This is a genomic window from Pseudoalteromonas sp. MMG012 (genome assembly GCF_018100875.1).
Taxonomy (GTDB): domain Bacteria; phylum Pseudomonadota; class Gammaproteobacteria; order Enterobacterales; family Alteromonadaceae; genus Pseudoalteromonas; species Pseudoalteromonas aurantia.
This window is the reverse complement of the sequence record NZ_JAGJEF010000014.1, coordinates 57,672-99,402: the sequence shown is the minus strand read 5'-3', so window position 1 is coordinate 99,402 and position 41,731 is coordinate 57,672. Positions and strand designations below refer to the sequence as shown.

At 40.7% G+C, this 41,731-nt stretch carries 34 protein-coding genes (1 of these 34 running past the window's edge); 16 read left to right on the top strand and 18 right to left on the bottom strand.

The genetic code is table 11. The features are described 5' to 3' along the window. The coding region (locus J8L97_RS07380) for a tandem-95 repeat protein (RefSeq protein ID WP_211048465.1) at positions 1-4,611 on the top strand (4,611 nt) is incomplete at its 5' end. Then, the gene (locus J8L97_RS23940) at positions 4,604-8,899 is read left to right on the top strand and encodes an Ig-like domain-containing protein (protein ID WP_211048463.1); all 4,296 of its coding nucleotides are present in this window, start codon (positions 4,604-4,606) and stop codon (positions 8,897-8,899) included. The genes J8L97_RS07380 and J8L97_RS23940, both read left to right, overlap by 8 nt. Before the next feature lie 558 nt (positions 8,900-9,457). Here J8L97_RS23940 and J8L97_RS07370 read toward each other — a convergent pair. From J8L97_RS07370 to J8L97_RS07355, 4 genes are all read right to left on the bottom strand, one after another. Beyond that, positions 9,458-9,709: a DUF2999 domain-containing protein gene (locus J8L97_RS07370; RefSeq protein WP_192509756.1), complete on the bottom strand. Its 252-nt coding sequence runs from the start codon at positions 9,707-9,709 to the stop codon at positions 9,458-9,460. A gap of 129 nt (positions 9,710-9,838) precedes the next feature. Next, positions 9,839-10,468, bottom strand: a complete 630-nt coding sequence (locus J8L97_RS07365; protein ID WP_247671063.1) for a LysE family translocator — start codon at positions 10,466-10,468, stop codon at positions 9,839-9,841. Beyond that, positions 10,452-11,492: a S41 family peptidase gene (locus J8L97_RS07360; RefSeq protein ID WP_211048461.1), complete on the bottom strand. Its 1,041-nt coding sequence runs from the start codon at positions 11,490-11,492 to the stop codon at positions 10,452-10,454. Before J8L97_RS07360 ends, J8L97_RS07365 begins: the two co-directional genes overlap by 17 nt. 367 nt (positions 11,493-11,859) lie before the next feature. Continuing rightward, on the bottom strand, positions 11,860-12,453 hold the full coding sequence (locus J8L97_RS07355) for a GNAT family N-acetyltransferase (protein ID WP_211048459.1): 594 nt from the start codon (positions 12,451-12,453) through the stop codon (positions 11,860-11,862). 155 nt (positions 12,454-12,608) lie between these two features. Between J8L97_RS07355 and J8L97_RS07350 the strand changes: the two genes are divergently transcribed. Then, positions 12,609-13,616, top strand: a complete 1,008-nt coding sequence (locus J8L97_RS07350; protein ID WP_210995201.1) for a hypothetical protein — start codon at positions 12,609-12,611, stop codon at positions 13,614-13,616. Positions 13,617-13,948: 332 nt separating this feature from the next. Here J8L97_RS07350 and J8L97_RS07345 read toward each other — a convergent pair whose 3' ends face one another. Both J8L97_RS07345 and J8L97_RS07340 read right to left on the bottom strand, forming a co-directional pair. Next, the gene (locus J8L97_RS07345; protein WP_211048457.1) at positions 13,949-15,985 is read right to left on the bottom strand and encodes an alpha-amylase family protein; all 2,037 of its coding nucleotides are present in this window, start codon (positions 15,983-15,985) and stop codon (positions 13,949-13,951) included. Positions 15,986-16,087: 102 nt separating this feature from the next. Then, positions 16,088-16,429, bottom strand: coding sequence for a helix-turn-helix domain-containing protein (locus J8L97_RS07340; protein ID WP_192509751.1), 342 nt, complete (start codon positions 16,427-16,429; stop codon positions 16,088-16,090). 121 nt (positions 16,430-16,550) lie between these two features. Here J8L97_RS07340 and J8L97_RS07335 point away from each other — a divergent pair, with 121 nt between their 5' ends. After that, a complete protein-coding gene (locus J8L97_RS07335) occupies positions 16,551-17,315 on the top strand; it encodes an SDR family NAD(P)-dependent oxidoreductase (protein ID WP_211048455.1) in 765 nt (254 codons plus the stop codon). 8 nt (positions 17,316-17,323) lie between these two features. After that, positions 17,324-17,992: a cupin domain-containing protein gene (locus J8L97_RS07330; protein WP_210995198.1), complete on the top strand. Its 669-nt coding sequence runs from the start codon at positions 17,324-17,326 to the stop codon at positions 17,990-17,992. A 298-nt stretch (positions 17,993-18,290) separates the two neighbouring features. Here the strand turns inward: J8L97_RS07330 and J8L97_RS07325 are convergent, their stop codons facing one another. Continuing rightward, positions 18,291-18,488, bottom strand: a complete 198-nt coding sequence (locus J8L97_RS07325) for a hypothetical protein (RefSeq protein ID WP_211048470.1) — start codon at positions 18,486-18,488, stop codon at positions 18,291-18,293. On the opposite strand from J8L97_RS07325, the gene J8L97_RS07320 reads away from it, so the two are divergent. Further along, a complete protein-coding gene (locus J8L97_RS07320; RefSeq protein WP_211048454.1) occupies positions 18,440-19,348 on the top strand; it encodes a histone deacetylase in 909 nt (302 codons plus the stop codon). The two genes, J8L97_RS07325 and J8L97_RS07320, sit on opposite strands and share 49 nt — an antisense overlap. Positions 19,349-19,386: 38 nt before the next feature. On the opposite strand, the gene J8L97_RS07315 is transcribed toward J8L97_RS07320, so the two are convergent. After that, complete coding sequence (locus tag J8L97_RS07315) at positions 19,387-20,121, bottom strand: transporter substrate-binding domain-containing protein (RefSeq protein WP_312037135.1); 735 nt, start codon at positions 20,119-20,121, stop codon at positions 19,387-19,389. Positions 20,122-20,253: 132 nt separating this feature from the next. Between J8L97_RS07315 and J8L97_RS07310 the strand changes: the two genes are divergently transcribed. Continuing rightward, the gene (locus tag J8L97_RS07310) at positions 20,254-21,108 is read left to right on the top strand and encodes a TPR end-of-group domain-containing protein (RefSeq protein WP_409455155.1); all 855 of its coding nucleotides are present in this window, start codon (positions 20,254-20,256) and stop codon (positions 21,106-21,108) included. A gap of 110 nt (positions 21,109-21,218) precedes the next feature. Here J8L97_RS07310 and J8L97_RS07305 read toward each other — a convergent pair whose 3' ends face one another. The 6 genes from J8L97_RS07305 to J8L97_RS07280 form a co-directional block, all read right to left on the bottom strand. Beyond that, on the bottom strand, positions 21,219-21,536 hold the full coding sequence (locus tag J8L97_RS07305; RefSeq protein ID WP_192509745.1) for a hypothetical protein: 318 nt from the start codon (positions 21,534-21,536) through the stop codon (positions 21,219-21,221). 31 nt (positions 21,537-21,567) lie between these two features. Then, positions 21,568-21,930: a nuclear transport factor 2 family protein gene (locus J8L97_RS07300; RefSeq protein WP_225738541.1), complete on the bottom strand. Its 363-nt coding sequence runs from the start codon at positions 21,928-21,930 to the stop codon at positions 21,568-21,570. Between the two features lie 156 nt (positions 21,931-22,086). Further along, on the bottom strand, positions 22,087-22,827 hold the full coding sequence (locus J8L97_RS07295; RefSeq protein ID WP_192509743.1) for a ferredoxin--NADP reductase: 741 nt from the start codon (positions 22,825-22,827) through the stop codon (positions 22,087-22,089). Between the two features lie 56 nt (positions 22,828-22,883). Beyond that, positions 22,884-23,867, bottom strand: a complete 984-nt coding sequence (locus J8L97_RS07290; RefSeq protein WP_211048452.1) for a hypothetical protein — start codon at positions 23,865-23,867, stop codon at positions 22,884-22,886. 244 nt (positions 23,868-24,111) lie between these two features. Further along, a complete protein-coding gene (gene deoD / locus J8L97_RS07285) occupies positions 24,112-24,813 on the bottom strand; it encodes a purine-nucleoside phosphorylase (RefSeq protein WP_192509741.1) in 702 nt (233 codons plus the stop codon). Between the two features lie 15 nt (positions 24,814-24,828). After that, positions 24,829-26,043: a phosphopentomutase gene (locus J8L97_RS07280; protein WP_211048450.1), complete on the bottom strand. Its 1,215-nt coding sequence runs from the start codon at positions 26,041-26,043 to the stop codon at positions 24,829-24,831. Positions 26,044-26,348: 305 nt separating this feature from the next. On the opposite strand from J8L97_RS07280, the gene udk reads away from it, so the two are divergent. Next, positions 26,349-26,978 (top strand): uridine kinase, encoded by a 630-nt coding sequence (udk, locus tag J8L97_RS07275; protein WP_192509739.1) that lies wholly within the window; start codon positions 26,349-26,351, stop codon positions 26,976-26,978. A gap of 16 nt (positions 26,979-26,994) precedes the next feature. Then, positions 26,995-28,218, top strand: a complete 1,224-nt coding sequence (locus J8L97_RS07270; protein WP_192509738.1) for a NupC/NupG family nucleoside CNT transporter — start codon at positions 26,995-26,997, stop codon at positions 28,216-28,218. A gap of 121 nt (positions 28,219-28,339) precedes the next feature. On the opposite strand, the gene J8L97_RS07265 is transcribed toward J8L97_RS07270, so the two are convergent. Then, a complete protein-coding gene (locus J8L97_RS07265; RefSeq protein ID WP_211048447.1) occupies positions 28,340-29,230 on the bottom strand; it encodes a DMT family transporter in 891 nt (296 codons plus the stop codon). Positions 29,231-29,731: 501 nt separating this feature from the next. On the opposite strand from J8L97_RS07265, the gene J8L97_RS07260 reads away from it, so the two are divergent. Next, entirely contained in the window at positions 29,732-30,085 is a 354-nt protein-coding gene (locus J8L97_RS07260) for a hypothetical protein (protein ID WP_211048445.1), read from the top strand. A gap of 51 nt (positions 30,086-30,136) precedes the next feature. Here the strand turns inward: J8L97_RS07260 and J8L97_RS07255 are convergent, their stop codons facing one another. Then, positions 30,137-31,336: an RsmB/NOP family class I SAM-dependent RNA methyltransferase gene (locus tag J8L97_RS07255; RefSeq protein ID WP_312037134.1), complete on the bottom strand. Its 1,200-nt coding sequence runs from the start codon at positions 31,334-31,336 to the stop codon at positions 30,137-30,139. Positions 31,337-31,521: 185 nt separating this feature from the next. Here J8L97_RS07255 and J8L97_RS07250 point away from each other — a divergent pair, with 185 nt between their 5' ends. Then, positions 31,522-32,901, top strand: coding sequence for a VCBS repeat-containing protein (locus J8L97_RS07250; protein ID WP_211048443.1), 1,380 nt, complete (start codon positions 31,522-31,524; stop codon positions 32,899-32,901). Between the two features lie 52 nt (positions 32,902-32,953). On the opposite strand, the gene J8L97_RS07245 is transcribed toward J8L97_RS07250, so the two are convergent. Next, complete coding sequence (locus J8L97_RS07245) at positions 32,954-34,399, bottom strand: chitinase (protein ID WP_211048441.1); 1,446 nt, start codon at positions 34,397-34,399, stop codon at positions 32,954-32,956. A 286-nt stretch (positions 34,400-34,685) separates the two neighbouring features. Here J8L97_RS07245 and J8L97_RS07240 point away from each other — a divergent pair, with 286 nt between their 5' ends. The 5 genes from J8L97_RS07240 to J8L97_RS07220 all read left to right on the top strand — a co-directional run bounded on the left by J8L97_RS07240 (position 34,686) and on the right by J8L97_RS07220 (position 40,116). After that, on the top strand, positions 34,686-35,243 hold the full coding sequence (locus J8L97_RS07240) for a GNAT family N-acetyltransferase (RefSeq protein ID WP_211048439.1): 558 nt from the start codon (positions 34,686-34,688) through the stop codon (positions 35,241-35,243). 15 nt (positions 35,244-35,258) lie between these two features. Continuing rightward, entirely contained in the window at positions 35,259-36,593 is a 1,335-nt protein-coding gene (locus J8L97_RS07235; RefSeq protein ID WP_211048437.1) for an FAD-binding oxidoreductase, read from the top strand. Positions 36,594-36,853: 260 nt separating this feature from the next. Continuing rightward, positions 36,854-37,981 (top strand): PAS domain-containing sensor histidine kinase, encoded by a 1,128-nt coding sequence (locus tag J8L97_RS07230; RefSeq protein ID WP_247688568.1) that lies wholly within the window; start codon positions 36,854-36,856, stop codon positions 37,979-37,981. Continuing rightward, the gene (locus tag J8L97_RS07225) at positions 37,971-38,387 is read left to right on the top strand and encodes a response regulator (protein ID WP_210995186.1); all 417 of its coding nucleotides are present in this window, start codon (positions 37,971-37,973) and stop codon (positions 38,385-38,387) included. Before J8L97_RS07230 ends, J8L97_RS07225 begins: the two co-directional genes overlap by 11 nt. A gap of 7 nt (positions 38,388-38,394) precedes the next feature. After that, positions 38,395-40,116: a bifunctional diguanylate cyclase/phosphodiesterase gene (locus J8L97_RS07220; protein WP_211048435.1), complete on the top strand. Its 1,722-nt coding sequence runs from the start codon at positions 38,395-38,397 to the stop codon at positions 40,114-40,116. On the opposite strand, the gene J8L97_RS07215 is transcribed toward J8L97_RS07220, so the two are convergent. After that, positions 40,100-41,731, bottom strand: the 3' portion of a protein-coding gene (locus tag J8L97_RS07215) for a diguanylate cyclase domain-containing protein (RefSeq protein ID WP_211048433.1). Its footprint extends 1,335 nt past the window's final position; 1,632 of the gene's 2,967 nt are visible here — the last part of the coding sequence; its start codon lies beyond the right edge, outside the window — the gene reads right to left on this strand; its stop codon occupies positions 40,100-40,102. The two genes, J8L97_RS07220 and J8L97_RS07215, sit on opposite strands and share 17 nt — an antisense overlap.

Below are 41,731 nucleotides of genomic sequence, written 5' to 3'. Positions count from 1 at the left end.
GAAGATAACCTAGATGATAATAGTCTATTTAAAGTTGAATATGGCCATATCAGGTTAGATACCCCACCTGAAACCACACTTGGAGAGTATAAGATTAGTGTTACATTAGAAAATCACAATGAACCTTCTCTCAATGTAACAAAACAATTTACCATTGAAGTAGTTGATCATGTAACCCTCTCTGGTCGTCCTAAGAGCAATGCCTATCAAAACCAAACATATAGTTTTAGCCCGACAATTAGTCACTCAGATCACCTTAACCCAAACGAGTACAGTTTTCATATTGAAAACAAACCCACCTGGGCCACATTCGATACAAGACTGGGGATGTTAGAAGGTACTCCGACAGAAGATGATCTCGGTACGACTGACGATATTCATATTTATGTGACTGATGGAAAAGCCCGCTATCTGATTGAGCCTTTTTCAATCACTGTGCTGCCGTTTAACTATTCACAAAAAGTACATTATATTGCACCACATAATCTTTACACAGGCAGAGCATTCTCTTTATTTCCAAATTATATCGAAAATACAGACAACGATCCTTTAACATATCAGTTAATCAAAGCGCCACAATGGATGAAAATCAACCCAATCTCTGGCGAACTGTTTGGTATTCCTGAGGTGCATAGCGACACAGACTTACTTGAATCAACTGTGCTTGAGGTGACTATTGCAGTGTCTGACGGTGAAAATACCTACCAAAGCTCTGTCACACTCCACATTACCAAACTAGATGATGCAGAACTCATACTGCCGTTAACAGGCGACCTCTCTTATTCATCAGGCATGTACGGCTTTAACGTCAATGAAGATCACGGGTTACTTAGTCATTTTAACATCAGCAATGAGCTAAAAAATCGCCTTTCAGTCTCAGTTATCAATATTGCCCCTCTCTGTCAGAACCATGGTCTTTACGTCAGCAGTAATGGGGCATTTACTTTGAACAATAACTATAGCAACACGCCAACGTGTCAATTTCAGTTTATTGTTCAAGACTTTAATCAAGCATCAAAAGTACATACCGCTAATCTTACTTTTTCCCCTGATTTAGTATCGCCAACCATTAACTGGGATAGAGTTTTTATAGAGGAAGACCAAAAAACGACCATAGATGTCCTTGCCAATGACGTTATAGGTGACAAATCTTCGGCGAAAAGCACATTAAAAATAACTTCAGCACCCAAACTAGGTGATGCTGAGGTGATTGATGGCCAGATTAAATATACTCCACGTCCAAATATGTTTGGCCAAGATACCTTAAGCTATAGTTTTGATAGCCCATATCATGGGGTCATTGGTCAAGTAACTATTGATATTAATTTCAGTAACGACGTACCGACAGTGATGCCCCATACAACTCAGTTAATTGAAGATGGCGTATCACAATCAATTTCATTGCGCACCTTAACTTCTGACATAGAAGACGGCGTACCCGCAGGTGCAATTAATATTATCAGCTCACCAACAAAAGGCGCTATGAGCTTTAACTTACAAGATGAGTCTATTGTTTACACGCCAAGAGCCAATGAAACTGGCAGTGATGCGCTTTCATTCACAGTAACAGATAACTTTGGTGCCGTATCAGAGCCAGGCATTATCACATTTGATATCGAAGCTGTTAATGATACCCCCACCGCACAAAACGATACGTTAAACACACTTGAAGATACGATTAAAGAACTCAATATTTTAGAAAACGACTCTGATATTGAAGATGACACGTTTACAGCCGACAACATCACCCTTGAAGATCAAGGCCAAGGCGCTGGCATCTATCCGCTTGCGAATGTAACCGTCACTCCAACTGGGAATCTTTCTGTTAATCCGACTATTAACGCAAATGGCGCATTTGCATTTACTTATACTGTCACCGATAGTGGCGGCATTACCTCACAACCCGCCACCGTCAATGTACTCATTAAGGCAGTAAATGACGTACCAAGCGCAGACTCTAAAAAACTCGAGGCTATTGAAGAGCAGCCAATAGCCATAACGTTAACAGCGAGCGACGTCGAGCAATCTCCTTTAACTTACAAAATTATCTCTATGCCAAAAAGTGGTAACCTGACAATTATTAATGATGTGGTAACTTATACTGGCAACTTGAACTTCTCAGGTGCTGATAGCTTTACCTATGCTGCATTTGACCAAACTTCATGGTCAACACCAGCCACCGTTAATGTCAACGTTGCCAATGTTCAAGATTTACCATTAATCTCTGGCTCACCAGCAACCAATGTTAAACAAGGTCAACTGTATGACTTTACGCCTACAGCCAGCGATGTTGATAACGATGCCTTAAGCTTCACGATTAATAACATGCCTTCTTGGCTAAGCTTTAATGCCTCAACAGGTCAGCTAGTCGGTACACCGAGCAATAATGATGTAAATCAATATACAAACATTGCAATAAAAGTATTTGATGGAACTGGATATACTGGGCTAACTCCATTTTCAATAGAAGTTATTAACGTTAATGATGCTCCTACATTAACAGGTACGCCAGCCGCTTCAGTCAATGAAGATGCGCTATATAGCTTCACACCGTCACTTACTGATGTAGATTTAGATGACTCACACACTTTTTATATTGAAAATGCACCAATGTGGGCAACCTTTAATACCACATCAGGCGTGCTTAGCGGCACACCAACAAACAAGCATGTTGGTAGCACTGACAATGTTATCATTAGCGTGACAGATAAAGCCGGTGAAAAAGCAACATTACCCGCCTTTAATATTACAGTGAAAAACGTCAACGATGCGCCACAATTAACCGGTACGCCGTCATCAAGTGTAGCGCAAGACAGTACGTATACTTTTACACCCACACTTAGCGATATTGATGTTGATGACTCGCATACTTTTGCTATTCAAAACAGACCTGAATGGGTGACCTTTAATACTGAGTCAGGCACATTAACTGGCACCCCTCTCAATAAACACGTTGGTGGCACTGAAAATATTACCATTAGTGTGACAGATAAAGCAGGTGAAAAAGCAACATTACCCGCCTTTGATATTACAGTGGAAAACATCAATGATGCGCCACAATTAACCGGTGTGCCGTCATCGAATGTGGCACAAGACAGCGTATATACTTTCACACCAACGCTCATTGATGTTGATAAAAGTGACTCACATACGTTTGCTATTTTAAATAAACCCGAATGGACGAGCTTTAATTCTGAGTCAGGTACATTAACGGGTACCCCACTCAATAAACACGTTGGTAGCACTGACAATGTTATCATTAGCGTGACAGATAAAGCCGGTGAAAAAGCAACATTACCCACCTTTAGTATTACAGTATCAAACACCAATGATGCACCACAGTTAACAGGTACGCCGCCATCAAGTGTAGCGCAAGACAGTGCGTATACTTTTACACCCACACTTAGCGATATTGATGTTGATGACTCTCATACTTTTGCTATTCAAAACAAACCTGAATGGGCGACCTTTAATACTGAGTCAGGCACTTTAAGTGGCACGCCGCTTAATGAACATGTCAATTACAATACAAATATTATTATCAGTGTGACAGACAAAGCAGGAGCAACAGCAACACTGCCCACATTTTCAATAGAAGTTATTAACGCCAACGATGCTGCAACGCTTACTGGTACTCCAAGGACAGAAGTCACAGAAGGCAATATGTACCACTTTCTACCAACATTAACTGACCCAGATGTTGGAGACGATCATACGTTTTCAATCATCAATAAACCTGAGTGGGCTGACTTCGACACCTCTAACGGAGCTCTTACAGGCACACCATTAGATCAACACGTTGGACTCACCGAAAACATCATCATCAATGTCAAAGATAATGTAGCAGATAGCCTATCAGTGAGCTTGGCACCGTTTAGTATTACAGTCATTAACAGCCCTGATATTCCCTCAGCTGAACCTTTTCAATTTACATTGAATGAAGGCGAAGCACTGAGCATTGGGAAAGTAAACGGCTTGCTTAGTACTGCCACTGATGTAGATTTAGACTCTGGCGATACACTTATTGCAATATTAAGAGACACTGTAAAATACGGTACGCTTACTCTCAATGAGAGTGGTGCATTTACCTATGAACATGATGGGTCTGAAACACTTGAAGATACATTTACTTACTTTGTAAAAGATAGTACATACCTTCCATCAACAGTGGAAACCGTGACACTCACGATTAACCCTGTTGATGATGCGCCAATAGCTAAAAATGATGAAGCGAGCACACAAGAAGATACGCCCGTTACCTTCTCTCTTATTGACAATGATACTGATGCAGAACAAAAGCTTGTTGCGGCTTCTGCCATGCTTGTGACAGAGCCTAAATTTGGCTCAGTGTCTATCACCAATGGTATTGCCACCTACACGCCAAATGAACACGCTAATGGGCCTGATTCATTTACTTACACCGTGTCTGATTCAACCCCATTAACCTCTGAACCTGCCACGGTCAATATTGCAGTTGCCGCTGTGAACGATGCGCCAAAAGCTACTAATATCGCCAAAACAACGGATGAAGACACAAATTTAGTCATCTTAGTAGACGATATTCGCAGCCAAGCAAGCGACATCGAAGACACTAATCCAACAGGTGATTAAGCTTACCTCTGAGCCGACACATGGTGTAGTGACTCTGAGCCAAGCTGATGGCACATTAACTTACATACCTAATCTCAATGTGGTAGCTACCGACACCTTTAAGTACACTATTGCCGACAGCAACGAAGAAGTGTCTAATGAAGCGACAATTAGCATCAATATTGGCGCAATTAATGACAGACCCGTTGTTGAAAATGACAGTGTACAAACCGATGAGGATACCCCATTAACATTAGACATATTACATAATGACTCTGATGTTGAAGACCAAGGCTTTAACGGGGCAAACATTACCCTAGAAGACCAAGGCAAAGGGGAAGGCTTGTTTGACCTTGCCACTGTTACCGTGAATGCAGATGGGCAGCTACATATAGCACCCGCTAAAGATGCCGTTGGAGAACTGACCTTTACCTATGTGCTAACAGATAGTGAAGCATTGGCATCAGTACCAGCTACTGTGAAAGTGACCATTAAGCCTGTTAATGACGCACCAGTGGCTGAAAACAACACAGCAACCGTTCAAGAAGATGGGTCATTTGAAATTAACATTTTAGGTAATGATACTGACGTAGATGCGAATGATAAGTTAGATGTAGCAAGTGTAACTTTAACTGATGCAGCCAGTTCTGGTACAGTGGTTATATCAGCTACTGGCACCGCGACCTACGCACCTAATGAAAACTTCTCGGGTTCTGATAGCTTTACCTATACAGTCAAAGACATTGCTGGTGCTATTTCAAATAAAGCAGAAGTCTTGGTAACAGTTGAAGCGGTAAATGATGCCCCAGTAGCAACACCAAGTGCGATGACAGTGGCCGAAGACGGTAGTATCGACATTACACTGACAGGAACAGACATTGAAAAGTCTGCGCTAACTTACAAAATTAGCACTACACCTAGTAACGGGGTACTCACACCAGTAAGCGGTGCAGTGTGGTCATATACGCCAACAGCAAACTTTAATGGCACTGACAGCATTGCATTTATCGCCAATGACGGGGAGCTAGACTCTGCGCCGGCACAAATAGCAATCACGATCACAGCGATAAACGATGCACCCAACGCGCAAAATGTATCAGCAACTACGGATGAAGAAACCCCAATTTCGATAACACTCAATGGCAGTGATATTGATGGTGACAACCTTAGCTTTATTATCAATCAACCAAGCAATGGCTCTGCGACACTGTCTGGTGGGCAAGTAAACTACATTCCAAATGATGATTTTACTGGTACTGATAGTTTTAATTACCAAGTAAATGATGGTTCGCTCACATCTAAAAGTGCTGTTGCCAATATTCAGATAAATAACGTGAATGATGCGCCAAACATTACAGGCACACCTGCGACCACAGTTCGTCAAGGTAATACCTATACTTTTACACCAAGTGCAACTGATATTGATAGTACACAGCTGAGCTACATCATAGTCAATAAGCCAACATGGGCTAATTTTGATAGTACAACGGGTACTTTATCAGGCACCCCTGCTCGCGGTGATGTCGGTACTAGTAACAACATTACTATCACAGTCAGTGACCAAGAACTCACAGCTTCTTTACCCGCTTTTAATATTGACGTGACCTTTACAAATACACCGCCTCGCGCACAAGCACAAACCATATCGGTACAGGAAGATGGTACAACGAGCTTTATACCTGCTATCAACGATATCGACGGTGATGCGTTAAATGTAGAAATTGTTACTCAACCAAATGCTGGCACTGCGTCTGTACAAGGGAATACCCTCACATATACACCGAATGCCAACTACAATGGAGAAGATACACTCACCTATATTGTTGATGATGGCACCGACAAATCATCAGAAGCGCGTATTGCTATTAATGTTGTTTCTGTGAACGATATGCCACAAGCAAACCCTGACACATTCACATTTGACGGCAACGATGCCAATCGCTACGTACTTGATGTGTTAAGTAACGATACTGATCTCGATGAGCAGCCACTCACTATCGTGGGTGCACAGACGTCGATCGGCAGTGTTGTGGTTGAAAACAATCAATTGGTATATCAAGCACCAACCCAAGCTTCAACCACTGTGACTATTCACTATGTGATTGTGGACCCTGAGCAAGCACGTAGTGCATCAAGTGCAACGTTAAACATTACCTCACAGCAAACGGGCTTACCTGTAATTGCCGCCCCAGCTGATATTTCAGTGGATGCAACGGGCTTATTCACTAAGGTAGAACTGGGTATCGCCACCGCGACCGATAGTCAAGGCAATACACTTGCAGTGTCATTGGTCACTAATAAGCGCATATTTACCCCAGGTAAACACCTTGTTTATTGGCAAACCCAAGATAGCCAAGCACGCATGGCTATGGCATCTCATACCGTCACGGTAAACCCAATTGTATCTATTGATCAGGGTTTTACCGTCAGTGAAGGCAGCAGTAATACCATAAGTGTTCAGCTAAATGGTGATGCCCCTAGCTACCCAGTCACCATACCGTATACAGTCTCAGGCTCTGCGTCTGCCGCAGATCACACCTTAGAAAATGGTGAAATCGTTATTGCTTCTGGACGCTCAGGCATAATCACATTCGATGTTATTCAGGACGATCTGCAAGAAAAAGGCGAAGCAATTATTATTACGTTAGGTAATGAAGTGAATGCGAATTCATCAAGTAATACAGCCACTATATCTATCGAAGAAGGAAATATCGCCCCGCAAATCACCACAAAAATCTCGCAACAAGGCGAAAACCGTACCCTCGTCGCAGCTGATCAGGGTGAAGTCTCACTCTTAGCAACTGTGTCTGATGCTAATGCCGATGATGTATTACAAATATCATGGGCAAGTACAGACCCTCGTCTTCACAATACCAGTGGGACAGATAAAGAGTTTACCTTCTCGCCAGCAAAGCTACCTGCGGGTAATTATACTATTACTGCAAGCGTGACAGATAACGCAACGCCAGCACTGACAACTTCTCAAGATGTCTATTTTGAAATCATTGCACAACTGGCTGCGCTAACATCGCAAGACAGCGATGGTGATATGATCCCAGATAACGAAGAAGGCTATGCCGATTCTGATGGTGACGGGATCCCTGATTATCTAGATGCGATTTCACAACCGAATGTGTTACAAGGCAGTGCTGGTAATTCAACGGCCCATTTGATTGAAGCTCAACCTGGTACATCTTTGCGTAAAGGCACTTCTGTTGCGCAAAATAGTTCCGGTGGCGCGCAACTATTAAGCTCAGAATTACCCAGTGACGATACGGCACAAAATGTCGGTGGTTTATATGACTTTATTGCCTCTGGCCTAATGAATGCTGGTGATGTATTTACCATTGTGCTGCCTCAATATGAGCAGGTGCCTTTAAATGCTATCTATCGCAAATACAAAAATGGTGAATGGGTCAACTTCACGCTCGGTGACGGAAACACGGTGATGTCAGCTCAAGGCGAATCAGGCTATTGTCCTGCAGCAAGCAGTAGCCAATGGCATGAAGGACTTAACCCAGGTCACTGGTGTATTAAACTACAAATTGTCGATGGTGGTCCTAACGATGATGATGGCATCGCGAATAAATCAGTGGTTGATCCAAGCGGCATGGCTATCGTACTCAATGGCAATTCATTGCCCGTTACCACCGAAGACACCTTCACAGTCACTGCAGGTAAGCGCACTCAGTTAGATGTACTCAGCAATGATAACGATGCTGATGGTGATGTATTGTCTATTGTTAATGTCACTAGCGATATTGGTACGGTTGAGCTCAATGGCAACGACATATACTTTACGCCACCCAATAACTTTGCAGGGCTTGCACAACTAACGTACATGATCGGAGACACGCAAGGAGGGTCTGCAACCGGTCATGCCAGTATCACCATCGTGATGAACAGTGCACCGATAGCAACGCGAGACACAGCGAGCACCAAAGACAATCAAACACTGGAAATTGATGTACTAGCCAATGACCATGATGTTGACGGAGATACGCTAACAGTCACAGCGGCAAGTGTTGATGAAGGCTCTGTGCGTATTACTTCAGGTAATACACTGAGCTTTGTGCCTACCAAAGGTTTTGCGGGAAATGCCACTATCTTATATACAATTTCTGATAACGCCGGTGCCACAGCCAACGGGGACGTTATTGTGACCGTCACACTCAGCCCTACTGAGACACCGACAAAACCAACACCCGATGCACAACCTGAGAAGGTAAAAAAGTCATCAGGCTCATTTAACCTATTATTACTCATATTACTGAGCCTAATTATGAGACGCAATAAGCACCTCTTTTAATACATACACATCTTATAGATGCGTTAAAAGCCAGCTCAATTGCTGGCTTTTTTATCACTTATCAGCACAGCTATTCGTTAACCTCTAAATCTTCTCAATTCATGAACAACCAGAAACGCACAGAGTCTGTTATGTTAATTTACGAGCTGTGTGACTAAAAAAGTTGCATAATCCCGCCAACACCATTGTATTGAGTAACCTCGGCTCTGGATAAGCGAATTTGCCCAATAAAGGTATTTTGCTCACTCTCGGCGTTGCTTTCATTTGTAATAGCCCGCTATTACTGCATAAAAGTGCCTTGATATTGAACAAAATATCATCATTGGATTGTAAGTAAGTTTGTTTTCAAAACATTTTCTATTCCAAAACCCTTATCCAAACCTGAGGTTAAGTAACGTGATGTACGTTTATGGTTAACGTTAAATCGCGAATAACATGCGATTAAATACAATACGGAGGCTGAGAAAAGTGACGTGAGTAGTTTTATGTGTAAGGGCAACAGTAACGCGAATAGGTAAACGAGCGAGGGATTTTCCACCGCCCTTAAATTTAGTTAACTTATTGATTAAGCTTTGCTTTTGCTTCTTCAACTTTCGAAAAATCTAAACCGAGTTCATCAACCGCTTCTTTGATAAGCGCTGGATTTTGCATAACCAACCCCATAAGCTGTTGCAGCTTTTCCGGTGGGATCCCAAGCTGTGATACAACCCCCATCGCCATCAACGGATTTTCTGTCAGGGTTTGAAATAGTTCGCTTATTTTTTCATCACTAATATTGTGTTCTTTCAAAATCGCAATAATTGGGTTCATTAAACTACCTTAATTAAATAGAGTTATCGGGCCAAAGCTCACTATCCATTTTTTTGTAAGCCAAGTGCATCAAAGCATAGACCCTATTAATAGTGGCAAATTTTACAAATTCAAGTAAACGTATGCTCTCTACTTTTGACGCATCAATGCAACAGCTAGCCCTGACACCAAAAATACCACCCCAGCACCCATATTTAGTCCTGACATAATAGTGGGACTTTTCTGTAACCAATAACGCAATCGCGATGCACTCATACCCATGAGACTAAAGCCAACCGTAGTCAATAGCGCAAACCAAAGCCCATATCCCATCATTTGGCCTGTTACAGACCCCAAATCTGGGTTGACAAATTGAGGTATAAAAGCCAGCACAAATAATCCTGGTTTTGGGTTCAGTGCAGCCGATAAGAACCCAGTCCAGAATATCGAGCGCAAGGATTGTTTGGCTACAGGATCAAAGTTAAATAAATGTCGGTGACGTAACACTTTTACACCCAACCAAATAAGATAGCTCGCACCTACCAATTTCACGATATAAAAAGCCACAATAGACGTTTGCAGTAGCAGCGTTAATCCTAATGTGGCCGTACAGACATGAAAAAGTATGCCTGTACCCGACGCAATACCAGAGACAACGGCAGCCCGCTTTCCTTGACTGAGCCCCCGTCCTATTGCTAATAAATTATCAGGCCCAGGTGAGCAAACAAGCAACAAACAAGCGATGGAATAAGCTAACACAATCTCAACTGGAAACATCATTCTCTCCTGTTATTTTAAAACTTGTTTGCTTAAGTGCAGACTTAATATCACTCATTTCATGTGGATTTTTTTGTGTCAACGCGAGTTGCTCTAGCGCTTTTTTATATGCATACTCTAACGCCTTATCAGCAGTTATATTGTGATCTGGCTGCACCCCTTTACCTTCCCAGTTTGTATTTGTTATTGGGTTAATTGCCATAGCAACGGGCATAGCTACACGTATATCATCGCCAATATCAACAAATCGCCATGGATTTGCACCGCCCTTCGTACTCTCGCCAATGATTATGGCACGCCCTAAATGTTTGAAATTGTATGCAAACTCCTCAGCAGCAGAAAATGTCGCATTGCTCGTTAAGATATAAATAGGCAAAGAAGGGCGTTTTTTTCCTTCAATAGCAACCGTCCAATACTCACTAGTTCGGTTTGTGTCACGAGAGTAAAAGCTGTTTAAATGCGTTTTTTTATCAAGAAAATAACTACTTATTTGTTGAACCATTGCAGCATCTCCGCCGCCATTTTCACGTAAATCAATTATCAAACTATCTACATCACTCAACAGTGTCATAATGGCATTTACTTTTCGCTTACTTTCCTGCGTTACATTTGCAAAGCCCCAAAATGCCATAACACCGACATTCCCCGGTAGAATTTCAACCCGATTGAATCCAAAATTTTTACGTTCTAATTGCGTAAACCAAGACTCATATGGCGCTTTTTCTGCCTCCATGACATCCTGTGTATTCGGTTTATAAGACACACCAAGATGTTTATCAAACGCTTGCAATCGAGTATTAAGTATCGGCAGCAATTCTGATGCACTCTTTGCCTTTGTAAAGTCCTCCGACTGTGTAAAGTGTGTTAAATGACTCATTATTGCGGGAATATTCTGCTGCAAAACGTAAAACTCTTTTATGTGTTTTTTAAGTTCATTAACCAATTGATGCTTATCCATGGCACTGGCAATAGCAGATGTAGATATTATTTGTATCAACAACATCACGGGAACTACAAAATACTTCATATAACCTCTATGCTCATTATCCTTCATATAGAGCAAACATAGACTGACCCATATTCGGTTTAGTTCCCATAAAGTTAAGTTGTTATTTTCTAAAAAACGTCAAAAGGGTCAACTTTAGAATACTTCGTCTACTAAAGCGTCATTACAACAATAAACACACAAAATACCCCCGAGGCCAACAATCATCTATGGCCTGTTTCAGCATGTACAGCCCTCTTATAGTTCCCTAGAATCATACCAAATAACGCGCTAAATCAGGCCCAGATATACGTTTACTTTTTATCATCACTCTGCACACTGATTTCCATCATTTCAGGCGCTGCATTGAACCTACCTGTCTGTGGAGCAATCGTTATAATATGCTACATTAATTGATCGGTTGGCTAGCCAGCTTATATTCAAGGTTATTTCGCACAGCAGGCCATTCACTGGCAATAACGGAGTACACTGCGGTGTCTCTGAGTGAGCCATCTTTCATTATTTTATGAGCACGTAACACACCATCCAATTTCGCGCCTAAACGCTCAATCGCAGTACGTGAACGATGATTCAAAAAGTGGGTTTTAAATTCAATTGCAATGGCATTATGTTGTTCAAATAAATTTTTCAATAATAACAGCTTAGTTTCTGTATTTACGGGACTGCGCCTGACTGAATCTGCATACCAAGTATATCCGATAGCAGCCCGCTTATTATTTTTATCCACCTCATAATAACGGGTAGTTCCTACAATTATATTTGTTCGTTTATCTACCACCACATAAGCTATATTTCCCTGCTTAGCCTGCTCCAGCGCATCCATTACATACTTTCCCATATCATCTGGATGCGGTACGTTCGCATACCAAAGCCGCCAATGCTCACCGTCCCTTACTGCTTGCTTTAACGCCTCGCAATGTTGCAACTCAATTGGAACTAATTGTACATACGTGCCTTCTAGTGGTTGGTTTTTTATCCACATATTCTATACTCACCCTCTTTAGGATATACTTTCAGTAAATATATATTATCAATATTATATATTGTTTATTAAAGGTATTTAATATATTCCTTTACTTGCCAGTTATAGAATACTATTGCACAATATAGCGAAATGCAGCGCTTTAGGAGCTTGTCGTGGTACTCATTTCATCTTTGTTTTTTGTTGCTGCTTTGAATACCGCTTCCGATTTACCCAACATCAACGGGTTTAAAGAACGTACCGACAAAGACCCACTTTATATCTCAACTCAATTTGCAAAATACAACGCCTTGCCCCCCAGTCTAGGTGCATTTACATTCTATAAAAATATATTAATTGCCGCTGTGAAACACAACGTTCCAGACATCGCAGTGAAGGTTAGCAAGCGTTTAAGTCAACCTGAATGGCAAGAATTTCCCGAAAATAAGCCATACCACTTACTCAACAATTTAGGGATTTTATACAGAAAAAATCGCTTCTACAGCAAAGCACTACTCGCTTATCAATGCGGTTTAGATTTCGCTGTAAATAACCCAAATGAACAAGTTAAAATACTGCTCAACATGTATTCATCTCAGTTAAAACTCGGCATGCATGACGAAGCTCTATCATCACTTAAACAGGCTGAGTCAATGGCCAGTGCACACCGCGATAAACAACGTATCAAGCAAAAAAAAGCCAGTTTACATTTAGATGCAGGTCAGTATGAATTAGCGCAACGCTATTTTATTCAACTATTTAGAGACGACAGCTTAAGAGGCACACCAGAAAATGCTGTTAGAGCTGGCCTGAACCTGCTTGATAGCCTTGTTTTACAAAGGAAGTATCAGCAATTTTGGCGCTACCATAACTCGGTAAAACAAGCTATTTTTGACTTAAAAAAAGAGAACTTTCACTATTTCTACCATTACTTAATCATGGAGGCGGTCGTTACCGCCAAAATGCTCCCCAGTGAAGTGCAATTTTCACGCGTGGCTTATGCGCTAGAGAGAGCCATTTTCTTATATCCATATGGTTTAAAAGACTCGTTACAAAAGTATTTGGAAATTATCGATGTACCTTGGGTTACAGAACACGTTGCACCTTATGCGAAAATGGATCTCAATGCAGTAAAATTAAAGCCGGTCCCTGATAGTTTACTGGACCAGCTATGTAAGCATTAACCTTCTTTACTTGGGTTGCGTTAAAGAGGTGTTTTAGCGCAGTCATGTCACGCAAAAATATATGCAAGTAAGCAATCTCCAGTCTACTTAACCTCAGGTTTGGATAAGGGTTTTGGAATAGAAAATGTTTTGAAAACAAACTTACGTCCAATCCAATGATGATATTTTTTTCAATATCAAGGCGCTTTTATGCAGTAATAGCGGGCTATTACTGCATAAAAGCAACGCTGAGAGTGAGAAAAATAGCTTTATTGGGCAAATTCGCTTATCCCGAGCTGAGGTTACTTACATATACCCTGTGGGTCATAACCTAATACACCATGTCTACTCTTTTAAAAATCGCCATGGATAGCTGAACTATTGCCAAACTCGAACACATTTATTTGACCACACTGAGCAAAGTGATTATTACTCATATAAGGAGCGCCTGCTTGGTTAATGTCTCCCTCCCAACCTTGCCCATTATTTATGTATGCCTTCACTTCAAACCAACCATTTACCGAAGACGAGCAGTCCATTTGAACATCCAACATCCAATAATGCGGGCCATAGCCATTCAGCACACTTTCACCGTACCCATCTACTTCAACTGTACGCTTAACCCCCCAATTATTTGGCCATTTATTGGTTGTCCAATCTAAAGCGGTCCCCGCAGCACTGGTATTTTGCCCTGATTGCGCACCATGCCAATCCAAGTAACTATCACCAACCTTCCAGCTTTGCGTGGTGGTATTACGTAAATTATTATGTGCCATTGGCAATGCACACTTAAATGGCTCAACATCACAATCTCGCCCAATACTCTTGCCATACGTATGGTCAATACCGCCTCTAATAAATACATCTTGACCTGTGGTGGTCTGTGCCTTAATAAAAACAACAGTGCGTTGCATTGGTGAAGAGGTAGGTCCATTAACAATTTTACTATGATGATGCACAGCAACTGCATCCATAGATGAGACTGAAATAACGCTCATACCTTGCTCGTTAACCACCAGAGACTTACCGGTACAGCTGCTTTTATCAGCGCTGAGCATACCCGTTAATACATCACAATAAACACCTTTACTTAAACCTGTTTGTAATGTTTGCTGTAATAAATTTGTCTCTTTGTTAATCGCAACAAACCCTTCAGCACCACGTGAGAAAGCAATTTGATTGTTACCGTTATCCCACCAGTTATTAACTTGCCATGCACCTGTTGTATTGTTTCTAAAATTTACGGCTCCAGAAATCAATGTTTTCCTGTGCTCACACAGCCATTGCTGCGCGAAACAATTCAACTGCGTACCTTGATGAACTGGTACATTAGGACCGCCTGCATCAGTGTCTCCATAAAATTCGAAACTCGACATAACTTTTGGGTACCCGTAGGGGTATGTGAGCATAAACACATTTGCCAACTCATATAACTTACCATCAGCAAATGTGACAACATTTCCGGCTCCACCATGACCACGTTGATTGTCATGGTTGTCGACGAATACCACGGCTTTATAACTTGGCATCATCCCCCACGCTTCGCCAAAGTTACTCAGCCATGCCAATTTGCCATTTTTGAAAGTATCTCCCAATTTAGTCGAATACTTAAACTCTGTAACAAGTCCATTGTTAAAGTATTCACTGGCACTGACCGCTTCCCCTCCTTGATCAATCACTTCTTGGAAAACAAGCGGTGCGCCCGTAACTTGGGCTAATATAGTTGCAATGTCTTGTGCCGGCATATGTTTACTTGCATCTAATCTAAACCCGGCGACACCCGCCTCAACGAGGCTATTCAGATAACCAGACAATTGTGACTGTACATAAGACGAGTCAGTATCCAAGTCAGTCAAACTGACCAATTCACAGTTTTGCACTCGCCATGCATTATTAGCATAATCCTCTCCATTAATTGCACAGGTCGTATGGAAATCTTGCGGACTGTAAGTTGGAAAGTTCTTATAAGAGAATGTTGAACCCGCAACACCCTGCCCACTTCCTGCGGCCATATGATTGATCACAGTGTCCACATAAATATCAACGCCAGCTTGTTTGCAACGTTGCACCATGTCTTTAAATTGTTGTTCGCTTCCTCCTCGGCTCTGTAGCTGATAGCTCACGGGTTGATAACGCGTCCACCATTGCTCACCAATAATATGCTCATTCGGTGGAGAAACTTGTACGGCGGCAAAGCCTTTCGGGCCTAAAAATGTTTCACACTCCTGAGCTATGTCAGGCCATGACCATTCAAATAAATGAACAAAGGTTGTTGGTTGGGCATTCACAGTAGCGGTCAAACTCATCAGTGTTGCACCACTGATAAGTAACCACTGCGCGGCTTTTAATCGGATACTATTAGGTAAGACCGTTTTTAGTAATGTTGTCATAATAGGCTCTTTTGTTGTCGTTTATTTATTTACAAACCGATAACAATGTAGAGCAAGAACTACATATATCCTATTGAATACGTATGCAATAGATTAAATACACTATCCTAATTTATCGATCTCTCCTTGCAACTGGGTTAACGAATCGAGTATAGGTAAAAACTTATGTCCTAGTTCAGTCACCTTATACTCAACCCTAGGCGGGATCTCGGGATAACTTATTTTCTGCAACAACCCAAACTCAATATTGCGCTTGAGACATTGATTCAGTACTTTGGTTGAAAGCCCATCAGTCACTCTCACCATTTCTCCAGGGCGATTAACACCCAAAGCCAGTAATTGATATACCGTCAAGGACCACTTACAACCAACAATCGTCTCAACCATACGTGCAGATTGCTGCGGCCCAATAATTCGTTCAATTTTTTTCTCTTTATTAATCATAAATATGTACCAACAAGTGCCTAGATCACCTAAATGTGCTTACTGTTTTCAAATATCATGCCCCCGTATTCTATCGTTGAAACGGCGCGATTGTCGCGCAGATATTTTAATCGGAGTTGATATGTTATTTTCAAAATCAGGTTTCGCAATGATTGTGGGTGGAAGCAGTGGAATTGGACTGGCAACAGCGCAGCAGCTTATTAACAACCATGTTCGGGTGGTTATCATCGGTAAAAACGCTGAGAAAGTGAACGATGCTATTGCATTACTCAACTCATCAAAAGCCGAGGGGCTCGTCGCAGACCTTTGCAAAAAAGCAGATAGGGACAGAGTTGAAAAATATATTAACAACCATGAAGACGCCGTATCATACCTCGTCAATTCGGCGGGTTACTTTAACCCCAAACCATTTGTTGAGCATTCAGAAGAAGATTATGAGCACTATATGACACTCAATAAAAGCATATTTTTTATCACTCAAGCTGCGGTCTCTCGAATGAAACAGGCACGCAGAGGTGCCATCGTTAATATTGGTTCAATGTGGGCACATCAAGCCATAAAAGCAACCCCTTCTTCCGCTTATTCCATGGCAAAAGCAGGGCTTCATTCCCTAACACAGCATCTAGCCATCGAACTTGCTGAACATAATATACGCGTCAATGCAGTCGCACCTGCTGTTGTGAAAACCCCTATTTATAATCATTTTATTAAACCTGAACAATTAAGCACCACGCTTGCCAGCTTTGATAACTTCCATCCATTAGGTCGAATTGGTACACCTGAAGATATCGCCAATAGTGTCATGTACCTTCTTTCCCAACAAAGTAACTGGGTAACAGGCACTATACTCAACATAGATGGCGGAGTTATGGCCGGCAGAAATTAGGAAGTACCATGTATCCAAATACGAGCAACTTAAACCTCGACTTTTCAAAACGAGTTACCATTAATACTGCACAGCAACCTTGGCTTCCAAGTCCTTTAAACGGTGTTGAACGAAAACCGTTAGCAAGAGAACATGCAGAGTCAGGCCATATCACCAGTATTGTACGCTACAAGGCAGGTGCGTCATTTACAGAACATGTGCACCCTTTTGGTGAAGAAATATTGGTACTTGAAGGGACCTTTTCTGATGAACATGGTGATTACCCCGCTGGCAGCTACCTTCGCAACCCACCAGGCAGTAAACATACACCATTTAGTAAAAACGGCTGTACTCTTTTTGTTAAGTTAAATCAATTTTGCAAACACGATACCCAATCATTGCGTATAAATAGCAACGCTAAACGATGGCACCCTGGACAAGGAAATTTACAAGTACTGCCTTTACACTCTTTTGAGACTTCACATACCGCGTTAGTTAAATGGCCAGCGAATGAAATGTTTGTACTTCATAAACACTATGGTGGCGAAGAAATACTGGTATTAAGCGGGCAATTAAAAGATGAACACGGCAGTTACCCTATAGGTACCTGGATAAGAAACCCACACTTTTCTCAACACCAACCTTTTGTTGAAGAAGACACAGTGATTTTTGTTAAAACCGGCCATTTACCGAGTTAAAAATAGCATTTTCCCTAAATACAAAATGCTCGTATCACTAACACAAATGGCGGGACCTCACGTAATGAGGGTTTGAATAAGGATATTCTCGTGCTTCTTTTGAAAAAACGTTATGATAACGGCACTGGTTAGGGGCTGTTGATCTTTCAGGTTCATTTTTGCAGCAGTTTGATTGGATTTCGCACAAGGCAGAGGTTGCGTAGCATGGTTATTCCATGTGAGTCAGCCGATAACACAGTAGAAAAGCCAATCAAGCGCTGCCTACCGGTTCTGTTGAGTACTCCTTTCTCTTTGTTGCTTAATATTCGCTTAGATTACTAGGCCACATATTAAGCGCCGCGATAAAAGCATGCTCAAAGAGAACAAAAATAGAACCGCAAAGGTCAACAGCCTCTAATATTTGTTTATTATTTTTATTGAAATAACGGCTTCTTAGCTCAAAATACCATGACCTTAAATCCCAACCTACCTTTGGTTTATCACCCAAACTATTCATTCAGTTTCGATCCAAAGCACCGCTTTGTTATGAGCAAATTTGCTAACTTATATCAATATATTTATCAGCAAGGCTTAATTAACAATAATTTATATAAGCCTGATATTGGTACCCCCAGTGCATTAGAATTAGTTCATTGCGAATTATATCTTTGGGATCTATGGCACAATCAACTATGCGAAAAGTCGATGCGCCGAATTGGGTTACCTTGGTCTGAGGCATTAATGAACAGAACATTCACTGCACCTTTAGGCACATTAAAAGCAGCACAACTTGCGCTTGAAAGTGGCATAGCGTGTCATTTAGCTGGGGGGACACATCACGCACATTATGATTTCGGTTCTGGATTTTGTATGGTGAATGACCTCGCTTTCACAGCAACTACGCTTATCAATAATAAGCAGGTCAATAATGTACTGATTTTCGATTTAGATGTACATCAAGGAGATGGTACAGCAGCATTGCTAAAACATAACCCATATGTATTCACCTGCTCTATCCACTGTGAAAAAAACTTTCCATTTCGCAAACATCCCAGCGACCTAGATGTCGGGCTCGTCAATAACTTAACTGATAGCGCTTACTTAAACATTGTTAAAGAAACCTTGGATGGAGTAATTACCGATATCAACCCAGATATCGTATTATATGATGCCGGTGTTGATGTATGGGAGCATGATGGACTAGGAAAATTAGATATTAGCTGGCAAGGACTGGAAAAACGTGATGCGTTAGTTTTGAAAACATGCCAACAAGCAGGGATCCCTGTCAGTACAGTTATCGGTGGAGGCTACGACAGAGACCATCTTAGGTTAGCTAAACGTCACGCTATTGTGATAGAGCAAGCGGCCAAACTATAAAGATAACTGACATAAATAAACAACTCGTTGATGGAGCCTTATGGCCCAATACTGCGTAAATTGTGTCGCGCCAGTGCGGCCCTTACTTGATCAACTAATTCCATATCAGAACTTGGGCTAAACGCGAGGCATGCTCGATTATTATTTGTGTTTGTCACTTCCAAAGCAATCTCTATTTGATCAAATGACACCCCCAGTTTTTTCATGCTTTCAAAAGCTGTATACTCTGTCGTCATAATTAAGTCTGTGTAACCCGCTAATAACTTTCTTGGGCTTGAGCTTGGGTCCGCAGTAATATCAATATTATTGCCGTTTTCAAACCCATTTTTGATTAAAAACTCATTAGATACGCTGCCCCTCACCACAGAAATTAGGTATTTTTTCGCGTCATCCAATGAGTTTAACTGAATATCTTTACGTGTTTTGAGTTTGAAGAGATACTCTTTAACTGGCTGTAATAGTGGGCATGCCCATAAAAAAAACGGTTCCCTTTCCGGTGTCCGGTATATAGAGTAAATCATGGTGTTTTTTTTCGTTTTTGCCAGCTTCATGGACCGGGCCCACGGGTAACTTCTTATTTCGTAACTTATATTTGCATCTGCTAAGATTTCACGTATTTTGTGTGTGGCGCGTCCATCTATTTCGCCTTTTGCGTTGGTGAAATTATACGGTACCCACTCTTCAGTAACGACCTGTAATTGAACTTCATTTGCATTGGCAAAAAAACAACATAACCCAATCAATACTATTCTTAGCATTACACCGATACTCACACAAAGTTCTTACTAATTATGGGCTTTAATAACCATTAATGCAAAGAGCATATCTCGCTAATTCACTTCTTTGCAATTTACATATAAGTCATGCACCATACACAAACCTTGCATACTCTGGCTACCTTTATGATGAAATATATCTTTGCCACTTTACTTTTATTTTGTAACCTCTGTTTAGCACAACAAGATACAAATAGGGCATCGCATGACAATAACCTTAAACAAGTTCAACAGCCCATGTATCAACCCCTAATTGAGCGTTATATCTTAGACGAACTCAAATCAGTACGCCAAGATCAACAGCAATTACGAGAAGATGTCACAAAACAAGTGACGCATTCACAATTAGATGCCGCAGACAGAGCGCTTACATACACAACTGACACAGTAAACAATATTTTATTTATTATAACTGCCACGGCATCTATTTTGATGTTGGTTGGTTGGAACTCTTTAAGAGACATAAAAAGTAAAGTGGAAGACATCGTCAATCGACGTGTTGGCGATATCACCGATGAATATGAGCAACGCTTACAAGTACTTGAAGATAAGTTAAAAGCACGTTCAGAAGAAATACTGAGCAACCACAAGAAGATTACCATAACCAATGAGGTTCACTCTTTATGGATGAGAGCCAATCTTGAAAGTGATATGAGTTCCAAAATAGAAATATATGACGAAATACTAAAAAGAAAACCTGATGAAGTAGAAGCTATCGCTTATAAGGCTGATGCGCTATTAGAACTTGGCCAGACGGGTGTTGCAATTCAACTGTGTAATCAAGCATTAGAGTTAGATAATGACTACGGATATGCATTTTGGCAACGTGCGTGTGCTTATGCAATGCTACATCAACATAGTGATGCCCTGGCCGATATACGTATGGCTTTAGAGTATGCACCAAACCTAAAGAATGAACTATCAAATGAAGCTGCTTTCACCAGTCTACATGATAATGATGATTTCAAAAATTTGAGTATATAAAAGACGTGTATAAATAATGATTACGCGATACTAAGGAAAGGATTACTTCTCTCTGAGCTACACAGCATATCTAAATCGGCTAGTACAAGACGCTGCTAGCCGAGTCGTTATCATAACCGGTCTAGATAAGCATCAATAGCATGTGACAATAACTCATCAATCTGTTCTTCAAAATCACTTTTATCTTTATCAAATTTATCAAGAAAGGCCATTACTTGCGCATCCGATAAATTTTTATTACCAATTTTATATTCTCTTTCCGGTAGTGCTTTGTCATACCGAGGGACAAAGCCAAACTGTGCATAAACCGGTGCCTTTATTTTTTTTTGTGCAAACTCACAAAAGCCTTCCACAAAGTCGATACCAGTTGGCCCCAAACACCCTGGTTCCACCCGATACAATAAACTTAATCTTTTATCCTGACTCATAACAACATACCTTGCATAATCATATTACTTGCTATTTAAAAAATACGACTTTACGTATTTTTCCATCGTCAATCTGATAACTGGTTACAAACTCTGAATACTTATCAACCTTTCCTGCATCATTAAAACATACCTGGGACGATTCATGGTCAATAACAATATTTCCGTGGATGATACGCTTAAGTGATGTAGATTTGAGGCATTTCGTTTTTTTAAACATAAGACCGTAGCGTTCAATCAATTTCTTTTTTCCAGTAAACATTAACGTTTGTGGATACATATAAAACGCAACATCCTCTGCGTACAAATCAAGGAAGGCTTCAATATTCCTATCATTGTAGGCCAAGATCAATTTATCAACAACTTGTGATGCTCCGCGCTCTTGCTCTGTCATGACTGACTGAAGAGGCCTCGTATCATTTTCTAATGCGGGATTAGCACTACATAAAAACGTAAATAGAACAAAAAAGAGAATAATAATGTATTTCATGATAATCAAGTAAGGTACAAACTTTTGTTAACATAACAGACATATAAAAAATTTTAAAGCCTACCAATACTGTTCGACTGTTATATGTCCAGATTCTGCTCTACGATGTCGTTTGAAGCCTTTATCAAGCAACAATTGAGTCGTATCTTTGACCATTTGAGGGTTCCCACAAATCATAAAATGGCTGTTCTTATTGAGTTGATTCATTCCGCAATGCTTTATTAACGCACCAGAACTAAGTAAATCAGTTACGCGTCCTTGTAAACCTTGCTCTGGCTTTTCTCGCGTAATTGCCGGTACGTAAGTAAACTGTTTAAACAATGACGCAGTGGCTAAAATACTGTCTTGGTAAGTTAAGTCGGTATTATGCCTGACCCCATGTACCAAAATCACACGTTCGTACCGCTCCCACAATTTGCCATCTGCAATGATAGACAGGAATGGTCCGATAGCTGTACCTGTACTAAGCATCCATAAAACCTCTGCTTTTGGCGTCTCTTCTAACGTAAAAAACCCATGAGCAACCGCTTCAACCTCAACTGTGTCACCAATATCTAACGTCGCTAAATGTGATGATAATCGACCATCAGGTACTTCTATTAAGTAAAACTCTAATAAAGGGTCATTGGGGGAGTTTACAAATGAATAGGCCCTAGCAACACGTCTCCCTTCAACATTTAATGCCAACTTTGTAAATTGGCCTGCAATAAATGGCTTTATGCCTGCTGCTACCTTGATGCTAAAAAGACTCGGTGTCCACCAGTTAAACTCAACTATTTTGCCCGTAACCCATTGTGCCATTGTCATCCCCACATATCATATTTACATTCATAACCATGGCATAAATAAAGTCAAAGTCAAAACGATCCACACCACGGTTTACCAAGCTTCTCTGGTAGGCTATACGATTTAAACTTCATGCTTGTGCCTTTCGGATAAAGATCTCTTGCCTTAATCAAAAGTAGATGGGCTTTTATCACGTCTTCATACCCAAGTTCAACAAACTTGACTACATGGTTTTCTATCCATTGCTGGTGCTCAGTACTTAATGTCTGAGATTCCAAGGCATATGCGATAATGTCAAGCCACTGTAAATAATCCAAAATTCGTGGGTAATATAGACGAGCCGCCTTGTCTAAATCACCTCTATAACGATTGAAAACAGTGAGATTTTTTACCGCTAACGCAGCACCTAATATGTTACCTGTGACACCCGTTTTAGATACTTTATCCCCCATTTTAATATACAGTTCATGGGCTTGCTCATAACTATGTAAAGCAGTTTGAAAATTACCTATCGATTGCTGAATGTTGCCATGAACAACACTGTATCCTGCTTTTACTTTGTCTGACAATTGGTTACTGTTAACGCTCTCGATAAGCTGAAAAGCCAAAGCAGGCTGATATGATAAACGATATACAATCGACTGATTCACTTTTAATTGCGCAAGTTCAATATCGTTAGATGCAAATTTAAAAGCACATTGATAATGTATTTTGGCTTGTTCTAGCTGTCCATTGAGGCGATATGCAACACCAATACTAGAAAGTAATTGTAACTTATTCCCATCTGAGTAAGCGCTTAAAGCTGGCGCGCGCATTTTTTCAATAATGTCTAAGAACATAGGCCAGTCGTCAGCGCGAGACGCTGCGGTTAACGCACTATAGTACAACAAAGCTATCCGATTACTCGTTTCACCTTGATAGCGCATCAGCAAACGGGGAAATTCAACCAATGCATGTTTGGGGTTATTAACCGCCAGGCGTTTGAAATCATTAAGTTCACTAATTGAAATGGGCAGCATCAACAATGTTGACAAAGCCACTGACGTAATTGTCATGCCTACACCTGATTATTATGGTGGTCAGACAATAATAGACTTAAATGAATACACTATGAATATACCCTTTTACATTATTATTCATAAAGTGTGACAAATGATATTTAGTCGAAAAAAAAACCGCACTAGGTGCGGCTTTTTGGGTGTGATTCGCTTTGTTTTAGGCGTGTCTCCAAAACTCTGCGATTACGTTACCAAGGAACGGTTTTGCTTAAGTAAGTTATCTTACTAAGCTAAATTTTTTTTATACAGATTCTAAAGCGATTTTTACCATTTCATTGAAGGTACTTTGACGCTCTTCGGCTGGCGTTGCTTCACCTGTAATGACATGGTCACTTACCGTAAATAAAGCCATCGCTTTAGCACCATATTCAGCTGCTACACCATACATACCAGCCGTTTCCATATCGACAGCCATAATACCAAGCTTATCTAACTCTTGATAAAATGAGTCATCAGCCTGATAGAACGTGTCAGTCGTAAAGACGTTACCAACTTTCGCTTCAATACCCAATTTTCGAGCTGAATTAATGCCATTTTCCAGTAATCCAAAGTCAGCAATTGCAGCAAAATCATAACCTCGTACACGAGTACGGTTTACGTTAGAATCCGTGCTAGCACCTTGTGCAAATATCACATCACGGATTTTTATATCCTGACTAATTCCGCCACAAGTACCTATTCTAATAAGGTTTTTTACACCGTAACTCACAATAAGCTCACGCGCATAAATTGACATCGACGGGATCCCCATGCCTGAGCCCATGATGCTCACAGGTTTACCATTATATGTCCCTGTAAAACCAAACATGTTACGAACACCAGTCACCTGGCGCGCATCTTCTAAAAAGTGCTCTGCAATGTACTTAGCGCGAAGTGGATCACCTGGCATTAATACCGTTTCAGCAAAATCACCACTATTTGCGTTAATATGAGGAGTGCTCATCACCTATTTCCTTCTTTATGCTTTGTTAAGTGAGGCCATAAAGCCATCACCATACTCAAGCGCAGATAAATTAAACCACTGGGCAAGTGTTTGACCTATGTCTGCAAAACTTTGTCTTTCTCCTAACGGAGTATTATTCATACCTTTAGCATAAGCCAATACTGGCACATATTCGCGAGTATGATCAGTTCCTGGTGCCGTTGGATCACAACCATGGTCAGCTGTAATTATCAACAAGTCATTGGTACCAAGTTTTTCTAGTATAGTTGGTAAATAATCATCGAACTGCTTTAGCGCTTCGGCATATCCGACCGGCTTACGTCGATGACCAAACTTTTCATCAAAGTCCACTAGATTTGTAAAAATTAAACTGTGATCAGGCGCTGAATCCATTAATTCAGATGTTTTTTCTAGTAAATTCATCAATCCAGGTGCTTTATGCTTCTGAGTAATACCTTGATGTGCATAAACATCTGCAATTTTACCTATGCTGATCACTTCACCACCGTCTGCAGCCAACTTATCTAGTAAGGTGGGAGCTGGAGGCAATACTGAGTAATCTCTACGATTACCAGTACGAATAAAGTCGGCACTCGAAGTGCCTATAAACGGCCGCGCTATCACTCGTCCTATATTCATTTCATCAAGCAGTGCCCGTGCGATGTCACATACCTGATAAAGCTTGTCAAGACCGAACGATTGCTCATGAGCGGCTATTTGAAAAACGCTGTCAACTGAGGTGTAACAAATTGGCATGCCCGTTTTCACATGCTCTTCACCCAATTGCTCTAAAATAGTTGTGCCTGATGCGTAGCAATTTCCTAAAATGCCTGGAATATTTGCTCGCTTACACAATTCATCAATAAACGTCTGCGGAAAACAAGGCGTGGTATTTGGAAAATACCCCCACTCAAATAACACAGGTACTCCCGCCATTTCCCAATGACCAGAAGGTGTATCTTTACCGCTTGAAAGCTCTTTTGCATAACCCCAAGCGGCTTCAGGAGCCTGACGCTCTGCAACATCACATGTTTGCTTACCAGCCGCTTCACATGCATCAACCAACCCTAACCTTGTCAAGTTAGGTAACGGCAGTGCTTTACCTGTTTCTTGTTTATACGCTTTTAAAAGGTGGGCAAGTGTATTTGAACCTACATCGCCAAATTTTTCTGCATCTGGTGCAGCACCCACGCCTAGGCTATCTGCCATTAGTATGATTGCTCTTGCCATATCTCACCTCTTTAATAAACTGACTGAGTAAATTTAAAATGCGTCACTATGCTTGTCACGCTCTCAGTGATTGCTACTTTATTGTTGCACTGCAATAATTTACAGGACATAAGTCCGCTGTCATAAAAGCATAACAAAATTCATAAACTTCATGACGCGTCTTGTTTTGTCTCACAGGACAAAAGTCCTGTTGTGTCTTTGATAAAGTCGCTAAATTTGCAACCTAAGCGAAGCAAAAGAGATTAATCGTGTCTTTTTTGCTATTGTGATCTTCCAACGTTAACGACAGCTGGGTGTGAACTTTAGTGACACGAACAATTATAGCTATTGCTGGCGCATCTGCGTCTGGCAAATCTCTCTTTACACAAACAATTTATAATGAATTGGTTAATGAATTAGAATCAGGCGCCATTGCAATTATAGAAGAAGACGCTTATTACAAAGATCAATCGCATCTTCCGTTTGAACATAGAACTCAAACAAATTATGACCATCCAGATGCGTTTGAACATGATTTACTACGTCAACATTTAGAGCAACTAAGACGAGGCGAATCTATAGAGGTGCCGACGTACGACTATGCTCAACATACACGCAGCAGCGAAACTCGCACTGTAATACCTGCAAAAATATTGATTATTGAAGGTATTTTGTTACTTAGTGATTCAGCACTTAGTGAAGAATTCGATATTAAGGTGTTTATTGATACACCATTAGATATTTGTCTACTACGCCGAATGCAACGAGACATCGAGCAGCGCGGTAGAAGCTTGCCGTCAGTGGTTGAACAGTACCAAGCGACGGTAAGACCTATGTTTTATCAGTTTATTGAGCCTTCTAAGCACAATGCTGACTTGGTAGTTACCCGTGGCGGTATGAATCGCGTTGCGATTGATATAATTAAAAGTAAAATAAAATATTTACTGCAAGAATAAAACGGGACTTTCTGGCATGACAACAATAATGAGCTTGGTCGGCATGTTTATGCTGCTTAGCGTTGCATACGGTTTTTCAACCGACCGTAGTGCAATCAACAAAAGAACTGTCGGTATTGCATTTGCTATGCAAATACTTATCGGTGGATTTATCTTGTTTGTAGAAGCAGGCAAGAACGTATTAGCAAGTATTTCATCTGGTGTATCTGCAGTTATAGGCTACGCAAATGATGGGATCGGATTTCTCTTCGGCTCTCTTGCCGATAAAGAAGCGCTTGGTTTTATTTTTGCAGTTCAAGTATTACCAGTAATTGTCTTCTTCTCTGCGTTGGTTGCGGTGTTGTACCACATTGGCATTATGGAGTGGATGATTAAGATTTTGGGCGGCGGCATGCAAAAACTGCTGAAAACATCACGTCCTGAATCACTGTCAGCTACAGCTAATATATTTGTGGGTCAAACTGAAGCCCCATTAATTGTAAAACCATTTATACCGAGCATGACAAAATCGGAGTTGTTTGCGGTAATGGTTGGCGGATTGGCCACAGTTGCAGGCTCCGTAATGGCAGGTTATGTGGCGATTGGTGTCGAGTTAAAATACTTAATTGCAGCCAGCTTCATGGCCGCGCCTGGTGGTTTCTTAATGGCTAAAATGATCGTGCCAGAAACTGAAACGCCAAAAGAGAATTTAGCCGATGTGAATGCAAATGAAGACAAGCCAGTTAATGTCATTGATGCAGCGGCAGGCGGAGCCTCAAGCGGTATGCATTTAGCATTAAACGTTGGCGCTATGTTGTTAGCATTTGTGGCTTTAATCGCATTGTTAAATGGGTTATTGGGCAACATTGGGAGTTTGTTTGACCACCCAACATTAACATTACAAGAAATTTTAGGTTACATCTTTGCTCCCGTCGCTTGGTTAATCGGCGTACCGTGGCATGAAGCTGTAACAGCCGGTAGTTTTATCGGCCAGAAGTTGGTAGTTAACGAATTTGTTGCTTACCTAGACTTTATGAATTATCGAGATACGTTAAGTGAACATACACAGGCGATTGTCACATTCGCGTTATGTGGATTTGCTAACTTATCATCGATTGCTATCTTACTAGGCGGACTCGGCGGTATGGCGCCAAGTCGAAGAAAGGATATCGCACGCTTAGGGCTCAGGGCGGTTTTAGCAGGGTCAATGGCTAACCTAATGAGCGCCGCAATTGCAGGGTTTTTCCTCTCGCTAGCTTAGAAACTTAACGAGATAAACTGACACAGTTGCAAAACAATTGGTTGATAGCCTTAAGGGGTTAAGGCTATCACACTAACTTGAACGATACTTCACCAAAGGGCCGCAAGGCCCTTTTATCGTTTTACCGAAAACACAGCTTAAACATCACACCTTTGCACACCTGCTGAGATAATCCAGTCACTAACCCAACCCCCACTAATATGAATGCGCCACCAATGAACGTATACATAGTTAATGCTTCATCAAGTACTAAATATCCCCATAACACACCAAATAATGGGATCAAGAATGTCACCGACAAAGCCGACTGTGCCCCCATAGAGTTTATTAGTTTAAAATAAAGAATATAGGCTGCGCCAGTACAGATAAGACCAAGAAAGAGTACAGACCAGACAACTTGCGTGTCAGCCTTGATATTATAGGGGAACAAGAATATAAATGGGATGATGAGTATGACAGCGCCCCAAAGACTGCCATGTGCATTATTTAATGCCCCCACATTCGCCGACGCTTTAGTGTAATGCGACGCGATGGCGTAACTCAAAGTTGCACCAAGTGTGGCAAAGGTCGGTAAATAAGATACATCTTGCTGGTCATTAAGATCAACCCCGACTAAAACCGAAAACCCAATTAAGCCAAATACACACCCAAACAAGCTTGCTTCAGCGACTCCCTCTTTACAGAATATATAGCCAATACATCCCCCCCAGAAAGGGGCCGTAGCATTCAATATAGCCAGCGTAGATACTTCAATTGTCTGCGCCGCATATGCAAAAAGCAAAAAAGGCAATGCAGAATTAAACCAGCCTAAAATAAGGTAGTGCTCCTTCCTCTTCCAAAGCTGCGGTTGTTGCTTTAAAGTTATCCCCACAGCAGATAAAAAAATAGCCCCCAATAATACACGAAACTCCATTAACATCACTGGCCCAAATGCTGGAACCGCAATGCGTATAAACAAAAAAGAGCCGCCCCATATAGCCGCTAATAATAGTAAACCACCTACATTCTTCATATGCCACTTCCAAACATTCTTTTCGTACACTATGGCAGCGACTCACCCAATGTTCTCGCCACAATTGGTACTGCAACAGCGTGAAGCTATTTTTTATAAACAGAATGAACGATATTTTTCAAAAATTGAGACTGTTAATTCACAATAAGTAAGTCAATATCATTGGCTTATTTGACATATCGTCATACATTTAAGCTATTGTTAATAAATGAATAATACAATTATTGAATGACTGCATTTCGTTTAAATTCTTATATACAGATGTTTATTCTCGCCACTTGCCTAACCTCTCCATTTAACACAGATATTCACTCACTGCTGCATATGACTCCGAACTTTTAGCATAATATGCTCTGCTACTGGGACATTGCTAGGAGCAAGTATGCAACAAGCTATATACTCATTTGTGCCCACGACTCTTGTGCTTTTTGGAAGTCCGGGCCCATATCCCTATTTGCATCTGTCACTCGTTTTGGGTACAGACAAAGCCAGCCCTTTTTATTGAGCATTCTTGTTGGGTTCTTACTTGCAATGATCACCGTGGGGATTGGGCTTAGTACATTTCTCAAGCAAACACATTCTATGCCCCCTGTGTTATTTTTGTTATGTGGTAGCGACTTTTTGTATGGTTTGCTACTCAATATTTTTAACCCAAAGGCTTACGCACCTTTGATCACCATTCTTACACCCGTGGTGATTCCGATAAAATCAACCAAAGAACAGCCCTTTGGCATAATACTGCTTATGCTACTATGTTTAGCGGTTGTGGCGCATATTTATACGGCATGGTTACTGGCAGGTGCAAAATTGGGGGATGCTACTCAAAAGCCACCTACAGGTGCGGTGGCTCAATAATCTCTGCTCAATCGCGAGCGTCGCATCGATACTAATGACACAATAAGGCTGCTATGAAATTCGTTCCATTGCGGCCATATAAAACCCATCATATTCGGAAGTATACCCTGGCAATAAAGTCTGCTCTTCAATGAGTTTAAAAGCTTTATTTTCAGCTAAAAACTGGGTTACTTGTAGTTGGTTTTCACTCGGTAATATAGAGCAAGTGGCATATACTAATCGCCCACCAATTTTACACATTTGGCTGTATCGCTGTAATATTTCACTTTGTAATGTGATCAAATTATCTACACTATTACTATTAAGATGCCATTTTGCATCTGGATTGCGACGCAGCACACCAATACCCGAGCAGGGTACATCCAACAAAACACGATCAAACTTTTCTTTCAGTCGCTTTATTGTCTTACTATTTTTAATTAAACGGGTTTCAAGCGTGTGTACGCCAGCTCGCTTGGCCCGCTTTTTCAGCGTATCTAACTTATGTTGCTGAATATCCATCGATAATATATAACCTTTATTTTGCATTAATGCTGCAATATGTAAGCTTTTCCCACCAGCACCTGCGCATGCATCGACCACCCGATGTCCTGGTTTCACATCTAATAACAAAGCTACTTTTTGTGAACCCGCATCCTGCATTTCAAACCACCCACTTTGAAATGCATTGGTCTTAAATAATGGGCCATACTGTGTTACTTCAAGTCCGGCCTCCGGCAGCACTTGGGTCTCTATATTTGATTTGCTCAACGTCTGTCTCAGCGTATTGCTATCAACCTTTAAAGTATTGGTGCGCAAATAAGTTTTAGCCGACTGATTTAGAGCTTGCGCCACGGTTGTCCATTGTTCGCCTAACTCATCTAGGCCTTTTTGCCAAAGCCAATCGGGGTATGAGTATTGCTGTGCATCGGTAGCTTGCGCCAAGTTCTGTTTGAGTTGCTCGCTAGAAACTCGGACCACTTCCGGCCATTCAGGCAATACCACACCGTCGAGTAGTTTCATAGCTACCCAAAGCTGCCAAGCATAGAACTCTACATTCTGACTTTGGGTACTTCCCATCGCGCAATCTAATTTACGACGAAATCGCAGTACATTATAAACATCCGTAACATAACGTTCTTTACTTTTTAAGTCCCAAAAAGGATGCTGAGCAAGCGTTTGCTCAATCACTTTGTCAGCATATTGCTGGTGTGAGAACATGTGTATCAAGCTAGCAATAATAGCTTCAACAGATTGACGGTCAGCGTGCACTGAAGACCCCTAACTAAAATAAAATTCAGACGTAATTGTAACTTTTTTTAAGTTTCACAGCGAGCTTACTTCTAAACAATCGAATTCGCTTTGTAACAGCTTCTTACAAGTATTGAATTGTTTGCCGTTAAAATTTAGCCAATACTATAAACACAATAACAATAATTATCTTCGTAGTGAGAATCATGACACGCTTAATACTTACCGCTACTGCAGCCTTGGTCAGCTCAAGCTTATTCGCCTCCCAACCTATTGCAATAAAAACCTCGAAGCCATTAGTGAGTACTCAATCTGAAATACTTTATGCCTTCAATAATGAAGCTAAACAACTTGCTGTTATTGATGTTAAAAATAACACCAGTCATGAATTATCAATACCAAAACATGCCATTGGTTTTGATTATGCAACATCAGCAAATCATACTCACCCCCAAGCCTGGGTGTTAACCCCTGATGGTATCGTTAGTAGCCACAAAGGTAGCTACAAAACATTGATTTCAGCTCAATCCCTCTTTACTCATTTAAAAGTAAGGAATTTCAATAAAGTAGATTTTGTTTTAGACGCCAATGACGATGGATTAAGTGATATCATGCTACCCGGTATTAGTCACTCCACGCTATATATTCAGTCAAAAACAGGGACATTCGATGCCCATTCGTTTACCAAACAATCCGATTTATCTGGGTACTTTAAAGGCAGCCGACTCGAAGTCGAAATTGAATTAAACCCTGCACCTCAAGTCATTGATCTTAATCAGGATGGTAAACTCGACTTATTGTTTCATACCCGATATCAAGCACAAGTACTGTATGCAACCAATACTGGATACGCCAAACAATTATCAAACTTAACGCTCCCAGTGCAACTCGGTCAATTAGAAGGCGGCGGTAAACGCAGAATTTACGCATTAAAAGACATCAATAATGATGGGTTTGTTGATTTAGTAACCCGTCAGGCACCGCGTACCAAAGGTATGGACGCTATTAAAGTGGATACCAGTTATGCTCTTTACCAGGGAAAGCCCGGTGGTCAATTCGAAACAAGCTTAGTGGCATTACCAACAACTAATGGGACAGGGCAATTAAGGTTTGAACACGACTTTAATGGTGATGGAAAAATTGAATTGCAAAAACTACAAGCTGATATTGGTTTTGGCACTATCGCGGCAATGGCTTTGGGCGGAGGCAGTACAGACATAGATATTGACGTTGGATTTTACCAGCAACATAATCAATATTTCCCACCAGAGCCGACTTTAGAAAAAGAAGTTGAAATGGAAATTAATATGAACGGCGACGATAGAATAATCTCTTTATTTATTGGTGATGTAAACGGCGATGGAAAACATGATGCAATTCTGCGTAGCTCTAGCAGGACACTCAGTATTTTTCACGGTAAAGAAGACGCTTTACTGAGTAAAAAACGCACCAGAATAAAACATAAACTCCCAAAAAATAGCAATGATATCCTACTGGTCGACATTAATTCTGATGGCAAAGATGACTTCGTATTTAAATTTACCGATAAAGAAGGTAATAACACAGTTCAAACCCTCTTAAACTAATGTCTATCTCAATAAGCCGATACTCAGTTATCGGCTTATTGATGTTACAGCCTTAAGGAATTGCTTTAATAAACTTCCAAGGACCTTTATTTCGCTCAGGTATATTTCCTTTGGTCCACCACTTGGCCTCATAAATTGCTTTTTCGTGACTGACCTGCTCACCTTTTAGGTATACCTTATTTACGTTCCAAGCTGCAACACCGTCAACAGGCGGGACATCTACAGGGGGCTCGATATGCGGCACTACTCGTACTTCTGGCCAGCCTATATGCGACCCATAATAATTAGTAACACACTTATTATAATCACCTGCTTTTAACGCAGAATAAGCAGTTTGATATCCAACGAGTTTACACTCAAACGAGAAGCCTCCAGGCCTATCGGCATGATAAGTCCAGTTTCCATCCCAGTTAGTAAACAATACATCCGTCGCACCATCTAAATTCAAGCTGCCATACGGCATTTGCTGCCAACAGGTGTTTTCTTCATCCGTTTCGATAGGAATATTATAATGGTTTGCTAACCCTTCCCAATAACGAATACGGTTGACTGGCTGCCCTTTATTTTTATTTTGTTCACCACATTCAATGCCGCCATTGATAACATTGATGGTAGTACCAAACCCATAGCCAATCCCAGCAGCAAGCTCTCTTTGCGAAGGAGTCCAAGTTCGGTCGATTACATGCAACATCGCAGGCTTTGGAGCTTGAGGGGTTAAGAAAAACCATACCGCAGAAGCCAAGTTTAGCCATGAATAAGCTACCAAACCTGGATTATTCAGTAATACGGTTGCATCTCCGTCATACATCACTTCAGAAAAAGCCCCGTAGTTAAAATGGTACGATAACTGCTTTGCGCCTCGTCCAAAGTAACCTTGACCCTGTGCGCAGGGCCAACGTTGATTTTGCCAATCATTTTGGCCACAACCTGTAGTATAACCCGGCTGCCCTTCTGACCACCCCATCTCTCTGACATGCACAAGTGCTTGCTGCCATTCTTCCAGTCCTTGAGGGTTATCTGACACATTATCTTTTGCTATATGGCCGCCAGTTTCTTGAGCAAAGTGGGCAAATGCAGTTACAATGGACTTTTCACATATTTTGTCTGCATCTCTACCATCTGTGTAATCTCCACAAAATGCAGGGAACTTACCTATCGCTCTTAAAAATCGAGTATATGTGTATTCAGGCGCTGCCATTGCGGTTAAAAAGTCCCACTGTGATTGCGGGAATACGCGTTCTACACGTTTAACATTCACTGGGTTTCCAGCCCGATTTGGCACAATTGCTTCTACGATATCATTGCTTCTCGTTTCAAGCGCTTTCGCCCAAACATCGTACATAGGATCGATTGTTAGTCTGTTTTCAGCTGAGGTTAATTCTGTACCAGAGACAATATAACCCGTCGGATTTTGTGGATCAGGTTTGATTGTCATAGCGTGCGTATTTGTTGCCACTGCTATATTTACAGCCAAAGCCGTTAAAATTAATTTATGCATTTTTTTATTTCCCTTTTGTCATGTTGTTTTGCATGTACCCAACTTGAGAAAGACACAAGCAATTTACATTATTAACACAATGACATCGCTGTCAATAAGCCAATATCATTGTGTATGATAAGAAAGACCTACCAAAAGGGACCAGAACTGTTAAAAAATCGTGTAATCAGCTGATTCAGTTATAAAAATTAAAAATTAAAAAAATTCACAAATATCATAAATTTATTAAAGATTTATTATTCATTTAGCAGTATGGTTAATAAATGCAGTTTGAAGGGTCCTAATTATGATCATTACTCCAATCACACATAAACACTATGAAGACGTGATCACATTGGCAAACTTAGTCCATGGAGAAAACTATTTAGATCGGCTGGGACTAGAAAAGATGTGTGATATGGGAACTAAGCACGGTATCAATGCCTGCTTCGTCGCACTCGATAACAATGAGCAATTACTTGGCTTTAGAACCAGCTATTCAGCACAACAGTGGACAATTGATAAATGGTGCACCCCCAAAGAATGGCCGGTTTTACCCTCTCAAATGGCTTATTTTAAATGTATTGCCGTTTCACCGACTGCGCAAGGACAAGGGATTGGACCGAAACTACTCCAAGCATCAATAAACGCACTGCGCCAACAAGGAGCTCTTGCGGGTGTTGCACATTTGTGGAAACAAAGCCCAGGTAATGGGGCAATTAAGTACTTCACAAAAGCAGGAGGGCAACTTGTCGCAGTTCACGATGAAAGATGGCTAGAGAATTGTCTCGTTGACAACTATTATTGCACTATTTGCGGTAACCAATGTCAATGTCAAGCGGCTGAAATGACTTTACTGTTTTAATTAGTATATAGAAATATGCCAAAGTATTATGATCCGCTCACTCATGCCAATTGCCAAGGTCAGCCTTTTGCGCAAAGTTATTGGACAAGTACGATATCTCTTCCTGATGCATTATCACCTCCTACAACGCCACAAACATTTGAAGTTGCCATTGTTGGAGGCGGCTTTAGTGGTTTACTCACCGCTTACTATTTAGCATCGCACTACAATATTAGCTGCTGTGTTCTAGAAGCCAATCAAGTTGGTTTTGGTGCAAGTGGCCGAAATGCGGGGTTTGTTTTGAAAGGAGCAGGTCGATTGAGCTACCCACACATTGCTAAAAAATGGGGAATGCAAACATGTAAAGATATTTATAGTGAATATTCTAATGCTGTTTCGCGCGTTGCCAGTCTAATAAATCAACACGCTATACAATGTGATAAGCAACAAAATGGCTACCTAAAAGTTGCGCATAATATCAAAGCCATGCAAAACCTCAATGAGCAAGCCCTGTTTATGCAAAAATTAGGGGATTCTGCCGAGTTTTTAACATCATCCCAACTACAAAACCACTACATGCGTAATGTGCAAGCCTACGGCGCAATGCGATTGACCGATGGATTTGGTGTTAATCCACTCAAATTGGTACTGGGGTATAGAGAAATGGCACTAAACGCAGGTGTGAAAATTTACGAGCATAGTTTGGTACAAGATACCAAAAAACAAAATAAGTCATACACGCTCTATATTAATGACATCTCAATTACCGCGAAGAATATTATCTATACAGGTAACGCATACAATAATAAGCTCACACATTCTGACATCAATAATCGTTATCTGCCAATTCTCAGCAGCATCATGGTCACCCGAGCGCTGACAGAAAGTGAGCTTGCTCAAACAGGTTTAAAAACACATCAAGTCACTATGGATACCCGGACACTGAAGTATTATTATCGCCTTTTACCCGATAACCGAATACTATTTGGTGGACGCGGCGCTGTTTTTGCGGCGCAACAGCATGACTCTAAATATTTGAATGGCCTTAAAAAAGGACTAGCAGCTTGCTTCCCATGCCTTAAAAATATTGACCACGATTACTATTGGAGTGGATTTATAGCTGCCACGTTTGATGACATGCCTCATGTATACTTTAATCAAAACATTGGCTATATTCTAGGGTATTGCGGTGCTGGGGTGAGCTTCAGTGCACAAGCTGCATTTCGGCTCGCACAACAAATTGCTGGATACCACCCCCCTAATTTACCTATGTATAAAACACCTGTCCCCTATTTTCCATTTCCGCAATTTAGGCGGTTCAGTCAAATGGCCTATTATCAATATGCTTCATTGCTTGACTCTATTAAGTAGCCTGCTTCACTTAATTCGAGCGAAGTCTTTTACTACAAAAAACACACCCATTACTTATGATTCCTAAACAATAGAAATAGCTATCATTCCGAGTCTCTTTTAGCTATTGATCTACTGTTCATTCCGACAACATGCCATCTGTCGCATTTTCACATAATTATCATCGTACATTTTTGAGTTTTAATAAAAACTGGCTATACATAAAGATAGAGCGCGTAAACTCGATATTCTAGACTCTTTTAACTCTAAGGAATTGAGGTATGGAAGAAAAGACAGAATTAACATCCACATTACTTGATATGACACCTTACGACCAAAACGAGTTTAATGACCTCTTATTTGAGAATATACCGGGCTATGCATTTGTCAAAGATGAACACTATAAAATCGTGAAAGCCAACGCCGCCTTTCTTTCTATGTATCCGGAAAACTCTAGGGATAAAGTGATTGGTTATACCACTGTTGAAGACTACCAACCTGATGAAGCAGAGCAATTTCTAGCTATGGATAAAAAAGCACTTACCGATGGCTATAGTGAAACGATTGAAACAATTAATTTTCCTGACAATAGCGTAAGAACATTGCTAACCCGGAAAAAACGATTTTTAGGCACAGACGGCAGCCCCTATATTTTAGGTATTTGCACAGACATTACTGAAAGAGAACATTTAATAAAGCAATTAAAGAAATCAAATCAAGATTTGGACCAATTTGCTTACATTGCTTCTCATGATCTAAGAGCCCCATTAAATGCCATTGCAAAACTCGTATCATGGATAGATGAAGATTACAAAGATGAATTACCATCCGGCGCTATTGAACATTTTAGTCTAATCAAAAATAGAATTGATAGAATGACTTGCCTCCTTAACGACATGTTAACTTATTCTCGAGTCAACCAAACACCAAGAATTACCGAAGAGTTTTCTCTTAAAGAGCTCGTGTTTGAGCAATTTGAGATGATGAGCGTAGACCATGCTTTTAACGTGACTTGTAAAGATTTAACTATTTCAATGCAAAAAGATGCCATAACGATTGTTTTGCGAAATTTACTCAGTAATGCCATCAAACACCATCATCTCGAAAGCGGTAGTATTGATGTTGATATTTCTGAAAATAGAGGATTTTATACTATTACAGTCAGCGATGATGGACCTGGAATAGACTCGCAGTATCATGCGAAAGTTTTCGAAATGTTTCAAACCTTAAAGCCCAGAGATCAACAAGAAGGTTCTGGCATTGGACTTTCTATCTGTAAAAAGATAGTACGCAATTACGGGGGGATATTTCAATCCGCAATAACGACGTGGGCACATCTTTTATTATTTCATGGCCTTCAGTCTCTGTGCTTAAGCATACTGCCTTTGGAGTGCACGCATGAATCATGATCTTAACGTTTTACTCGTTGAAGACGACGATATTGATTACATGAGTATTGTTCGCAGTTTCAAAAAGCGTAAAATTCTCAACCCCATCACTCGTGCTATTGATGGCGTTCATGCACTTGAATTGCTCCAAACGGAAAAAATTAAAAAGCCGTTTATCATCTTACTTGATTTACAAATGCCACGTATGAATGGCCTTGAATTCTTAGCTGCGGTTAGAGACAACGAACAACTAAGTGACTCCGTTATATTCGTGCTCACGACATCAAGCAATGAGCAAGATATAGTCCAAAGCTATCAAAAACATGTCGCTGGGTATTTTATAAAAGATGATATCAGCACGCAATTTCTAGATGTGATTGATGTACTTGATGGCTATTGGCGAATTCTGAAACTTCCTAAAGCGTAGGTGTTGCATGAATATACTCCTCATTGATGATGATATCGTTGATATAAAATCGATACAACGCTCCATTAGTGCCGAACACAGTGGTTACATGCTCACTGAGGCCAACACTGCAGAGCAGGCACTCAACCTAATCGAAAATGACAATTTTGATGTTATTTTGTTAGACTACATGATGCCTAAAATGAATGGCATTGAAATGTTACTTGAATTAAAGCGTCGATCTTGGCTCAATAAAATGGCTGTGGTGATGATTAGCAATGAGCATTCCGAGTCAATCATCCTCAAAAGTATCGATGCCGGCGCACAAGACTTTTTGTTAAAGTCAGAGGTCACTGCAGGTCAGCTAAAACGTGCTCTATTACAAGCCAAGAAACGCTTTGAATTAGAAAAAAAGCTTGTTGACAGCTATCAGCAAGTGAAAGAACTCGCAGAGAATGACCATTTAACTGGTTTATACAACCGTTATTATTTTGGTGAAGCCCTGCAGCGGTCAATTATTGCAAATCGAACGTACCGTGCAAACTTGGCAGTAATGCAATTAGATTTAGACAACTTCAAAAATATAAACGATAGCTTCGGCCATGATATTGGCAACACATTATTGCAAGAGATGGCAGTACGATTTAAAGGTATTTTAAAGCAAAATGATCTTGTGGCGCGCATTGGTGGTGATGAGTTTGCATTTATTCTCACTTCCTTTAGCTCGCCTTTGTATATTGAACGTATTGCCCAGCGAATTCTCACACTTGTTACTCACCCCGTTATAATTGAGCAACGCCATATTCATGTCACAGGCAGTATAGGTATCGCACTTCATCCCCTTAATGGGCATACCGCTGAAGACCTAATGCGCTATGCAGATATTGCCATGTATCGAGCAAAACAGCTTGGGAAAAATAAAGCCTGTTTATTCGAAGATAATATGGAAAGAGACTTCCAACGAAAGTATCGTATCGAAATAGGATTACGTCACGCCAATGAGCACGGCGATTTGGCCATGCATTATCAACCCATTGTTGATACAAAAACTCGTCAAGTTATTTCATGTGAAGCGTTAATTCGATGGCCAAATGCGAAGATAGCAACTAACCCGCAAGAGTTTATGAATATTGCAGAAGAGTCTAGGCTCATTAATAGCTTAGGTCGCTGGATTATTGAAACAGCCATCATTGAACAAACCACAATAAGCAAAAAATTAGGTTATGAAATCATCATGACCATCAATTTATCTCCGTTACAATTACGCGATCATGATTTGCCTGCATTTATCCAGGATTGCTTAACTAAACACAGCTCAAAAGGTGAGAATATCGTCTTTGAACTCACGGAAACAGCACTGCTAGAATCTGATAACTCTGTCCATCACAGTGTGAGTGCAATCAAAGAACTTGGATGTTTAATTGCCTTAGATGATTTTGGTACCGGATACTCATCGATTTCTCATTTACTCACCTTCCCAATAGATATAGTGAAACTAGACAAATCGCTGCTTGATAAAGTGCACGTACTCCCTAGGCACTATCATATTCTCAAAGGGCTGAGTCATATGCTGCACCAATTACGGATCTCTGTCGTGGCTGAAGGTGTTGAGTCCGCACAACAAGTAGCGATATGTTCTGAATTGAATATTGAGCGAATTCAAGGGTACTATTTTTCGAAGCCCATGGCACAATGTAGTCTATATGTGACAATTCAAGATTTAAACAAACGCGCTAGTAATCTGAACTAACCAACATTATATTACATGGCTTATCAATAAGTTTATTAATTTGTTCGATAGGCAAAGGCTTATAAAAATAGCTCCCCAGTAAATAGTCGCACCCCATCGCTTCTAATAAAGTTGCTTGATATGATGTTGCAACAGTGACTGCCGTGCACTTTAAGTTCACACTTTTAGCTAATTTTATCAGCGTGTAAGCAAGTACTTCATTATGCTGCTCAGTCTCCATTTGTGAGGTTAAACCAGCACCAATCGTGACCGAGTCTAAAGGGACTACATTCAGAAAATCTAACGATATACTGTTGACTCCAAACTCTCTTACATCTAATCGAATATTAAGGTTTTTTAATTTATTTATGGCACTGATTGTTATTTTATTATCATGAAAAAATACAGACTCTTTAAAGCTCAACACAATTTTCTCAACCGCTATATTTAAAGACTCCAAGGTTTGTTCTATCGCTAAATAAAACTCTGAGCTGACCAAGTGCCTATCATCAACTCGAATGGTGATATCTTTTAGTGTCTCTCCCCTTATGCCCGATAATGTTTTATTTAACCCTAAAAACCACTTACGGCTCAATTCAGAAAACACCCTTTGCTTTTGTGCCAAAGTAAATACATCTGCACTTTCACACTGAGGTAACACACTAGAGAAATCATAACCAATAATTACTCCTTGAATGCTGTGATCAACCGCTTTTATCAAAGGTGTAATATAAAATATTTCATTAAAATTAATACTCGGATCTGAAATAAAGTCACTCAATGACATATAATTAAAGGTCTTGATATCTACAGATTGACTATAAAAGCTCAACCTATTGCGACCTTGCGATTTTGAATGGTACATTGCTTCATCTGCATTTTTCAGCAACAATTCGGGTGCTGTCCCATCATCGGGAAACAGACAAACCCCAATACTTACTGAGACCGAAACCGCTTTTTTGTTCACTATAATCGGCTCAGATATTGCTGTATTAAGCTTGTCATACACTTGTGAAATTGCTTGCCTATCAACAACATCATGTAGTAACAATAGAAACTCGTCGCCGCCGATGCGCGCAGCCGTATCACTTGATCTTAGAATAGTATTTAGCTTTTTCCCGATGGTCTGCAAAATGACATCACCAGTATCATGACCGTGCGTGTCATTAATTTGTTTGAAATTGTCCACATCTACGAAAGCAACTGCAAATGCTTGTGGCACCCTAGTGTGCTTACTACATGCTTGATGCAGGCGATCGAGTGCTAACGTTCTATTTGGCAGACCCGTTAATGAGTCATGCTGAGCAAGGTAAGCCATCCTATCATTACTTGCAACCAACTCGGTTACATCCTGAAACACCATTACTACACCTTGTAACTCCCCTTTTGAACTGACAATTGGCGTCGTGGTATCTTGGATACTATATTGTACGCCCGTCTTGCTCACTAATATCGCATCTTGTTCAAACGTATATTTCTTCCGACTATCTAGCACTTGCCTGATCGGACACGGTAACCTGGTGGCGTTATGCCGATCAATTAAATGTATATAATTTTCTGCTGGTTTTTTCAGCATTTCACCTCGACGTACACCGAGTAAACTTTCTGCTATCGGATTGACAAACCGAGTTAAACC

Coding starts and splice junctions, on each gene's coding strand:
- J8L97_RS07370 (WP_192509756.1), bottom strand. CDS start 9,709: ATGAACCCAATTATTGCGATTTTGAAAGAACACAATATTAGTGATGAA.
- J8L97_RS07365 (WP_247671063.1), bottom strand. CDS start 10,468: ATGATGTTTCCAGTTGAGATTGTGTTAGCTTATTCCATCGCTTGTTTG.
- J8L97_RS07360 (WP_211048461.1), bottom strand. CDS start 11,492: ATGAAGTATTTTGTAGTTCCCGTGATGTTGTTGATACAAATAATATCT.
- J8L97_RS07355 (WP_211048459.1), bottom strand. CDS start 12,453: ATGTGGATAAAAAACCAACCACTAGAAGGCACGTATGTACAATTAGTT.
- J8L97_RS07345 (WP_211048457.1), bottom strand. CDS start 15,985: ATGACAACATTACTAAAAACGGTCTTACCTAATAGTATCCGATTAAAA.
- J8L97_RS07340 (WP_192509751.1), bottom strand. CDS start 16,429: ATGATTAATAAAGAGAAAAAAATTGAACGAATTATTGGGCCGCAGCAA.
- J8L97_RS07335 (WP_211048455.1), top strand. CDS start 16,551: ATGTTATTTTCAAAATCAGGTTTCGCAATGATTGTGGGTGGAAGCAGT.
- J8L97_RS07330 (WP_210995198.1), top strand. CDS start 17,324: ATGTATCCAAATACGAGCAACTTAAACCTCGACTTTTCAAAACGAGTT.
- J8L97_RS07320 (WP_211048454.1), top strand. CDS start 18,440: ATGACCTTAAATCCCAACCTACCTTTGGTTTATCACCCAAACTATTCA.
- J8L97_RS07325 (WP_211048470.1), bottom strand. CDS start 18,488: ATGAATAGTTTGGGTGATAAACCAAAGGTAGGTTGGGATTTAAGGTCA.
- J8L97_RS07310 (WP_409455155.1), top strand. CDS start 20,254: ATGAAATATATCTTTGCCACTTTACTTTTATTTTGTAACCTCTGTTTA.
- J8L97_RS07305 (WP_192509745.1), bottom strand. CDS start 21,536: ATGAGTCAGGATAAAAGATTAAGTTTATTGTATCGGGTGGAACCAGGG.
- J8L97_RS07300 (WP_225738541.1), bottom strand. CDS start 21,930: ATGACAGAGCAAGAGCGCGGAGCATCACAAGTTGTTGATAAATTGATC.
- J8L97_RS07295 (WP_192509743.1), bottom strand. CDS start 22,827: ATGGCACAATGGGTTACGGGCAAAATAGTTGAGTTTAACTGGTGGACA.
- J8L97_RS07290 (WP_211048452.1), bottom strand. CDS start 23,867: ATGACAATTACGTCAGTGGCTTTGTCAACATTGTTGATGCTGCCCATT.
- deoD (WP_192509741.1), bottom strand. CDS start 24,813: ATGAGCACTCCTCATATTAACGCAAATAGTGGTGATTTTGCTGAAACG.
- J8L97_RS07280 (WP_211048450.1), bottom strand. CDS start 26,043: ATGGCAAGAGCAATCATACTAATGGCAGATAGCCTAGGCGTGGGTGCT.
- J8L97_RS07270 (WP_192509738.1), top strand. CDS start 26,995: ATGACAACAATAATGAGCTTGGTCGGCATGTTTATGCTGCTTAGCGTT.
- J8L97_RS07265 (WP_211048447.1), bottom strand. CDS start 29,230: ATGAAGAATGTAGGTGGTTTACTATTATTAGCGGCTATATGGGGCGGC.
- J8L97_RS07250 (WP_211048443.1), top strand. CDS start 31,522: ATGACACGCTTAATACTTACCGCTACTGCAGCCTTGGTCAGCTCAAGC.
- J8L97_RS07245 (WP_211048441.1), bottom strand. CDS start 34,399: ATGCATAAATTAATTTTAACGGCTTTGGCTGTAAATATAGCAGTGGCA.
- J8L97_RS07240 (WP_211048439.1), top strand. CDS start 34,686: ATGATCATTACTCCAATCACACATAAACACTATGAAGACGTGATCACA.
- J8L97_RS07235 (WP_211048437.1), top strand. CDS start 35,259: ATGCCAAAGTATTATGATCCGCTCACTCATGCCAATTGCCAAGGTCAG.
- J8L97_RS07230 (WP_247688568.1), top strand. CDS start 36,854: ATGGAAGAAAAGACAGAATTAACATCCACATTACTTGATATGACACCT.
- J8L97_RS07225 (WP_210995186.1), top strand. CDS start 37,971: ATGAATCATGATCTTAACGTTTTACTCGTTGAAGACGACGATATTGAT.
- J8L97_RS07220 (WP_211048435.1), top strand. CDS start 38,395: ATGAATATACTCCTCATTGATGATGATATCGTTGATATAAAATCGATA.